At 42.7% G+C, this 57,671-nt stretch carries 44 protein-coding genes (2 of these 44 running past the window's edge); 29 read left to right on the top strand and 15 right to left on the bottom strand.

The annotated features are described in order from the left end of the window. The 3 genes from rpoB to AC5JM2_RS17535 form a co-directional block, all read left to right on the top strand. Positions 1-116, top strand: partial view of a DNA-directed RNA polymerase subunit beta gene (rpoB, locus tag AC5JM2_RS17545; protein WP_495836131.1) — the 3' end only. The gene continues 3,265 nt to the left of window position 1, outside the view; the window shows 116 of its 3,381 coding nt (coding positions 3,266-3,381); the start codon falls outside the window, past its left edge; the stop codon is at positions 114-116. A gap of 487 nt (positions 117-603) precedes the next feature. Next, entirely contained in the window at positions 604-2,481 is a 1,878-nt protein-coding gene (locus tag AC5JM2_RS17540; protein WP_210611701.1) for a DNA-directed RNA polymerase subunit gamma, read from the top strand. Between the two features lie 229 nt (positions 2,482-2,710). Further along, complete coding sequence (locus tag AC5JM2_RS17535) at positions 2,711-6,796, top strand: DNA-directed RNA polymerase subunit beta'' (RefSeq protein ID WP_495836130.1); 4,086 nt, start codon at positions 2,711-2,713, stop codon at positions 6,794-6,796. A gap of 893 nt (positions 6,797-7,689) precedes the next feature. Here the strand turns inward: AC5JM2_RS17535 and AC5JM2_RS17530 are convergent. Both AC5JM2_RS17530 and AC5JM2_RS17525 read right to left on the bottom strand, forming a co-directional pair. Beyond that, a complete protein-coding gene (locus tag AC5JM2_RS17530; protein ID WP_495836129.1) occupies positions 7,690-9,357 on the bottom strand; it encodes an ATP-binding protein in 1,668 nt (555 codons plus the stop codon). A gap of 628 nt (positions 9,358-9,985) precedes the next feature. Next, positions 9,986-11,620, bottom strand: coding sequence for a cellulase family glycosylhydrolase (locus AC5JM2_RS17525; RefSeq protein WP_495836128.1), 1,635 nt, complete (start codon positions 11,618-11,620; stop codon positions 9,986-9,988). A 757-nt stretch (positions 11,621-12,377) separates the two neighbouring features. On the opposite strand from AC5JM2_RS17525, the gene hisD reads away from it, so the two are divergent. From hisD to AC5JM2_RS17510, 3 genes are all read left to right on the top strand, one after another. Further along, positions 12,378-13,679, top strand: a complete 1,302-nt coding sequence (gene hisD / locus AC5JM2_RS17520; protein WP_495836127.1) for a histidinol dehydrogenase — start codon at positions 12,378-12,380, stop codon at positions 13,677-13,679. Positions 13,680-14,518: 839 nt separating this feature from the next. Beyond that, positions 14,519-14,941 carry a universal stress protein gene (locus AC5JM2_RS17515; RefSeq protein WP_495836126.1) on the top strand — a complete coding sequence of 141 codons (423 nt, stop codon included), beginning with the start codon at positions 14,519-14,521 and terminating at the stop codon, positions 14,939-14,941. Between the two features lie 44 nt (positions 14,942-14,985). Further along, positions 14,986-15,447 (top strand): GNAT family N-acetyltransferase, encoded by a 462-nt coding sequence (locus AC5JM2_RS17510; RefSeq protein ID WP_495836125.1) that lies wholly within the window; start codon positions 14,986-14,988, stop codon positions 15,445-15,447. Between the two features lie 23 nt (positions 15,448-15,470). On the opposite strand, the gene AC5JM2_RS17505 is transcribed toward AC5JM2_RS17510, so the two are convergent. Continuing rightward, complete coding sequence (locus AC5JM2_RS17505) at positions 15,471-15,971, bottom strand: cobalamin biosynthesis protein (protein WP_495836124.1); 501 nt, start codon at positions 15,969-15,971, stop codon at positions 15,471-15,473. After that, a complete protein-coding gene (locus tag AC5JM2_RS17500) occupies positions 15,904-17,625 on the bottom strand; it encodes a hypothetical protein (protein ID WP_495836123.1) in 1,722 nt (573 codons plus the stop codon). The genes AC5JM2_RS17505 and AC5JM2_RS17500 overlap by 68 nt, the downstream gene beginning before the upstream one ends. A gap of 601 nt (positions 17,626-18,226) precedes the next feature. Between AC5JM2_RS17500 and pabB the strand changes: the two genes are divergently transcribed. Beyond that, complete coding sequence (gene pabB, locus AC5JM2_RS17495) at positions 18,227-20,392, top strand: aminodeoxychorismate synthase component I (protein ID WP_495836122.1); 2,166 nt, start codon at positions 18,227-18,229, stop codon at positions 20,390-20,392. A 320-nt stretch (positions 20,393-20,712) separates the two neighbouring features. Here the strand turns inward: pabB and AC5JM2_RS17490 are convergent, their stop codons facing one another. After that, entirely contained in the window at positions 20,713-21,996 is a 1,284-nt protein-coding gene (locus tag AC5JM2_RS17490) for an ankyrin repeat domain-containing protein (RefSeq protein WP_495836121.1), read from the bottom strand. Positions 21,997-22,151: 155 nt separating this feature from the next. Between AC5JM2_RS17490 and AC5JM2_RS17485 the strand changes: the two genes are divergently transcribed. After that, positions 22,152-22,616 carry a DUF4079 domain-containing protein gene (locus AC5JM2_RS17485; protein WP_495836120.1) on the top strand — a complete coding sequence of 155 codons (465 nt, stop codon included), beginning with the start codon at positions 22,152-22,154 and terminating at the stop codon, positions 22,614-22,616. A gap of 140 nt (positions 22,617-22,756) precedes the next feature. On the opposite strand, the gene AC5JM2_RS17480 is transcribed toward AC5JM2_RS17485, so the two are convergent. Next, positions 22,757-23,428: a DUF1997 domain-containing protein gene (locus AC5JM2_RS17480; protein ID WP_495836119.1), complete on the bottom strand. Its 672-nt coding sequence runs from the start codon at positions 23,426-23,428 to the stop codon at positions 22,757-22,759. A gap of 190 nt (positions 23,429-23,618) precedes the next feature. Between AC5JM2_RS17480 and AC5JM2_RS17475 the strand changes: the two genes are divergently transcribed. After that, positions 23,619-24,278: an NAD(P)H-binding protein gene (locus AC5JM2_RS17475; RefSeq protein WP_495836118.1), complete on the top strand. Its 660-nt coding sequence runs from the start codon at positions 23,619-23,621 to the stop codon at positions 24,276-24,278. Positions 24,279-24,477: 199 nt separating this feature from the next. Further along, entirely contained in the window at positions 24,478-25,149 is a 672-nt protein-coding gene (locus tag AC5JM2_RS17470) for a glycoside hydrolase family 24 protein (protein ID WP_495836240.1), read from the top strand. A 66-nt stretch (positions 25,150-25,215) separates the two neighbouring features. Here the strand turns inward: AC5JM2_RS17470 and AC5JM2_RS17465 are convergent, their stop codons facing one another. The 3 genes from AC5JM2_RS17465 to AC5JM2_RS17455 all read right to left on the bottom strand — a co-directional run bounded on the left by AC5JM2_RS17465 (position 25,216) and on the right by AC5JM2_RS17455 (position 27,662). Continuing rightward, complete coding sequence (locus tag AC5JM2_RS17465; protein ID WP_495836117.1) at positions 25,216-26,265, bottom strand: 3-deoxy-7-phosphoheptulonate synthase; 1,050 nt, start codon at positions 26,263-26,265, stop codon at positions 25,216-25,218. A 155-nt stretch (positions 26,266-26,420) separates the two neighbouring features. Then, the gene (gene menH, locus AC5JM2_RS17460; protein WP_495836116.1) at positions 26,421-27,257 is read right to left on the bottom strand and encodes a 2-succinyl-6-hydroxy-2,4-cyclohexadiene-1-carboxylate synthase; all 837 of its coding nucleotides are present in this window, start codon (positions 27,255-27,257) and stop codon (positions 26,421-26,423) included. A 6-nt stretch (positions 27,258-27,263) separates the two neighbouring features. Then, a complete protein-coding gene (locus tag AC5JM2_RS17455) occupies positions 27,264-27,662 on the bottom strand; it encodes a metal-sensing transcriptional repressor (RefSeq protein WP_495836115.1) in 399 nt (132 codons plus the stop codon). A gap of 279 nt (positions 27,663-27,941) precedes the next feature. On the opposite strand from AC5JM2_RS17455, the gene AC5JM2_RS17450 reads away from it, so the two are divergent. After that, positions 27,942-29,150 carry an HhoA/HhoB/HtrA family serine endopeptidase gene (locus AC5JM2_RS17450; protein WP_495836114.1) on the top strand — a complete coding sequence of 403 codons (1,209 nt, stop codon included), beginning with the start codon at positions 27,942-27,944 and terminating at the stop codon, positions 29,148-29,150. Positions 29,151-29,607: 457 nt separating this feature from the next. Here AC5JM2_RS17450 and AC5JM2_RS17445 read toward each other — a convergent pair whose 3' ends face one another. Then, positions 29,608-29,994, bottom strand: a complete 387-nt coding sequence (locus AC5JM2_RS17445; protein ID WP_495836239.1) for a hypothetical protein — start codon at positions 29,992-29,994, stop codon at positions 29,608-29,610. 396 nt (positions 29,995-30,390) lie between these two features. Between AC5JM2_RS17445 and hslO the strand changes: the two genes are divergently transcribed. The 3 genes from hslO (at position 30,391) to AC5JM2_RS17430 (ending at position 35,050) form a co-directional block, all read left to right on the top strand. Beyond that, entirely contained in the window at positions 30,391-31,296 is a 906-nt protein-coding gene (gene hslO, locus AC5JM2_RS17440; protein ID WP_495836113.1) for an Hsp33 family molecular chaperone HslO, read from the top strand. Between the two features lie 162 nt (positions 31,297-31,458). Then, positions 31,459-33,564, top strand: a complete 2,106-nt coding sequence (locus AC5JM2_RS17435; RefSeq protein WP_495836112.1) for a chromosome segregation ATPase — start codon at positions 31,459-31,461, stop codon at positions 33,562-33,564. Positions 33,565-33,634: 70 nt separating this feature from the next. Next, complete coding sequence (locus tag AC5JM2_RS17430) at positions 33,635-35,050, top strand: pyridoxal phosphate-dependent decarboxylase family protein (RefSeq protein ID WP_495836111.1); 1,416 nt, start codon at positions 33,635-33,637, stop codon at positions 35,048-35,050. 24 nt (positions 35,051-35,074) lie between these two features. On the opposite strand, the gene uvrB is transcribed toward AC5JM2_RS17430, so the two are convergent. Further along, a complete protein-coding gene (uvrB, locus tag AC5JM2_RS17425) occupies positions 35,075-37,075 on the bottom strand; it encodes an excinuclease ABC subunit UvrB (RefSeq protein ID WP_495836110.1) in 2,001 nt (666 codons plus the stop codon). A 284-nt stretch (positions 37,076-37,359) separates the two neighbouring features. Between uvrB and AC5JM2_RS17420 the strand changes: the two genes are divergently transcribed. The 8 genes from AC5JM2_RS17420 to hpsJ-A all read left to right on the top strand — a co-directional run bounded on the left by AC5JM2_RS17420 (position 37,360) and on the right by hpsJ-A (position 43,788). Then, entirely contained in the window at positions 37,360-37,779 is a 420-nt protein-coding gene (locus AC5JM2_RS17420; RefSeq protein ID WP_495836109.1) for a hypothetical protein, read from the top strand. Positions 37,780-38,105: 326 nt separating this feature from the next. Further along, on the top strand, positions 38,106-38,288 hold the full coding sequence (locus AC5JM2_RS17415) for a CsbD family protein (RefSeq protein ID WP_495836108.1): 183 nt from the start codon (positions 38,106-38,108) through the stop codon (positions 38,286-38,288). 469 nt (positions 38,289-38,757) lie between these two features. Next, entirely contained in the window at positions 38,758-39,195 is a 438-nt protein-coding gene (locus tag AC5JM2_RS17410) for a hypothetical protein (protein ID WP_495836107.1), read from the top strand. Between the two features lie 89 nt (positions 39,196-39,284). Continuing rightward, entirely contained in the window at positions 39,285-39,809 is a 525-nt protein-coding gene (locus AC5JM2_RS17405) for a hypothetical protein (RefSeq protein WP_495836106.1), read from the top strand. Between the two features lie 470 nt (positions 39,810-40,279). Then, positions 40,280-41,227 (top strand): PEP-CTERM sorting domain-containing protein, encoded by a 948-nt coding sequence (locus AC5JM2_RS17400; protein WP_495836105.1) that lies wholly within the window; start codon positions 40,280-40,282, stop codon positions 41,225-41,227. A gap of 281 nt (positions 41,228-41,508) precedes the next feature. After that, complete coding sequence (gene crtA / locus AC5JM2_RS17395) at positions 41,509-42,369, top strand: cyanoexosortase A (RefSeq protein ID WP_495836104.1); 861 nt, start codon at positions 41,509-41,511, stop codon at positions 42,367-42,369. A 13-nt stretch (positions 42,370-42,382) separates the two neighbouring features. Next, positions 42,383-43,033, top strand: a complete 651-nt coding sequence (locus AC5JM2_RS17390) for a cyanoexosortase A system-associated protein (protein ID WP_495836103.1) — start codon at positions 42,383-42,385, stop codon at positions 43,031-43,033. 65 nt (positions 43,034-43,098) lie between these two features. Beyond that, positions 43,099-43,788, top strand: a complete 690-nt coding sequence (gene hpsJ-A / locus AC5JM2_RS17385) for an HpsJ-like protein, cyanoexosortase A-associated (protein WP_495836102.1) — start codon at positions 43,099-43,101, stop codon at positions 43,786-43,788. Between the two features lie 130 nt (positions 43,789-43,918). On the opposite strand, the gene rpe is transcribed toward hpsJ-A, so the two are convergent. Beyond that, complete coding sequence (gene rpe / locus AC5JM2_RS17380; protein ID WP_495836101.1) at positions 43,919-44,626, bottom strand: ribulose-phosphate 3-epimerase; 708 nt, start codon at positions 44,624-44,626, stop codon at positions 43,919-43,921. Between the two features lie 506 nt (positions 44,627-45,132). Here rpe and AC5JM2_RS17375 point away from each other — a divergent pair. Together AC5JM2_RS17375 and AC5JM2_RS17370 are read left to right on the top strand one after the other, a co-directional pair. After that, entirely contained in the window at positions 45,133-46,725 is a 1,593-nt protein-coding gene (locus tag AC5JM2_RS17375; protein ID WP_495836100.1) for a S8 family serine peptidase, read from the top strand. Between the two features lie 191 nt (positions 46,726-46,916). Continuing rightward, entirely contained in the window at positions 46,917-48,245 is a 1,329-nt protein-coding gene (locus tag AC5JM2_RS17370) for a serpin family protein (protein WP_495836099.1), read from the top strand. Here the strand turns inward: AC5JM2_RS17370 and AC5JM2_RS17365 are convergent. Next, the gene (locus AC5JM2_RS17365; protein ID WP_495836238.1) at positions 48,214-49,494 is read right to left on the bottom strand and encodes an AI-2E family transporter; all 1,281 of its coding nucleotides are present in this window, start codon (positions 49,492-49,494) and stop codon (positions 48,214-48,216) included. The two genes, AC5JM2_RS17370 and AC5JM2_RS17365, sit on opposite strands and share 32 nt — an antisense overlap. Before the next feature lie 105 nt (positions 49,495-49,599). On the opposite strand from AC5JM2_RS17365, the gene AC5JM2_RS17360 reads away from it, so the two are divergent. Beyond that, entirely contained in the window at positions 49,600-49,977 is a 378-nt protein-coding gene (locus tag AC5JM2_RS17360; protein ID WP_495836098.1) for a hypothetical protein, read from the top strand. 304 nt (positions 49,978-50,281) lie between these two features. Then, a complete protein-coding gene (locus AC5JM2_RS17355) occupies positions 50,282-51,694 on the top strand; it encodes an LCP family protein (protein ID WP_495836097.1) in 1,413 nt (470 codons plus the stop codon). Positions 51,695-51,770: 76 nt separating this feature from the next. On the opposite strand, the gene AC5JM2_RS17350 is transcribed toward AC5JM2_RS17355, so the two are convergent. Then, on the bottom strand, positions 51,771-52,670 hold the full coding sequence (locus AC5JM2_RS17350; protein ID WP_495836096.1) for an alpha/beta fold hydrolase: 900 nt from the start codon (positions 52,668-52,670) through the stop codon (positions 51,771-51,773). Positions 52,671-53,102: 432 nt separating this feature from the next. On the opposite strand from AC5JM2_RS17350, the gene pyrH reads away from it, so the two are divergent. From pyrH to AC5JM2_RS17335, 3 genes are all read left to right on the top strand, one after another. Beyond that, the gene (pyrH, locus tag AC5JM2_RS17345) at positions 53,103-53,831 is read left to right on the top strand and encodes a UMP kinase (protein WP_495836095.1); all 729 of its coding nucleotides are present in this window, start codon (positions 53,103-53,105) and stop codon (positions 53,829-53,831) included. Beyond that, positions 53,818-54,366, top strand: a complete 549-nt coding sequence (gene frr, locus AC5JM2_RS17340) for a ribosome recycling factor (RefSeq protein WP_495836094.1) — start codon at positions 53,818-53,820, stop codon at positions 54,364-54,366. The genes pyrH and frr overlap by 14 nt, the downstream gene beginning before the upstream one ends. Positions 54,367-55,165: 799 nt before the next feature. Then, positions 55,166-56,290: a geranylgeranyl reductase family protein gene (locus AC5JM2_RS17335; RefSeq protein WP_495836093.1), complete on the top strand. Its 1,125-nt coding sequence runs from the start codon at positions 55,166-55,168 to the stop codon at positions 56,288-56,290. Between the two features lie 562 nt (positions 56,291-56,852). Here AC5JM2_RS17335 and AC5JM2_RS17330 read toward each other — a convergent pair. Then, positions 56,853-57,671, bottom strand: the 3' end of a protein-coding gene (locus tag AC5JM2_RS17330) for an nSTAND1 domain-containing NTPase (protein WP_495836092.1). Its footprint extends 1,836 nt past the window's final position; the window shows 819 of its 2,655 coding nt (coding positions 1,837-2,655); its start codon lies beyond the right edge, outside the window; the stop codon is at positions 56,853-56,855.

Raw genomic sequence — 57,671 nt, 5'->3', positions numbered from 1 at the left:
ACGGTAGTTCTTTGGATGTTGAAGTCGATTTGATGACCGACCAAGGAAATCGCCGTACACCTCCACGTCCAACCTATGAATCCTTGTCGCGCGAGTCGATGGAAGACGAGGAATAAATAGTGAACAGTGAGTAAGCGTGCTTGATGAGGGTTTCCCGACCTAGGCATGTGGTGAGACAGCGCTTGATGAGGGTCTCCCGACCTAGGCGACTGCGCTCTTCGCAGCGGAACCGGAGGTTCTCCCCGATAGCCGTAAGGCGTGGCGTTAGCCATAGGGTAATCACTCAACAGTGAGACGAGTACTGTTCATGCGTAGCATGTTCCTAAGCCCTATGCCTACGCCACGGCGACACCGCTGTTCGTAGCGTAGGCATAAGGAGATACTCGCACCGACCGGACACCCAACGTGTATGCCTACGGCACCCTTAGCACATACAGCCCAACTGTGCCGTATGTGCTAAAGGCAAACCCGGAGGGTAAATTGTTATTAGTCAACAGTAATAACTGAAAACTGATAACTAACAACTGAATACTCACACCAACGGGGGAGTTGCTCACCCGTGTTTCTCAGAAGTAATAACTTAGAACACAGTTTAGACGAAAGATGAGAGTAGCCCAAAATAATCAGTTTGACTACGTTAAAATCGGCTTGGCATCACCAGAACGCATTCGGATTTGGGGTGAGAGAACTTTACCGAATGGTCAAGTAGTTGGTGAAGTCACAAAGCCAGAGACGATAAATTACCGTACTTTAAAACCGGAGATGGATGGCTTGTTCTGCGAGCGCATCTTTGGTCCAGCTAAAGATTGGGAATGCCATTGTGGCAAATACAAGAGAGTGCGTCATAGAGGTATTGTGTGCGAACGCTGTGGCGTGGAAGTGACTGAATCACGAGTGCGCCGCCACCGCATGGGTTACATTAAACTCGCCGCACCAGTCGCTCATGTTTGGTATCTCAAAGGCATTCCCAGCTATATCTCTATCCTGCTAGATATGCCTTTGCGGGATGTAGAGCAAATTGTTTATTTCAATTCCTATGTTGTTCTCAGTCCTGGCAATGCTGAAACCTTAACTTACAAACAGTTACTGAGTGAAGACCAGTGGCTGGAAATCGAAGACCAAATTTACTCAGAAGATTCCACGCTTGCTGGGGTAGAGGTCGGTATTGGTGCAGAAGCGTTGTTGCGATTGCTCGCCGATATCAACTTAGAAGAAGCAGCTGAATCCTTGCGCGAAGAAATTACGACCGCCAAAGGTCAAAAGCGGGCGAAGCTGATTAAGCGGTTACGGGTGATTGACAACTTCATCGCCACCGGGTCTAAACCTGAGTGGATGGTTATGGCTGTGATCCCCGTTATTCCCCCAGACTTGCGCCCAATGGTGCAGTTGGACGGCGGACGATTTGCGACGAGCGATTTGAATGATTTATATCGCCGAGTGATTAACCGCAACAACCGTTTGGCACGCCTGCAAGAAATTTTGGCTCCAGAGATTATTGTTCGCAACGAAAAGCGGATGCTGCAAGAAGCAGTGGACGCTTTGATAGACAATGGTCGTCGGGGACGCACGGTCGTAGGGGCAAACAACCGACCACTCAAGTCTTTGTCCGACATCATCGAAGGTAAGCAAGGACGTTTCCGGCAAAACTTACTCGGTAAACGGGTTGACTACTCCGGACGTTCCGTAATTGTCGTCGGACCAAAGCTTAACATCCACCAGTGCGGTTTGCCACGAGAAATGGCAATTGAGCTATTTCAACCGTTTGTCATCAATCGGCTGATTCGTAGCGGAATGGTGAATAACATCAAAGCCGCGAAAAAGTTGATATCTCGTTCTGACCCGAGTGTTTGGGATGTTCTAGAAGAAGTGATTGAAGGACACCCTGTTTTGCTCAACCGTGCGCCGACGCTGCACCGTTTGGGTATTCAAGCTTTCGAACCAATTTTAGTAGAAGGTCGAGCAATTCAGCTCCACCCACTTGTTTGTCCAGCATTTAACGCTGACTTTGATGGTGACCAAATGGCGGTACACGTACCGTTATCTTTGGAATCTCAAGCGGAAGCACGGTTACTGATGCTGGCGTCTAACAACATTTTGTCACCAGCAACTGGTAGACCAATTATTACACCTAGCCAAGACATGGTCTTAGGGGCATATTACTTAACCGCAGAAAATCCTAATGCGACAAAAGGCGCAGGACGGTACTTTACTTGTCTTGATGATGTTGTCATGGCTTACGAACAGCAACAAATTGACCTACATGCCTATATCTATGTGCGATATGACGGCGAAGTCGAGACAGGTGAGCCAGATATAGAACCGGTTGAAGTTAAACCCAATGACGATGGTAGCCGGACTTTGCTGTATAAGTTCCGTCGAGTCAGAGAAGATGCTCAGGGAAACATGCTCTCTCAGTATATACGGACAACACCAGGTCGCGTTATTTACAATAAAGCGATTCAAGAAGCGATCGCCAGTTAACCGTTACGCAAAGTCAAAAATGAGCTAGTACCGGGGTGAAGCAGCACTGCCCAAAGGGTTTGGTCAGGCTACAGCAACTGGCAAACCCCTAAGGATCAAAAAGTCAAAAGTTCAAAGTTTTTTGACCAATGAGGTGTTGATCCTTGACTCTACCAGAGGCAGTTGCTACGGGAAAATCCCCGCACTGCCTCCCCTTGACCAATGACTAATGACTAAGGACTAATGACTCATGACTAATGACAAAATGGTTTTTCGGAATCGTATCGTTGACAAAGGTCAACTGAAGAACCTTATCTCCTGGTCGTTCATCCATTATGGTACGGCCCGGACAGCAATGATGGCAGACAAATTAAAAGATTTGGGATTCCGCTACGCGACCAAAGCAGGTGTTTCCATCAGTGTTGATGATTTGATGGTTCCTCCTTCCAAGCGAGCGCTTCTAGAAGCAGCTGAGGCTGAAATTCGTGCAACTGAAGAACGCTACCAACGTGGAGAAATTACCGAAGTAGAGCGATTCCAAAAAGTGATTGACACTTGGAACGGTACTTCTGAAGCTCTTAAGGACGAAGTGGTCAACTACTTCAAGAAAACTAACCCCCTTAACTCCGTGTACATGATGGCATTCTCTGGAGCAAGGGGTAACATTTCTCAGGTACGCCAATTGGTCGGAATGCGAGGACTGATGGCGGATCCCCAAGGAGAAATTATTGACCAGCCGATCAAAACAAACTTCCGCGAAGGACTGACCGTAACAGAATACATTATTTCGTCTTACGGTGCGAGAAAAGGTCTAGTAGACACAGCCTTGCGGACTGCTGACTCTGGTTATCTTACCCGCCGTTTGGTGGACGTATCGCAGGATGTGATTATTCGAGAATTTGACTGCGGTACCACCAGGGGAATTCCTTTGCGAGCCATGACAGAAGGTGAAAAAGTCTTGATTAACCTTGGCACAAGGTTAATGGGGCGAGTCATTGGAGAGGATGTGGTGCATCCAAAAACAAAAGAAGTTCTTGCAGCACGTAATAGCCCCGTTTCCGATGATCTGGCACGCAAAATTGATAAGGCCGGAGTCAAAGAAGTCGTCGTGCGCTCTCCTTTGACTTGTGAAGCTGCGCGATCCGTCTGCCAACATTGCTATGGCTGGAGTTTGGCACACGCTAAGATGGTGGACCTCGGCGAAGCTGTAGGGATCATTGCGGCACAAAGTATTGGTGAACCCGGAACCCAGCTGACGATGCGTACCTTTCACACAGGTGGTGTCTTCTCTGGTGAAGTTGCAAAACAAGTCCGTGCAGAATCCGATGGTACCGTTCGCTTGCCACGTAAATTGCGGACAAGAGCTTACCGTACTCGCCACGGGGAAGATGCCCTGTATGTAGAAGCTAATGGCAGCATTACTTTAGAAATAGCAGCAGACAAAGCTGGCTCCCCAACGACTCAAGAAATTTCTGTTACCCAAGGTTCAACACTATACGTTGTTGATGGGCAAAAGATTAAGACGGGTCAGCTATTTGCTGAGGTTGCGATTGGTGGACGTACAACTCGTATCAATACAGAAAAAGCGGTCAAAGATGTCGCCTCTGACATGGCAGGGGAAGTCAAATTTGCTGATGTTGTGCCAGAACAAAAAACTGACCGTCAGGGAAACACCACAACAACAGCAGCCCGGGGTGGATTGATTTGGATTCTCTCAGGGGAAGTTTATAACTTACCCCCAGGAGCAGAGTTGGTGGTCAACAATGGTGACACTATAGAATCCAATGGTGTTTTAGCAGAAACCAAGTTAACAACGTTGCACGGCGGTGTTGTCCGTTTACCAGAAGCGATCCCAGGTAAAGGAACACGGGAGATTGAAATTATCACTGCTTCTGTGGTCTTAGACCAAGCAACAGTAACAGCACAAACAACTCAAGGTCGCAACAACTACTTAGTCACCACTGGAAACAACCAAGTCTTTAACCTTAGAGCAACCCCAGGCACAAAAGTTCAAAATGGTCAAGTGGTAGCTGAGTTGATTGATGACCGCTATCGCACAACCACTGGTGGATTGCTGAAATACGCTGGTGTGGATGTCCAGAAAAAAGGTAAGGCAAAGCTGGGTTACGAGGTGGTGCAGGGAGGTACCCTCCTCTGGATTCCTGAAGAAACCCACGAAGTTAACAAAGATATTTCGCTGCTGATGGTAGAAGACGGTCAGTTTGTTGAAGCTGGCACTGAAGTCGTGAAAGATATCTTCTGCCAAAATAGTGGTGTGATCGAAGTCACTCAGAAAAACGACATTCTCCGGGAAGTGGTTGTTAAGCCAGGAGAACTGTTGATGGTGGACGACCCAGAAGCAGTGATGGGCAAAGATGGCACCTTTATTCAGCCTGGTGAAGAATTATTAGGGCAAGTCGCTACAGAGTTGCGCTACATCGAATATGTCGAATCACCAGAAGGTCCAGGACTGTTGAGTCGTCCAGTTGTTGAGTTTGCAGTACCCAACAATCCTGATGTGCCATCAACCACATCAGTCAGTCAACAAACGAGTCGTTCAATTCAATTGCGGGCAGTACAGCGTCTGCCATACAAAGATTCTGAGCGTGTCAAGACCGTCGAAGGTGTTGAACTGCTGCGAACCCAACTGGTATTGGAGATTGAGCAGGAAGGCGAACAAGACCACAATGCTTCCCCCTTGGCAGCAGATATTGAATTAGTAGCGGATGTTAATGATCCAGAAATTCAGCGCTTGCAACTGGTCATTTTGGAATCTTTGGTGCTTCGTCGGGATATAGCTGCTGACGTAACCCAAGGCAGTACTCAGACAAGCCTGGAAGTTGAGGATGGACACACAATAGTCCCAGGTTCTGTCGTAGCACGTACCCAGATATTGTGTAAAGAAGGGGGTATCGTGCGGGGCGTACAAAAGGGAACAGAGGCAGTTCGCCGCTGTTTAGTGTTGCGCCACACTGACATGACTAAGACAAATTTGAGTTCTCCACCTAAAGTCAAAGTGGGTGAGTTGGTAGTAGAAGGTGTAGAAATTGCCCCTGGAGTATTTGCCGAGCAATCTGGGCAAGTCCTGGCAGTACAGAAGGGAGAAAGAAAAGCTGAGAAGGCACAAGGAGAAATTCCCCCTACTGAGGAATCAGCACTCACTACTGTGAACTACTCCGTTACACTCCGTGTTGGTCGTCCGTACCGAGTCAGTGGAGGCGCTGTGTTGCAGGTAGACGATGGCGATTTAGTACAGCGTGGTGATAACTTGGTGTTACTGGTGTTTGAACGCGCCAAGACTGGGGACATCATTCAAGGTTTGCCCAGAATTGAGGAACTCCTTGAAGCCCGTAAGCCAAAAGAGGCGTGTATACTAGCACGTCGTACTGGAGAACTCAAGGTTGTTTACGGCGATGGCGATGAAGCGATCGCGCTGAAAGTTGTTGAATCTAATGGTGTGGTCACCGATTATCCTCTAGGACCAGGACAAAACCTGATCATGCCAGATGGAGCACAAATCACAGCAGGACAAGCATTAACTGATGGTCCTTCTAATCCTCATGAAATTCTGGACATCTTCTTCAGCCTGGGTTCTGAAGACGGAATCTATGCCTGCGCCAGCCATGCCTTGCAAAAGGTGCAGACGTTCTTGGTGAACGAAGTGCAATCAGTGTATCAGTCCCAAGGTATTGATATTGCTGACAAGCACATTGAAGTGATTGTCCGCCAGATGACCTCGAAAGTACGAATAGATGATGGTGGTGACACCAGCATGCTCCCTGGAGAATTGGTAGAGTTGCGCCAAGTCGAGCAAGTCAATGAAGCTATGGCAATCACTGGTGGTGCGCGGGCGCAGTATACCCCAGTATTATTGGGTATTACCAAAGCATCCTTGAATACTGATAGCTTTATTTCCGCAGCATCCTTCCAAGAAACAACGCGTGTCTTGACTGAGGCGGCAATTGAAGGTAAGTCTGACTGGTTGCGCGGCTTAAAGGAAAACGTGATTATCGGACGACTGATTCCTGCAGGTACTGGGTTTAATGCTTATGAAGAACCTGGTGCTATCGAGGACTATGCTGCTGATATGACTAGCACTGTCTTGGATGAAGTTGACGATCCACTCGATATGGTATTGGATGACCGCACAGCCCGAAGCTATCAATTAGATTCTCCCACTGTTAACGGGGATGGCTTTGGTATCAGACGCAGTTCAGAAAAGTCGATTTTGGATGAGGATGATTTGATGCTTGCTTCTGATAACGAAAGTGACATTGATGAGTTCGTAGAAGAAGACTACGATGAAGACGACGATTACGATGATGACGACGAGTAGTATTTTGTCTGCTAAATGATCTGAGTACACATCACAGTAATTGGGGTACAGAATTCGTCGATTTGTTGTAGGTTAGGTTGCATTCCCCGCAACCCAAGATCAACCTCCAGGATTTAGAACCCCTATTAATGAAAAGCTCTACTAACTTACTCACCCCAATCAGAGGAATTCCTCAAGTGGGGTGAGTTTTTTATGCTAGACTTTTTTAAATTCATGGAAATTTATATAGGACTACTATAGCAACGGACATATTGGTTAGGACATCATATTTTGATCTCAAGGGAACAGGGAACCCTTAACAGGGAACAGAGAAATGTCCTAACAATTGTGGCGACTGCTATATTTGATTTTTGCGAAGCTTCGTACACTTCAAGAGCCTTTTTTCCTGTTAAGGGTTATATTAAGCGTTAAGCGTTCCCTCCCTACGCAAACAATTTCACCCTATGGCTAACGCCACGCCTTACGGCTATCGGGGAGAACCTGAGCCCTATGGCTAACGCCACGGCTGCGCCTAACGGGCACGGCCCCGTGCCGAACGGTTCCGCTAGCCCCTAATACCATTTCACGAAATTCCTGATACAAATGATTGGTTTTTAATTCTTTCCCCCTACTCCCTGCCCCCTGCTCTCTGCTCCCTGCCCCCTGCTCCCCATTTGTATCAACCTTAAAGTGAAACGGTATAAGGGGGCGCTGGGCAAACGCGTTCCGCCAGATGCCTAGGTCGGGAAAGCCTTCATTCGCACTGGTTTCACCAAATCAAACCGGATTCCTATAATTTTTTCTGGTTAACTAGAACTCATCGTTGTACAGCAGTTATCAGGTAGATTAGGACATCAACGAATGAGAAAATACGAAAACCACGAGACAATCACACGCCTGCTCCCTGCTTCCTGCTATAACTTAGTTGCACCAGTCTTATAGGTGATTAGTGCCACTGCTACGTTGAACTGATTTACCACATCAAAAATCTTTTCATCCCGTTGTTCAATGGAAGTGTTGTCTAACAGTAGTTGTCCAACCTCCAGGTTAATTGACTGTTTTTTTGAATCAGCAATTAGAGAATAAGCAGCTTGCTGTACTCGGTCATGTATAAATTTGTATTGAGGTAATTTAGAATTAGTATTTGATAATTGTTTCCGATCTTTACTAGAGATAGTTCCTGAGGAAATATTCTTATTGAAAAATAACTTATCATTATCAACTTCAAATATAACTAGCCCCTCAACTAAGGCAGCCCACAAATCACCAGCTGTATCTACTACAGACTTTTGATATAAAATGCTAAGAGTTTTTATATCAAAAGACTTCCCGATGCAAGCAGCTAGTTTCAAGACTTCTTGAGTATGTTTTGGTAAATTTTCTATTTTAAGTATCATACTTTGTATGACATCATCTGTTAAAGCTAATGCCTTGACTTTGGCAATATCACATTGCCAATGACCAACATCAAAATTAAATTGCATTAGCCCCTCATCGTACAAACCTTTAAGGAATCGACGAATAAAGAAGGGGTTGCCTTTAGTTTTTGCAAATACCATTTGGTTGAGAGGAATAGCAAGCGCTTCTGAACAACACAGGATGTCAGCGATGAGACGATTTGAATTAGCCTGATTTAATGGCTGTAGATTAATAGTGTTAATTTTTATGTTTGTTTTTTTTAGTTCATTTTTTGTTAAAAATAGTGGATGTGTTCTTAAAATCTCATCATGACGGTAAGCACCAATGAAAAGTAAACCCCCTTCGTTTTCATCCTGATTTATATGATTATTTAACGTAATATCACAGTGATTATTATTTTTTATAGTATCTGGATTCCCAGTCATTAATGATTTAATTAATGTCAAATTAAGTGTATCTACCCATTGCAAATCATCGAGGAAGATAACTAAGGGATGGTCTTTTGTTGTAAATAATTTTAGAAAATTTTTCAGCAATAAAATGAAGGTATCTTGGGGAGTAATACCAGAGAACTCAGGAACTAAGGGTTGCTTGCCAATAATGAGTTCCAGTTTAGGGATAACATCAATAATGATTTGAGCTTGTTCACCGAAGGCTGACAAAATCTTACTTTTCCACTGTTGAATTTCAGCATCAGTTTCACTTAGCAATTGTCCAATTAAGTCCTCAACAGCTTGTACCAATGCTGACAAGGGAATGTTACGTTGTAATATGTCACATTTCCCTTGGATAAAGTAACTACGCGGTTGCGCGATACGGGTAGCGTCAAGCCTCTGGCTTATTGTCCGTGTCATGCCTGACGAAGCGATCGCTTTGTGAACTTCTTTAACAACTGCTGTTTTGCCCACACCAGCGGCACCAGCTACTAAGATCATTTCAGTTGTTCCACTGCCTTTCACTCGCTCAAAAGCAGCCAGTAGAGTTTCAACTTCATGTTGGCGACCATAGAGTTTTTCAGAAATCAGAAAACAGTCTGACATATCCTGCTTTTTTAACTCAAAGGGCACAAATTTTCCGATTTTTTGCGACTGTTGCAGGCAGATTTCTCGATCCTGCTTTGGTGTTTGGGCAATCTGATAGCAATATTCAGGAGTTTTTATCATTTTTTTCAAGGTTTTTGGCAATAGTATATTGATTGCAAAGTTGTAATAGTTCTTGAGAACTATTACCTTTACGCGGAGATAAGTAGGTCGGTGTTGAAAATTGTCGTTATGACAAGGCAGGAGGCAGAGGGCAGAAGGCAGAAGAGAAGAGCTTTTTGGGCAACTTTACTTTCCGTTACATACTTCGGTTTTTTTGCGCCGTTCTACTTATCAAGGCTTTGGTGCTTGCATAACAAAGCCTCAGAAAATTGATAACTTGTACGGAGCGGTAGAAATAACTAAACAGTTAAAAATTGACAAAAAGCTGATTTGATAGGCATTCTACCCTGCCCCACGGCAAGGGCTTTGCCCTACAGTTCTCATACTTCCAGTTCGCTTTGCCTGATTACACCTAGTCAGTTTCAGCATAGCTGCCTGATCCCTACGTCACGAATTACCTGATTTAAATTTATTATTCCCGGCGTGTCAGTGATATACGTACATATAAGGTGAAAACTCTTCACACTGAACAAGTACTTACGACAGAAAAAGAAGGTTATTATTCCCGGCGTGTCAGTACACGTACAGGAAAATCTGTAGAAATTATTAAAATTGAATAAGTACTTACCCCAGAAAAAGTCTTATCTTTTTACCTTTGACTCTTGACTCTAACTTCCGTCGGCTGGTACTGCGAACCAAGTTTATTAGCACAAAAACCAACATCACGTACTTGATTTGGCTCAATTATCCGTCCCCACTCTAGTGGAGTGACAGCATATTGTGTTGCTCCTTGAGGTTTAAAGTTACCGTTCCAAGAGTTATTAATAGCAGCCTGTTTCATATCAAATGTCATTTGCCAATTGTTAACCTTCGTATTCCCCTGATTTATGATTTTGAAGCTAACACAAAATCCTGTTTGCCAATTTGCATAGATGTCAGAAGTTACTGTTAGTTGAGAATAAAAGATACGGTAAACAGGAGATAGGTGATTTTGTGATGGGGAGATAGGGTGAAGAATCCTTGCTGTGTCCTCTTCGACTTGCACGGGTGCTACTTGCGAAAAACTAACTGGCAGGATTTGGGAGAGTAGCTGCTGCTTAGGTATATCAACATTTTGCCAATCATCTAATAAAATACCGCCTGTATCTGAACTATTAGGATTCAAACTCCAATAAGCAAAACTTAATTGTTTCTGTTTAATATATTGCACAAATTCGTTCTGCCAAATTCCTTCTTTAGAAGTTGTATCCACTTGCTTTCCACCAAATTCACCAATAAAAATAGGTGCCAGATTTTGACTAGAAATATAATGAAATCCTATTTGCCAACGATTGATGAGATCTTTAGGAAATTTTGGATCAGAAAACCAAGGCTGATCTGCAACTCCAGGACCGTATTCATGAGGTGAATAGACAAGCTTGTTACGACGAGATAAACGTACTGGGTAGCGCTTCACTCCTTCTAAATTACCACCGTGCCAATGCTTAAGCAGCTTTTGTGTAGGAACGTTCTTTTCTACTCCTTCCACAACAATCAACCAGTTAGGATTAACCTCAAGAATCGCATTTCCAGCCCTTTCTGCTGCGAGTCGCCAGTCTGTCGCTATATCGTCAGTACCCCAGCTTGCTTTTCCGTGAGGTTCGTTTTTGAGATCTGCACCAATAACGTTGGTTTGATTCTTGTATCTATTGGCTAACATTGTCCAGGTATTAATCCAGTCTGCTTCTGTAAAGTTGTCTTCATACCATAATTCGGCAATCCGCTTATCACTCAAACAGTGACTATCAAGTAGAACCAGTAACCCTTGACGTTCTGCTTCCTGAATAATTAAGTCCATCACCTGTATTGGCGTTTTTCCTTCAAATTCTTTATTGCTACCAATACTGAAATCAATACCGCTAATATTAGGCGACAATAACGCTTGTAGAGAATAAGGTAAGCGAATCAAGTTATACCCAAATGTCCTAATTTGTGCCAGTATCTCCTTATAATCTCGCTTCCATAGCCCGTGTGGTACATGAGTTTCTGTTTCCATGCCAAACCAGTTAACACCTCTTAACAAGACTTGCCGACCTTTGGCATCAATAATTTTTGCGCCACGAGTTGAAAGTGGTAATTCCATAATCATTTCACTATTTATCTGGTTTACCTGGCTTTGAGCAGGCAGGTTGCTGATTTCATGTGTAAGAAAAAAAACTACCGTTACTGAGAAAATGAGTAAATGGTGATGAAATTTTAAATTTTTCTGGAAAAATTTCCGTTTAATCGTATAAAAAAATTGCATACTTCTCGTACCCTTACTTAACTGACAAAAATATTTTTAAACAAGCGTGAGGACAGACAGCCTTTAAGCATATATCCTTGAATCAAACAACTCTGTTTTGTCTACATTTTCATGAAAGCCTAGTCCTCCCGCTTGTTGTTAACTATGTAAATGTGCTAAGATAAGAGATTATGCTAGAAGTTATTAATTTAAAATCCTTGTTAAAATTTCCTAACTTTAGTTAAGGAAGGGTTATGATGAGTGAACACTGTCAATGTAGTTCCTCCCAAAGAGAAATTTATTCCTCTCAATAGGGTAATGTGAACGGTTAGGGTTCAAAAGTTAACATACAGTAATTAAGTACATCAATTAAGCACATCGCTTCTGTAAATATGTTGAGAAATTAAGTAAAAATAGCCAAAAATCATAATCAGTTTCTACTTATACTCAAAAAGGGGAGTGGATGAAGAAGTATATAGTTGACCTACTGTAAACCTTGGGAGTAAAAGTCACCAAGAGACTGGGAACTAGGATCCCTACTCGCTGGTACTAATAGCAAATTAGGCTCTCCCGGTGTTAAGTTAAGACAAAGGCAAGTAAAAATATCCTCGTTTTGTTGCCTTCTTCAGATAAACCATGTGCCCAAAGCCATGGAAGTATCAAAAAAATCCAGGTTAAGCTAGAGAAGAGAGTTAGGATTAGCTTTACACCCTTTGAGGTAAAGAGCAAAACTCATTCTCAGGTAGGAATTTTCTCAAATTGGCATTGTCCTTACTCCATGCTGCGAATCATTACTCAGCAGGCAGACGTTAGAGCAGAACTACAACGGATCTGCGATCGCACCCATGATGAACAGGTACTTCACAAAGAAGCAACAGTGCGGGAAGTGTTGCAGGCAGTGAAGCGCCAAGGCGATAACGCTGTACTGCATTACACCGCCGAATTCGATAAGCAAACCCTCAAGCCAGATGAACTGCGCGTGACAGGCTCAGAACTGGATGCAGCCTACCAACAGGTATCAAAGGAATTGCTCCAGGCAATCAGGCTTGCTTGCCGCCAAATCGATACATTTCACCGCCAGCGAGTCCCCAAAAGTTGGGTACAATTTGGCGATGATGAGATCGTGTTGGGCAAGCGCTACACACCAGTAGATAAAGCAGGGTTATATGTACCAGGTGGTCGTGCCGCCTATCCAAGTACGGTATTGATGAATGCAATTCCGGCAAAGGTGGCTGGTGTGCCACGTGTGGCAATGGTCACACCACCAGGACCAGACAAAGCAGTTAACCCAGCAGTGCTGGTAGCAGCACAAGAAGCTGGAGTACAAGAAATTTATCGCGTCGGAGGCGCGCAGGCGATCGCCGCTTTAGCCTATGGTACAGAAACGATTCCTAAAGTTAATGTGATCACAGGACCAGGTAATATTTATGTCACTTTGGCGAAAAAACTCGTCTATGGTACAGTAGGCATCGATTCCTTAGCAGGACCTAGCGAAGTCCTCATTATTGCCGATGAATCCGCAAATCCTGTACACGTTGCCGCTGATTTGTTAGCGCAGGCAGAACATGATCCGATGGCAGCAGCAATTTTGCTAACCACGGATACAGCTTTGGCAAAGAATGTAAAAGTGGCGGTGGAAAGACAACTTGTGGATCACCCAAGGCGCTTGCTCACAGAAAAGGCGATCGCTCATTACGGTTTAATAGTGATTGTAGAATCCTTGGAAGCCGCAGCGGAACTCTCAAACGAATTTGCTCCCGAACACCTAGAGTTGGAAGTAGAAGATCCTTGGAAGTTACTACCATTGATTCGGAATGCGGGTGCTATTTTCTTGGGGTATTCCACACCAGAAGCCGTAGGAGATTATTTAGCTGGACCTAACCACACCTTACCAACTTCTGGTGCTGCTCGTTACGCCTCAGCATTGGGAGTCGAAACTTTCATGAAACACTCTAGTATTATTCAATACTCTGAGACCGCACTGGAAAAAGTCGCTGGTGCAATTGATGTACTGGCAACAGCTGAAGGCTTACCTTCTCATGCTGATTCTGTCAGACGTCGAGTCCAAAAGCAAGAGTAATTTTGAATTTGAATTATTAATTTTTTCCTTAGAAATTACGCCAAACTCAGCCTATGGGTTAATTTTTAAAGTTTAAGGCTATACAAAATTATATCCAGAGCTTGGATTTAGTGAGTATAGCCATTAACTTATTTCACCGTTCGTATACGTTTGTAGTCTTAATTCAAAGTTTTAAAACTACAGGGATAAACGGCAATCCACGCCAGTCGCCTCAACGGGGGGGGGAACCCTCCGAAGCTTTGAGCCTCGCTCCGCGTAGACGCGTAGCGGCTTCTCGTAAGAGTGGAGCTATCGCTTACGGAGGAAACCTCCGCTCAAACTTCTCTCCGCACGGTGCTGGCTCCACTATCCCATCCATAAAGTTTGGGATTACTTTAACTCGATTAAGCCTATGGATTCAACTATTCTAAGTTGTCTTGGCTAAAAAAATGGATAAAGTACTGCTTACCATCCGATTTGACGGCGGCTTTATCTGATTTAAGCATATCAGATTTTTACAAACACTACCTAAAAATGGATAGTAATGTCTACATTGTTATAGATTTTAACTTACAGTTTCTCACCCCTTACTTATAAGGCTATCCACTACTCGGATCTTTCTCAACATTTGTCAGAAGAATCACTCATGAACAATCTAACCGTTATACCTTCGTAAGCAATTTTGAATAAAAATGGGGATTTCGGCACGAAAGGTAAAGGGCGATTTGTCAAGCAAGCCTGAAAAGTCCATCTTCATCAGCCATATAAAATTATAGTTTTAAAATTGTTAAGAAAGATATAATTGACAGATAGTCGGGGAAAGTCAAGTAATAAAGTCTACTCTTGTGGAGAGGACATCGGTGCTAAAGACTATTTTGGTTGCTCTGGATGATTCGGAACTTGCAGACAGAGTCATTCAGACTCTACAAGAAGTGGTCATGGTAAAAGACAGCAAAGTTATTCTCTGCCATGTGTTTTCTCCATCCGAATCGGAGATGGAACTACCCGCTGATCGTCCTCAGCCAGAGTCATCAACATTTTCTTATTTTCATATTGAAAAACAGCTCCAATCTTACCAGACACTATTACCAGTTGAAAGCAATGTAGAACTTGTCACTGGTAACCCACCAGAAGAGATTATTCGTCTTGCAAATATTTATAAAGCTGATTTAATTATCATTGGCAGTCGCGGGTTAACTGGTATGAACCGAATTGTCCAGGGTTCTGTGAGTTCTCAAGTGGTGGAAGATGCCAATTGCTCTGTGTTGGTAGTCAAGCCATGATGATAGGTCATTTCTCCCACCTTTTTGCTCATTTTTAAGACCAGATGGCAAACCCAAGTGCTCATACGCTTGACATGGAAATTGTTGAAATGACAATCGAACACTATGATGCTGTGCTTGAGTTGATGAGGCAAACTCCCGGTGTTAGCGTTCGTGCAGCCGATTCTATAGAGGCTACTGCTCGTTATTTAGCACGTAATCCAGGGTTAAGTTTCATAGCCCTTGATCAACGTGAAGTAATTGCGTGTGCTATGTGCGGGCATGACGGTAGACGTGGTTACCTACAGCATGTCATTGTCCTTCCCAGTTATCGCAAGCGTGGAATTGCTTCTGAACTCGTTGAACGCTGTTTGTCAAAACTTGAGTCCATTGGTATTTTCAAGACTCATATTGATGTGTTTATTGATAATAACCTTGCTAATCAATATTGGGTCAAACATGGCTGGCTCAAGCGTAATGACATCAATCGCTATTCCTTCAACCGGAGTCCAGATGTAAATGCTTAGCTTGCCATGCTTCAGTGATAGAGTCAATTGCATTTTAACAGTATATTTTTTTCAGCTTGAGCAACAGCGAGCGTTACCATTCCAGGTAGCCCCTCTAAACTAAAAATTTGTTTAGGAACGAGTAATCTTACCCCTAATCCTAGGCTAATCTCCTTATTCTGGGAAGACTCAACAAAGGTGAAGTCAGAGGCTGCACACAAAGCAGCCGCCTCCGCCACGCTACAGGTTCCTACTTTTTTTCCAACTCCTTGAGATGGGTTAGGGACAGAAATTTTGCCTAGAACATCACAGGGAAAGGTTTTTAAAGGCAAATTGTGCTGTTGGCAAAATTCCACTAAACCCGTTTCTTGAGACTTAGTATCAATAGTTCCAAAACCTGCGATCGCACTTTTTGCCAGTTGATTTTTTTGAAAAATTTCCTCAATAGCCTCCTCAATCAACTGTCGTGAAGTTCCCTTAGTGCATCCTATTCCCACCCACAGAACCAGGTGGTTGCTTGCTAGTTTGTTGATGATCTCTCTCATGTGACGGCGTGTTAGTTACAGGATCAGCACCTCCATCAGATGGCAAAGAACTTGAACCAGTTCCCCGAATAAATCCCCGATAAATCAGTGTCCCTAGAGTTTCTAGCCTGAAACCCCAACCTTTGGGTAAATTGTTATCCCGATCATTTTGTCCCAAATCAACGTAAATACGCGGCGGGATAAAATAAGTGACACCATCTTTACCTATCAACTCATCTGCTTTTGCCATCACTTGGTCAAAATTCAAGTCAAATTCTTCATAACTGTCGAACTGACGTTGTAGTTGTTGTTGTACAAAAGCAATAAACTCGCCAACGGCTTTGACTTTTGGATCATCAGGCGCAGGAGAAACCGAGAAAAATTCCAAAGGAATTCTGGAGATTAAACCTTCACCTTCATTAGAAGATTCTGCTTCCCTAGGAGGTGTAACAATACCCAATTGTCTCAGAATCAAAGGTTCTAAGTACCCCAACATTTGGGCTTGTGCTTTGGCAATTTTGGTATTATTTACATCTTCTTGGCGCTTCAGTAAAGTACGGAAGGCACGGCGCAGTACTTGAGAAAGTGTAAAAGGAGGAAAGGGAATGCTGTTGGGTGATGGCGGTTGTCCATTTGTTGCCATGAGAACATCAAGAGGTGGCAAGTCCTCAGGTACTACTGGCATTTGAATGTTAAACTCTTTGAATTGAAGGTTTTCGCTGGTTTGGCTGAGGATATTTTTCTTTCTGCTGTTTTGTTTGTCGCGAATTTTGAGTATTTCTGTTGCCTTTGCTTGATCACCATCCAATAATAAAGTCAACCCTTGCTTGTTAAACGGGTAGATAGGAGTATTCAGACAAATATAAATAAACTCAGCACAATAGGCTTTATTTTCTGAATTATTGAGGAAATCAATTGCCTCTTTTGAACCAAGACTAGCAAGGGCGCAGTTTTGCAAAAATTCTTTGAGAGTTGGGCGATCGCACACGCGAGTTGGATCGTTTCCATTAAAATCATTTTCTGAGAATTCCACAAACGGATTCATTAAAGCCATCCAACAGATCATGCTGTCGGTATAGCCACGCGCCTGTTGTGGCGTTACAAACTCCGGAAAAACTAATCGCTGAGCTACAGCAATAAACCCATCGTGTCCATATAGCCCGTCATGGTAAGTGTCTGGTTCATTCAAGCTACCAAATGCCTTTGTTCTTCCACCGTTCCATAATGCAGGTACAATCGCACCAGAATGATGTCCTTCATTTTTAATAAAAATTTCCACCAAATCTGACAACTCATAATCTTCAGGCGGTTTGCGCAGGTCAATAGCCTCACCATATCGGTCTTTATTGTATTGGTAAGTACAGATAAGTAAACCGTACTTATCAAGATACTGCACAATATCTTCGTGTCCGGAAACGGTGTTTCCATTAGGATCTGTGATTTTCTGTTCATCCGCGATACCGATAAACCCTGGAACTTTTATCGTTTCCACATCGAGAATAGTCTCATCATCTATGATGACTTGCTTGTGGAATAACTGCCTCATGTCCTTGATTGGTTTACCTTGCTTATCATCCGGACTTCTCAAGGCATTAAAACTGGACAAATCTACATCTTCGGCAGACCACAAAGGTAGATTATCATTTGTTTGCTGTAAATTGTTGTTTTGACTCATATGTTGTATTTTGAATCATAGTTAATCAGGTGATACCTGTATAGCACAAGCAGATCAGGTACTAATATTAACTACATCTATAGCGGTTCTAATTCGGATAAAATACAGGTTCATCTGCTTCAAAACCGTTATATATAAAAACTTATTTATGCTGTGTCAATGGAGCCATTGTCATGAAATGTAATAGCAATTTCGTATAATTTTGCACATAATAACACCCCCCTGTAGTCCCACGTCAGGTACTACAACCGCAGTCTCCCCAAGGCATCGGGGGGACGGCGTGCAGCTATGGCTACGCCACGCAAGCTATCACAAAGAAATGGTATGACCACACGTGTGGAATCTGACCAGATGTATTTTAGTTGTAAAGAAATTCACTTAATCATTCACAATTATATTGAAATCTTAAGCGGACGCGAGGCTACAGTCCCACTGGCGATTACTTCACCAACAGGGCAGTGGTACCACCAGTAAGATTAGCATGGAGCAAGTTGTAGATTTATTTGCGCTTGCTTTATTCTTACCTTGAGGATTACGAACGACCTATCAGCTACTGGACTTGTCGAGATTCAAGCGATAAGGTAACTGAGAGGATCGTAATGTGAAAACCCTGATTATTGACAACTATGACTCTTATACCTTTAATCTTTACCAATTAATTGCACAAGTCAATGGAGAATATCCCACTGTAATTTGCAATGATCGAGTTGCATGGGATGAACTCAAACACTGGGAATTTGATAACATTGTGATTTCACCAGGTCCTGGTCGTCCGGAGAACCCAAAAGATTTTGGTATCTGTCGTCAAGCTATTCAAAATACACAGGTACCGCTTCTAGGCATTTGCCTTGGACATCAGGGACTTGGTTATCAGTATGGCGGAAAAGTTATTCATGCGCCTGAAGTTCGGCATGGTAGAATCAGCGAAGTTTATCACATTGGAACTGAACTGTTTAAGGGAATTCCTTCTCCCTTTTCTGTTGTCCGCTACCATTCCTTGCTGGTTTCAAATGACCTGCCGGACTGTTTAGAAAAAGTGGCGTGGACAAAGGACAACCTTGTGATGGGACTGCGCCATCGATTTTTGCCGCTATGGGGTGTGCAGTTTCATCCAGAGTCTATCTGTTCTCAGTATGGACAAATTTTGTTAGATAATTTTAGACAGATGACTCTAAAATTTGCCCAAAAGGGGCGCTACAGTCCCAGAAAACACTATTGGACAGGAGATAGCGGGACTGCTTTTTTGCCGACAAGTCCTTCGTGCCAAAAACAACAGCAGGAATTTGAACTTTGTACGCGCAAGCTGAATCTGTGCCCCGATACCGAGCAAATGTTTGTGCATCTGTTTGCCAAATCATCAAATGCATTCTGGCTAGACAGCAGTCGTGTTGAACCGGGTCTTTCTCGCTTCTCCTTCATGGGAGATAGCAATGGCGAAAACAGTCTGTTGATTCATTATCGGACACAATCACAGGAACTGACAGTTACACAGTCCGATAACGTAAGTTGTAGGACAGAGGAGATTTTCCAGTATCTCAAGCGGGAAATTGAACGGCGACACTGCCCATCTGATGATTTACCCTTCGATTTCAACTGCGGGTTTGTGGGTTATTTTGGCTATGAATTAAAAGCAGAGTGCGGATCTCAATTAAACCACCCCTCTGCCTTACCCGATGCAATGTTCCTGTTGGCTGATCGGATGATTGCGATCGATCATCAGGAGCAAACCCTCTATCTACTGTGCCTAATTCAGCAGGGACAAACAGCAAGAGCAGAAGTTTGGTTTGAATGGATCAGACAACAGATTGACCAGCTTGCTCCTCTGTCGCCAATTGTTCCTGAGAAGAAACAGACTCCTGTTATGTTCCGATTAAGTCGATCGCATCAGACTTATCTTGATGATATTCAAACATGTTTGCAGGAAATTCAGGAAGGAGAAACTTATCAAGTTTGTTTGACAAACCAAATTCAGACAGACACTACTCCCGATCCACTGGCGTTCTATCGTTCATTACGCCGCATCAATCCTGCTCCCTATGCTGCATTTTTGCGCTTTGGCGATCTAGCGATCGCTTGCTCGTCTCCAGAGCGATTTCTGCGCATTGATTGCCAAGGTTGGGTGGAAACAAAGCCCATCAAGGGGACACTGCAACGCGGAAAAACACCCGAAGAAGATTTTATCCTGCGTGAACGATTGCAAAACAGCGAAAAAGACCGAGCGGAGAATTTGATGATTGTGGATTTGCTTCGCAATGATCTCGGACGGGTTTGTGCAGTGGGCACTGTGCATGTTCCCAAATTGATGGATGTGGAAACCTATGCCACGGTGCATCAACTGGTGACGACCATTCGCGGTCATTTACGCGCTGAGATGAGCGCTACAGACTGCATTCGCAACGCATTCCCTGGCGGTTCTATGACAGGTGCCCCCAAGCTTAGAACCCTTGAGATTATTGATCGACTAGAGCAGTCAGCGCGGGGAGTCTACTCAGGGGCGATCGGCTTTTTGGGATTAAACGGTTCAGCCGATTTGAATATTGTCATTCGTACCGCTGTGGTGACTCCTGATCAAACCACTATCGGCGTTGGTGGGGGTATTGTGGCGCTTAGCGATCCCCAGATGGAGTTTCAGGAAACGCTGCTCAAAGCTAAGGCATTGATCCATGCCATGATGATCACAACACATGGAGCCTTTGATCCCGACCAATATTACATCCAGGGAATAGAAACAGCCGCTTTTGATAACTATGAAAAACTGCGTGCATAAATCATAATATCAAGTCCGGTTGATTACTCCCGAACCGCCAAAAGAATGCCTATTTTTGAACCGCAGGGAGTGAAACTCCCTGCGGACATTTTACGTTGAATTAGGTAGCTCGCTACTTATTATTTTTGAATTTTGAGAGAAGTTTGAGCGGAGGTTTCCTCCGTAAGCGATAGCTCCACTCTTACGAGAAGCCGCTACGCGTCTACGCGGAGCGAGGCTCAAATCTATGCCCTATGGCTAACGCCACGGCTGCGCCTAACGGGCACGCTGCGCGAACGGTGATTTTGTTAGCGCAGCGGAACGCAGTCCATTTTGAATTGTTAATCCTGTGCACCTGCCGCCAAGAGGCTTCGCACCACGCTAGGATACTGATTAAACTCTGCAAGCATTAAAGCTGTATAACCACCTTCGTTTTTAATTTTCACATCTGCCCTGGCTTTGAGTAACAATTGCACTACTTCGTCATAACCCCGCGAAGCTGCCCACATCAGTGCTGTTGCACCTGCTGAGTCTGTTGGATTTACTTGTGCTCCTTTTGCTAGAAGCTGCTGTATCACGCCTAGATGGTTACGTTCTGCTGCCTTAATTAAAGGCGTTTTTCCATCATCTCCTTGAGTATTGACATCAGCACCATAGTCTAGTAAAGCTTTCACTATTTCAGTGTATCCTTGGATTGCTGCTAGCATCAACGGTTGCTCACCCAAGTTTTTTTCATTTACATTTGCTCCCTGACGCAGTAATGTTTCGACAATTTGGCTGTGTCCCTGCAAAGCTGCCACGAGTAGGGGTGTATCTCCTAAATGGTTCTTAATTTCTACGTTTGCTCCTTGGCTGAGTAAGACTTCTACTACATCGGTATAACCTTCAACAACAGCAAGATGCAAGGCTGTTTCCCCATCTTGATCTTGGACGTTGACATCAGCACCCCGAGCGAGTATTTCGGCTGCGATCGCACTATGTCCCGCCGCCGCCGCTGCTAAGGCTGCCGTACTACCATCAAGATTTGTCGCGTTAACATCAGCCCCTGCTGCTAACAGCGCTTGCACAACTTCCAAATGTCCCAAATCTGCCGCAATCATCAATGGTGTTTCTCCCTCTTCATTTTGGGAGTTGACATTTGCACTTTTTTCTAGTATTTTTTTGACAACTACAGGATGTCCAGCGCGTATTGCTAATTGAAAAGCTGTGTCCTCATCTTTATCTTTAAGATCAACTTTGGCACCAGCAGCAAGTAAGACTCGCACCACATCAGCGTTTCCTTTTAAGGCGGCAACCATTAAGGCTGTGCTACCATCTTCATTAGTCGCATTAACATCCGCGCCTTTAGATACTAAAAGTTTTATAATGTCAAGTTGGTTAGCACTCGCCGCTAACATCAAAGCCGTCAACCCATAACGCTTTCTTTTCAAGTCGAAATCAGCACCTGCATCAAGAAGCGATCGCCCAATTTCGGTGTAGCCGAAATGAGCAGCAAACATCAAGGGTGTAGTGCCATCGCGATCGCCCGTATCTACGTTGGCACCATCATTAAGCAGTGCTTGCACCTGCTTAATATCACCATTTTTCACAGCCGATAGCAGCAAGACATCGTTATTTTTAGTCATTCGTCATTCGTCAATTAGTCACTGATGATTTTCCGCGTTTTCGCGTCCCCGCGTCAGCGCATTTTTTTCTCCCTATGTTCTCATCATCCCATTTCCCCATTACCAATAAGCGTTATGCTACTTTTTATGAAGATTTAAGGAGAGGGACACTAGGTATGGAACTTTCACCATCAGTAAAATTTTCGTTAAATTTCGTTCACCCAATCATCATGTGGGTGTTATTACTACTTTCCTTGTATGCAGGATATCTGGGACTACAAGTCCAACGGACAAGAAATGCTCAAGGTGAAGAAAAGAAAGAATTAATCAAAGGTAAATACAACGTTAAACACTACCAAATCGGATCTATCATTTTGGCTTTGATGGTAACAGGCGCTGTTGCTGCTATGGCTGTGACTTACCTCAACAATGGTAAGTTGTTCTTTGGAGGTCACCTACTCATAGGACTTGGGATGACAACTCTGATTGCCATCTCGGCTTCCCTGTCTCCTTTTATGCAAAAAGGCGCAAATTGGGCGCGTTTAACGCATATTCTGTTGAATTTTACAATTGTAGGTCTTTTTGTATTGCAAGCTGTTAGTGGGATGGGAATTGTCAACAAACTTATCACTGGAGCATAGTCATGAGTCATGAGTCATAGGTGAAAAACAAATGGCTCTTGACTCTGCCTACTCAAACATATGCCTATAGAGCACGCTACTTAAAACAAAGTATGCTCCGTTGAGCATACTTTGAAACTTAAAGGACATGTGAACAGTGACTATTTTTTCTTGGAACAATCTGGAAAAGGAATGCCCAAAGATTGGTGAAAATCTTCCTGTACCTTGCGAGTTAGGCGGCGGGAAACTTGGCGAACAACTTGGTTAAGTAACCGTTCACCTGTAGATAGAACTAAAGACTTTGGTAGTCGCTGAATAAACTTGGGAAAATGAATATAAACACTGAGATCCAATTCCCACTCCACCTGTGTCATTTCACTTAAGCGGGTGGAAGAATTATTTCCCACATTTTCTTGTAACTGCAGCGCAGCACGATAATCCACATCATAGCCAGGAGCATGGTAGTCAGGAATGGGAATAGTGCAAATCCGATAAACTCCTTCTTGTGGAGGTAATAATTCCAAACCTATTTTTGGTTCTACTTCGTAACCAAAAGAGCCAAAACGACCAATAACTAAGGCATAGCCATTTTTCCCTAATGCTTCGACCTTCATGGGATCAGCACAGCGCGAAAACCATAAGGCGTGATTATTGAGGTATTCAGCAACAGTTCCAGCTGTGGCATACATTTTCATACGGTCTTTATAACGACCGTGAAACCGTGTTGGTGTTCCTATTGCTTCTTGGGTTACGTCTCCAGCTTCTTGAGTCGATGTCATAGATAAAATTGCTTCTGTTGTGTCGGATTGATAATCCAGGTGCTTTGAAACCATAAAAGCGTTCTTTTATAGTCAGAGTGTTTGTCTAAATGAATAATTCGGCTGGTAGATAAAACATTTCGTACTAAATTTCCATTTTGGCGGAATCTTAATCATCTGTCATGTGGTTCATCTAAATCTTTGTGAGAATCTTTAAAATAGGAAACTGAAAAACAGATACTAGTTTTCCAGGATAGCGTTTCTCATGAAAGCATTTGTAGCAGGGGCAACAGGTGAAACAGGTCGCCGGATAGTACAACAGCTGATAGCGCGGAATATTCCCGTGCGTGCCTTAGTCAGGGATGTAGAAAAAGCAAGGAGTATTCTAGGTGCTCAAGCCGAGTTAGTCGTGGGGGATGTGTTAAAGCCAGAAAGCTTGTCTGCTGCTTTGGGAGATAGCACAGTGCTACTATGTGCCACTGGCGCAAAACCAAGCTTTGATCCAACAGGACCTTATAAAGTAGATTATGAAGGGACTAAAAATTTGGTAGATGCGGCAAAGGCTAAAGGAATTGAGCATTTTGTCTTTGTTTCTTCTTTGGCGGCTTCTAAGTTTTTTCACCCATTGAACTTGTTCTGGCTGATTTTGTATTGGAAAAAGCAAGCCGAGGAGTACATCCAGAAAAGCGGTCTGAGCTATACAATTGTGCGACCTGGTGGTTTAAAGAATGAAGATAATTCCAACCAAATCGTGATGCAAAGCGCTGATACATTGTTCGAGGGTAGCATTCCCCGACAAAAAGTAGCCCAGGTTTCTGTTGAGGCGCTGTTTGAGCCAGCAGCAAAAAATAAGATTGTCGAGATTGTTGCTCAGGAAAATGTTCCCGCAAAAAGCTTTGGAGAACTCTTTGCTAATGTTGCCTAAGTTTTAGCACAAGGCTGTGAGTCAAAAGTGAGCCAGTCTAACTGTGACTTTTGACTCATTCGGGGTCAAGAGTCGAATAACAAATCACTAATGGCTATTGACTTTTCAGTAATTTTCTGGTTATTTTCCGGAATGAGTGCGTCGAAGATTGTTGTTATATTTTGATGGCAATAATAGCTAATTTTTAAGGAGTCGGACTCTGAACAAAAGCTTAGAACGCAAAGGCGGCGTTGAACAACTCATAGCACCAATAGCCGCACTTCTTGGCTTGGTATGTTTGTTGCAGTGGTCGATATTTGGAGATTTGCGATCGCATCAGGATCCTACCTTTGGCAACAAACAGCCTCCCTTAGTTATGAAAGGGGGCGATCCTTATATCCGTGCTTTGATGCGAACCATCTCAGCAAGTGAAGCGAGTAGCAACCGTCCTTATTCAGTGTTGTATGGTGGACAGCACGTTAACAACCTTAACCGCCATCCGGAGATATGCGTCACTATTGTTACAGGTCTGAACAAAGGTAATTGTTCTACAGCCGCAGGTAGATATCAAATTATTAATGTCACATGGTATAATTTAGCATCACGTTATCATCCAAGCCCAGGACGATTTTTGTTTTGGGCTTCTTATAGTTTTGAACCAGAGTATCAAGACGTAGTTGTTTACCGTTGGTTAAGTGACTCTCGATTTTGGGGAACTGATATTTCTCAACAGTTACGTCAAGGAAAGTTACCGGATGTTTTGCGCCGGTTGTCTCCTACTTGGACAAGTTTGGGATATGGTATAGAAACTAATTCTGTGAGCAAGTCTCTACCACAGATTTATCAGAAAATGTTGATAGAAGAATTAAAGGCATCTGGAAAATCAGTGTAAGAAAAAGCTCTCAGTTAATGATTGGTTTTTGGAACTCTTGGTACAACTTTTTGCAACAAAACCTTTCTATTTTAGGTTTTTGTGAGCAGCCAAAATAATTTCTTCTGTTTCTTGCCAAGCAATACACCCATCTGTAACAGAAACGCCATATTGTAATTGCTCTCGATCACTAGGAATCTGTTGATGACCTTCATACAAATTGGATTCCAACATCATGCCAACTATTGATGTATTACCATCCACTATTTGTTGAATAATTTTTTCAAAAACAGAACTCTGTAATTTATATTGTTTACTTGAATTGCCGTGACTACAGTCGATCACAATTCCCGGCGATAAATTTGCCTCTTTTAATTTTTCTTCTACCTGTTTGACATTCGCTGCATCAAAGTTAGGCTGACCATTACCGCCTCGCAAAATAACATGACCGTAGGCATTTCCTCTCGTTTTAAAGATGCTCACCTGTCCCTTTTTATTAATTCCTAAAAAGTTGTGAGGTTTCTGAGCTGATTGGAGAGCATTCAAAGCCACATTAATATTACCATCAGTGCCATTTTTAAAACCCACTGGCATTGAAAGTCCGCTTGCCATTTCGCGATGAGTTTGTGATTCGGTTGTGCGTGCTCCAATTGCAGACCACGTAATAAGTTCACTAATATACTGAGGTACTATAGGATCGAGTGCTTCTGTACCGATAGGTAATCCCAATTCCGCAATTTTTAGCAGTAAGGTACGTGCCATTAATAAACCTTTTTCGATCTGGAAAGAATCATCCATATCAGGATCATTAATTAATCCTTTCCATCCTACTGTTGTTCTTGGTTTTTCAAAATATACCCTCATGATAAGCAGCAGTTTATCCTGGACTCGCTCAGCAAGAATTTTTAGTTTTTCTGAATATTCTATCGCTGCTTTTGTATCGTGGATAGAACATGGACCAACTACTATGAATTTTCTCCTGTCTTGAAAAGTTAGAATTTTTTCTAATTCCTCTCTAAATTGAAAAACTGTTTCTTTTGCTAAAGGTGTTAAAGGTAATCTCGATTTCAAATCATCTGGAGTTAATAAGGGTTGAAAACTTTCAATGTGAGTGTTAGATAATTTCTTGTTTTCCATAAATTGCTTTTTTGGAAGTTTGCTACAAGTTGACTATTTCTTTTCATTGAATAGTATAACTCAATCATCTGAAATTATTTCATGTCTTTCCTTTTTTTCTCTTGTCATATTTATTGATGATCGTCAAATGTGCAAGATGTGGGTGACGATGCTTTTCAAATGTTATGCTTAGATAAAAAATATTGAAGATTCTCAACAAAAGCCTTAACATTTTCAAAATGAATATTATGTGCGGACGTCTGAATAACTTTTAGTTGGCAAGATTCACAAATGTTAGTCATCTCTGTATTGACATCTATAAACTTTTCATCATATTCCCCTGCTAATAAAAGCACAGGGTTTTTATTTTTTTTCAGCATTTCCCACAAAGAAGGTTGACATCCAGTACCCATAAACCGTAGTGATTTAGCTAACTCAATTGGATGATTTTGCAACCGGACTTCTAGAAGGCGATGAAATTGGGGATGATCTTTAATTAAGCCAAAAATTTGTTGATTGTACCAATTGTAGACAAAGGTAACAAAATCATTTCTGCAAACACTTCTTTCTAATTTCCTGGCTATTTGCTCATCACGTTTAACTCGTTCTACTCGTTCTGCTTCTGTTAATAAACCAGGAGACGCTGATTCCAGAACAACTTTCGTGAAACGCTGAGGAAAATGCAGAGTCAGGTATAAAGCTAATCTCCCACCCATTGAATATCCAACCAAAAAGCATTTGGTAATTTTTAAATTATCCAGTAAGTTGATTACAGTATCAGCAGTGTTTGGCATTGTATACCACTCATCACCACACAAAACTTTAGTTTTTCCATGTCCAGGAAGGTCAACTGTCAAACAGTAAAAATCATCACATAGTAATGAAATGGCTTCATCAAATTCATGACTGTTCCCCATGAATCCGTGCAAAAAAAGAATCAGTGGTTGATCTGGATTACCACTGAACGAATAATGAAATTGATAATCTTCATTCGTTTTTGATTTGGAAAGCATGTGTGTTTATAAAAATCTATCTAAAGCAGCTTTAAGTTGTTCCAGTTCAACTTCAATATTGCCTTCTTTTGCAGCTCTTGCGATACACTCTGTTAAATGTTCATCCAAGACAATCCGTGCTACCCGATCCAATGCTCCCCGTACTGCAGCAATTTGTAGTAAAACATCAGGACAAGGGCTACTTTGCTGCACCATTGTCTTGACCCCGCGAATGTGCCCTTCTATACGCGAAAGCCGATTGACGATTCGCCGCAGAGATTCTTCACTATGAACGTGAGCATGAACAGAATGTTCATGGTTATGAAGATGCTGTGTATTATCTTTGTGTGTATCCTCAAGGAGGAAATCCTCATCCTGCCCAGATGTGGATGAAGATTGTTTTGTTGATCTGTTCGATCCATTCATAGGTTTGTGTTGAGGTGCTGCCAGTAAATAAGATCCTAACCTAGAGCACAGAGGAGGGGACGAGGGAAATGAGGAAGATGAGGAAAATGACCAATCTTATCTGAAAATGTCCTAAATTAAAGAATAAATCCCAGATTTTCAACGATTAAGGAGGAAGCGCGAAACATCAAGCCATAAACAAAGTCAATAAATATTCGTTATCACAAAACCTGTAAAAATAGCATAGAGAAATTTTTCACAATAGAAACAACAATTAGGCTGAAATATAAGGTTGTGGTTATGCGATTTTCCAAACGACTCCGGTCAATACGCCAACTAAGTACTCATGTGTTAGCCGTAATTTTGGGAGTTTTGCTAACTGTTGGCACTCTGCAAGTCTCACCCTCCCAAGCAGAACCAGCACCGAGTTATGTGAGTGCTGATTCACAACTTGTTGCTCAGAAATCACCAGCCACTGCTGCTATTGGTAGCAGTAGCTTTGTGACAGCAGCAGTAAATCGCGTTGGACCAGCAGTTGTGAGGATAGACACTGAGCGTACAATTACCCGACGCTCTGATCCATTCTTTGACGATCCCTTTTTCCGGCGATTTTTTGGTAACGGTTCACCACAGCAGTTGCCCCCCGAGCAATTACGTGGTCTTGGTTCTGGCTTTATCATTGATAAGAGTGGGTTAATTCTGACGAATGCTCATGTAGTCGATAAGGCTGATAAAGTAACTGTCCGCCTCAAAGACGGACGCAGCTTTGAAGGAAAGGTACAAGGCGTTGATGAAGTGACTGATTTGGCGGTAGTCAAAATTAACGCTGGTGCTGATTTACCAATTGCACCCTTGGGTTCTTCAACTAAGGTACAAGTGGGTGACTGGGCGATCGCAGTTGGTAACCCCTTAGGATTAGATAACACCGTTACTTTAGGAATTATCAGCACCCTCAGACGTTCCAGTAGTCTAGTTGGCATTGGTAACAAACGCCTAGATTTCATTCAAACCGACGCCGCTATCAACCCTGGTAACTCTGGTGGACCACTGGTGAATGCTCAAGGTGAAGTCATTGGTATCAACACAGCTATTCGTGGTGACGCAACGGGTATTGGGTTTGCCATTCCTATTGATAAAGCTAAAACAGTTGCAACTAAACTGGAACGAGGAGAAACAATTGCTCACCCATTCATAGGTGTGCAAATGCAAGAGATAACCCCCGAATTGGCAAGACAATTCAACTCTAACCCTAATTCTCCGATTCAATTGCCAGAAATTGATGGCGTTTTAGTCATGCAAGTGGTGCCCAATTCACCAGCCGCAACTGCGGGAATACGTCCGGGAGATGTGATTCTTGAGGTTGATCGACAGCCCGTCACAAAAGGCACACAGTTGCTTGACATTGTAGAAAATAGTCGTGTAGGTCAGCAATTGCAGTTAAAAGTCCAAAGGGGTAACCGGACACAACAGCTATCGATACGTACTGTTCAACTGCAAAATCCCTCTTAACTCATCTCCCGGCTTTTTATGAAATTAAACGGAGTGAAAATTTCATAAAAAGCCGGGAGAAATCGAAGTCATTAGTCATATCAAGTCCGGTTGATTAGTTATTATTCCTAAATCTATGCAGAAACCGAAAACCCTTTCTCCGGTGCTCCGTTCCCCCTGCTCCCTTGCAGTCTTAATGATAAGTCTTTAACCGGACACGATGATATCATTAGTCCTTTGTCACTAGTATGTTTTATGCCTACGGCACGCTAGCCCCGGAGGGGGCCGGAGCTAACGCGAACACGAAAATCGTGCTTTTTCTTACTAATGACTATTGACTAATGACTAATGACTAAGACGACGTAGCGACGATTCCTCCCACTCCGCGCGTGGGATGGGCTTTCTCCTCGTCTTCTGGTAAAAATTTTTAAATTCTAGACTGTAAAAGCCCAGCTTTTTGAAGAAGCTGGGTTTTTTGTCAAGGTTTTTTCTTTACCAGAAACTGACGCAAACTCAACAAACTTAAAGTTTGTCCCAAAGAAAGCGGTAAAATTGTCACTCCCTCTAGACGAGACTGTACCCAACCTTCTCCCCAGTACCATTCATGAAACCCATCTATTCCTTGAGAGAGTAACAAGCGTAAACAGTTAGGACGTGCCACATCTACTTGATGATGAATCGAGAGTGGTCCAATCTGGGTAGTATACTCAACTCCAGAATGGAGTTCTTCTGGGATTCCAGTAGCAAAGCGACCTGTGGGCAGCCATTTTTCTAGTTCCGTAGGACGCAGCAGACTGTCGCGAATTGCACTGAAGGATGCATCCACTTCTATCCGTATTTGGCTTTGTTGATAATTACCTAACATTTTTCGAGGATTACGGGAAGCATGAGAGAGTGTTTTTTTAGTATAACGAACCGCATTGATGCTTCTTGATGGCGCGAAGTCCACGATTACTAAAAGATTTCTACAACGTGTCATTAGCGACACCTTTCTAGTCAACACTACGAAGAACCAAAAGCGATATCGTGATGTTTCGCTGATTGCGGATTAAGGAGTTGTAATTTATTTCAACATCCTTGCACAGTAAGCACAAAAGATATGCAAATACAACATGTATTCACTAAGTTAGTGCACTGACTCCAACCCACTCATTACCCACGTGTTTAAGTTAAGTTAAGTTTTGTTATACTAAAATAATTATCTTTCGGTGCTTTTTGCACAGGAAATTTCGGTAAGAAATTAAAGGTATAGGTTTTTTTCATGGCGGATCAATTAATTCGCGCCACTGCAGCACAAGGTGGTATTCGTGCAGTTGGTGCAATAACTACACGCTTGACAGAAGAAGCAAGAAATAGACATAAGCTTTCTTATGTAGCAACGGCTGCGCTAGGTCGAACGATGACAGCAGGCTTGCTGATGGCTTCTAGTATGAAACGGGCTGGATCTAGAGTTAATGTCCGAGTTAAAGGTGATGGACCTTTAGGTGGTATATTAATAGACGCAGGACTAGATGGAACAGTACGCGGTTACGTGGAAAATTCATCTGTAGAACTGCCTCCCAATAGTAAAGGTAAGCTTGACGTTGGTGGTGCAGTTGGTAAAGGTTTTCTTTACGTAGTCCGCGACATTGGATATGGGTATCCTTACTCTAGTACGGTGGAGCTTGTTTCTGGTGAGATAGGGGACGACGTGGCTCATTACCTCATCAGTTCGGAACAAACACCTTCAGCGGTAGTATTAGGCGTGTTCGTAGGAGCAAACGGAGTGACAGCAGCCGGAGGATTACTGGTACAAGTATTGCCTAAAGCCGCTAGAGATGAAGCTCTAGTGGAAACTTTGGAATCACGAGTCGCCGCACTATCAGGATTTACACCTTTGTTGCAAGCAGGGAAATCCTTGACAGACATCTTTGGTGATTTACTGGGAGATATGGGAGTTGCGATCTTTCCGGAAACCCAAATTTTACGTTACCACTGCGGTTGCTCCTTTGACCGCGTGCTAGGAGCACTCAAAATGTTGGGTGAAGCAGAACTACAAGACATGATTGTTAAAGATAATGGGGCGGAAGCAACTTGCGATTTTTGTGGTACAGTTTACCAGGCAAGTCGAGATGACTTGGCTCAACTGGTTGTAGATTTGCAAGCAGAAGCTTCAGCCGGGGTGTAAAGTATAAAAGAAAACTTTTTATCTAGCATATACATGATATGAGTGGAGGACATATCATCATGTAAGAAGTAACTTCATCCAGAAGGAAAGTTACGATGGCAGGGACGAAACTTTGGAGCTATAACAGATCGCTAAAGTTAATTGTTTATTTTGGTGTGAGAGATGACAGAGCGGGATATGCCAGAAAGTTGGTTACCAGGCAAAGCAAGAGAGCCAGATAACAATATGACTAGAGGATACCGAAGGCAAGAATCTAGTGAAACACATACGTCTGGAGTCGCAACAACCAGTTATATCATCGATTCTGTGAAAGGCTCAAAAGAAAATGATTCGGACCAACTGTCTCTAGATAAAGAGTCCCAAGAAATAGTACCAGTCAGTAAAAGTTCTTGGACATTGCCTAAATGGACGAAATCGTGGGTGTTGTGGACGTTACTGTTAGCGTTGGTTCCTAGCGGAATAGCCTTTATGGCAACAGCAATGTTACTCAAGCTGCCATCTGCGCCTAACTGTCCATCGATTTTCTGGCCATTGGCTAGTGCTTCGGTACGGCTAAATTGCGCTCAGTTGGCAGCTTCTAAGCAAACGGTAAAAGACCTTCTCCAAGCGATCGCCCTAGTCAAAGAACTGCCAAAAAATCACCCGCTTCGTGGAGAAATTGACCGTTTAATAGAAGATTGGTCACGGGAGATTCTGCAATTAGCAGACCAGAGTTTCCAGGCAGGTCGGCTAGACGAAGCGATCGCAACAGCTCGCCAGGTTCCAAAAGAGGAATCCGCTTATCGATTGGTGGAGCCAAAAATTTCCAAATGGCAATCCATCTGGTCAACAGCAGAAGGCATTTACACTGAAGCAGAAGCCCAAATGCGGGACGAAAAATGGCATCAAGCGTTCATGTTAGCTTCTAGATTGTTGCGTGTAGATAATACATACTGGTCGATGACGAAATATGACCAGTTGAATCGATTAATTGTCAGCGCCCGAGAAGATGGTGAGCAGTTAGGAAAAGCGAAAACTTTAGCCGAAAGCAAAACAGTCGATAATCTCCTCAAAGCCATTAAGGTGGCAGAGTCGATACGGCAGGACAGTTACGTTTATCCCAAAGCCCAGCAAGCTCTTTCGGAATTTGGAGATAAAATGCTTGAGTTGGCACAGGCAAAACTGGACGGACGAAATCCAGACCAAGCTATCTTGATAGCCCAAAAAATTCCCCCCAGCACTGGACACAATAAGGACATACAAGACTTTATTGCTTTATCTGAAGCGCAAAGGAGTGCATGGTTAGGGACAACAGCCGGTCTAGAAACAGCAATTGCCCAAGCTCAACAAATAGAGGCAACCAGACCAAAATATGAAAAAGCGCAAGAACTTATTGCTAGCTGGCAACTAGAAATTCAAGATGTCGCCCATTTGGAAAAAGCAAGAACTCTGGCAAGCCTTGGTTCAGTTAAAGATTTTGCAGCAGCTATCACTGAAGCACAACTAATTCCAGAAGGCAACCCTCGTGCAGAGCAAGCAAAAAAAGAAATTGGTGGTTGGGTTGCTCAAATACAGACAATCGAAGACCGTCCGTATTTGGATCGAGCTGATCAAATGGCAATGCTTGAGGATGTTAACTCTCTACAAGCGGCGATCGCACAGGCAAGTCAAGTTCGACGAGGTCGTGCATTGTATCCAGAAGCACGAAGAAAAATTGGGAATTGGACAGCAAAGATTCAAACTACTCAAGACCAGCCCTACTTAGACCAAGCAAAAAGCTTAGCTGACAGTGGCGATTTACCCTCTGCTATTGCAACAGCTCAACAAATCCGCTCAGGACGAGCACTTTCTGGTGAAGCACAAACAGTTATAGATCAGTGGCAAGGACAAATTCGTGCAAAACAAAATTGGAACAAAGCACGAGAAATCGCAGTTACCGGAACTCCGGAAGCTTTGGCACAAGCAATTAGGCTAGCAAACAGAGTACCGGATAATAGCATCCTACACAGTGATGCAAGTATCGCCATTGACCAATGGAGTCAGCAATTGTTGGATATAGCTCGTGCTCAAGGAGAATCTAATATTCCTAGAGCTATTGAGACAGCCAGACTGATTCCAAGAGGAACTGATGCCTATAGTGCTGCACGAGAACAAATTAGAGCATGGCAAGAATATCTCAATCCTCAGCCACAAGAAGTTCCACAGGAACAATCTCAACAACAACCTACACAAGAACAATCTCAACAAGAATCTTTGCCTGAGCAACCAAGGGTGATCGAAGGACAGTAATATCAAATTTGCACATACAATAAAGTTCTGTGTAGGCTTGGTAACCGAAAGTCACAGCTTGTGAAACACAGTGGATAGAAATTTAGAAACTGATGTTAGACGCCTTAACCAGATACTCGGAAAAATTCTGAGTCATGCAACCCAATTTTTGCAAGGTTTGAACCAACGTCCTGTTGGAGTTATGCCTGCAAATTATGACATAGCCTCCTTGCCTAAAGAGGGAATTGGTACAGAGAAAGCTTTAGAGGCGTTTAACAACAAGTATGGTGCAGGAATTACTGCTAGTATTGGTCCTCGTTACTTGGGCTTTGTGACTGGCGGTTCTACACCTGCAGCGATTGCAGGTGACTGGCTTGTGAGTATCTTTGATCAAAATGTCATCGGTGCGAAAGATTCCTCTGCGCCTGAAGTTGAGCGAGAGACAATCAGTTTCCTTCGCCAACTCTTCCAGATATCAGACTCCCACTCCGGAACATTTGTCTCAGGTGCGACAATGTCCAATTTTGTGGGTTTAGCATTAGCCAGACAATGGATTGCTCAACAGCTGAAGATCGATATTACTCATCATGGACTGTATGCTTTGCCCGCTATCAAAATCTTCAGCGGTTCACCCCATTCGTGTATCAGCAAAGCAGTTTCTATGCTTGGAATGGGTAAAAGTAATCTACAAATTGTTCCTTGTTTACCTGAACGAGAAGCTATTGACTTAGATGAACTCACCAAAAACTTGAGTCGTTGCCAGGAGCCATGTATTGTTGTGGCAAATGCAGGAACCGTTAATACTGGTGATTTTGACGATTTAATGGGAATTGCAGCACTCAAGCAAGAGTTTAATTTCTGGCTGCATGTAGATGCTGCCTTTGGTGGATTTGCAGCTTGTTCACCTCAATACTGCCATCTGGTACAAGGGCTGGATGCTGCGGATTCGATCGCGATTGATGCTCACAAATGGCTGAATGTTCCTTATGATTCGGCTATGCAATTTACACGGCATCGAAATCTCCAACTCGAAGTCTTTCAAAATAATGCAGCTTATCTTGGAGTTCCGGCTGAAAATCCTGATTTTGTTCACTTAACTCCAGAAAACTCACGCCGATTCAGGGCACTTCCTGCATGGTTTAGCTTGATAGCTTATGGTGCACAGGGGTATCGAGACATCGTTGAGACAAACTGTGAGTTAGCTCAACTTTTAGGTAAGAAAATAAAGAATTCTAGAGATTTCAAGCTTTTAGCTCCTGTTCGTCTTAATGTCGTCTGCTTTACCTTGTCAGTTGACGGGCAAGAGATTCGATTAGACACCATTGAAAAATTCCTGGAAAAGTTGCACGATAGTGGAAAGGTTTTCCTAACACCAACTGTTTACGGAAGTGTGCCAGCAATTCGAGCTGCATTCTCCAACTGGCGCACTCAACAGATTGATGTTCAAATCCTGTGGGAAGCACTTTCAGAAACGATGAGTTCGTTTAAAGACTCAGTTATGCAGTAGCGAAATGAGCGAATGCGTGAATTGTTATCGTCCCACTAATTTATCCCGCAGCAGCTTAATGCGATCGCGCAACTTCCCCGCCTCCTCAAACTCTAGTTTCTTCGCCGCTTCTTTCATCTGTGCTTCCAGTTGAGTAATCAAACCTGGAATCTCTTCCAAAGGAAATTCATCTATATGTTGTTTAACTGTATCTAACTCGGTTGCATTTAATCGCCGCGACACTTCTAAGAAAGATAAAATCGCATTGCTCGATTTTTTCTTCACAATTGGTTGCGGTGTAATTCCGTGCATCCGGTTATGAGCCATTTGAATATTGCGACGCCTCTCGGTTTCTTCCATAGCTTTGATCATGCTATCAGTTAAGTTATCCGCATACATAATCGCTTGTCCCCGCACATGACGCGCTGCTCTTCCAATCGTTTGAATCAGAGAACGTTCTGCACGCAAAAAGCCTTCTTTATCAGCATCCAAAATCGCCACCAGAGAAACTTCTGGTAAATCCAAACCTTCCCGCAGCAAGTTCACACCAACCAACACATCAAAGCTACCATCGCGCAAATCCTGCAAAATCTCAATTCGCTCAATCGAATTAATTTCAGAATGCAGATACCTTACTCGAATACTGTTGTCTTGCAGATATTCAGTTAAATCTTCTGCCATGCGCTTAGTCAGTGTTGTAATCAGCACTCGTTCCTGGCGATCAACTCTGTCTTTTATTTCGCCCAACAAATCATCGATTTGCCCTTCTGTCGGACGGACTATGATTTCTGGATCAACAACTCCAGTTGGTCTAATGATTTGTTGTGCGATATGACCTTCAGAAACTTCGAGTTCCCAATTTCCTGGGGTAGCGGAAACGAAAATACACTGATTCACCTTTGTCCAAAATTCCTCAGCCTTCAGTGGACGGTTATCAGCCGCACTGGGTAGACGAAACCCATGCTCAATTAACACTTTTTTTCGTGCTTGGTCACCGTTATACATTCCGCGTATTTGCGGTACAGTGACATGAGATTCATCTATGACCAACAGCCAATCTTTGGGGAAATAATCAATCAAACATTCGGGTGGTTCGCCTGCTTGGCGTCCTGCAAGGTGACGGGAATAGTTTTCCACACCATTGCAATAACCCACCTCACGCAACATTTCCAAATCATAGCGCGTCCTCTGGTCTATGCGTTGCGCTTCCAGTAATTTCCCAGCTTCCTCTAATTCTGCTTTTCGCTGTTTGAGTTCTGCTGCGATCGCATCGCAAGCTTCTTCTAACCTTTCTTCAGGAGTGACGAAGTGACGCGCCGGATAAAGATTCACCGCTTCTACACTCTTAATAATTTCACCTGTGACAGGGTCAACATAGCGAATAGCATCAATCTCATCACCAAAGAATTCCACGCGGATAATTCGGTCTTCATACGCTGGACCAATTTCCAATACATCACCCCGGACGCGAAAACGTCCGCGACCTAACTCCACATCGTTGCGGCTATACTGAATGGATACTAAATCTTTCAGTATTTCCCGTTGGTTCACTTCCAAACCGACTTGAAAGGGAATAGCTGCTTTCAGGTATTCTGAAGGCATTCCTAAACCATAGATGCAACTAATAGATGCAACAACAACTACATCGCGGCGTTCAAAGAGCGATCGCGTTGCTGAGTGTCGCAACATATCAATTTCATCGTTAATCGAAGCCGTTTTTTCTATATATGTATCGCTGACAGGAATATAGGCTTCTGGCTGATAGTAATCGTAGTAACTAACGAAATACTCAACTGCATTCTCAGCAAAGAATTCTCGTAACTCGTTACACAGTTGTGCCGCAAGAGTTTTGTTGTGAGCAAGAACGAGAGTGGGTTTCCCCACTTTTTCAATCACTGAGGCGATGGTAAAAGTTTTTCCTGTTCCCGTCGCTCCCAGTAAAGTTTGATACCTGTTTGCATAATTTACGCTGGTGATAAGTTGAGCGATCGCTTGTGGTTGATCGCCTGTCGGTTGAAAGGGAGCTTGAAGATGAAATTGCGTCATAGAAGTTAATTCAGCTGCTTCTATTTAATATGCTAAGCAACTTCAACACAATCGGTGCTTTTACTGTATAAATAAGTTTTGTCGCCACTTTGAAATCTGTGGCCGATATCTGCAACATTTCTTTATTTTAGTTAACAAAAATCTTATATTTATATTTAAAATATAAGTCTTATAGAAGAATTATATCTACACGATATTTTTAAAGTTAAACTGAGATATTAAGGAAAAATTTAACTTTCCCAGAATCTTGTAAAATAAGTTAACAATACACCAGGTGAGAATGAATGAGCATAACTAGCTCTGGTGAAGCAAGAAGTCCTCGGCGAAAAAATGTCAAGCTTAACGGAGAAACTACAGTGGAAAATAATCAGGGTAAAAGTTGGGATCAGGTAGAGCACAGTAGTGACCAGCAAAACCAGGTAGAACTACTAGGTGAAGTTAAAGTAGATAATACACTACCTGTCGGTGGAATACGTCCAGTCAGCTCCAGTAGTTTACAAGTTGTAGAAACAAGGAATGTAATGGGTATACGCCCAGTTACAGGTCACTCATTTGAAATTGCTCACACTATGAACCAGTCTGGAACTCGTCCAATTGGTACAAGTGATCTCGTAATTTATGAAACATACTCTGCCATGGGGAATCGCCCAATAGCGTCAAATACTATTGACGATCCTGAATCTCTCATGGGCTTTCTTGATTAAATAAAAATTGTACACATAACTTTATTCACCCGGTTTTTGTAAGGAAGCCGGGTTTTTCATTAATTAAATAGGCCACATTAAGAGTTATTCATAAAACATTATTATTAAATAGACTGGCATGCAGTAGCATCAAAAGTTTTTCATAACTAACTAGTGTTAGAGGATAGTAGTGACTCTTCCTCTCTCTTTTAGCATAGAAGATTAATATATCTAGAGGTGGAAGGCTACTGTAAGATAATTCAGCTAATTTGTAAGAGTAATAAAAAGCAAGTTCAAAGTTAATTATCAACTTTGAAACGTAATTGATAGAATTCCTGGAGGGCTAAATGAGTTTAGAAGATCGTGCAAAAGCTGTAGCTAAAAATGTTGAAGGTAAAATTCAAGAAGTAGTAGGAAACGTTACTGGCGATCCAGAAGATAAAGCTAAAGGTCAGGCAAAGCAAGCAGAAGGCGAAGTACGTCATGGCGTTGAAAATGTCAAAGATGACGTAAAGGATACGCTTAAATAAAACTAATGTTTTTTCTACTAACTTTGGGCGTTTGTAATGGCGTATTTATTTTAAGAAATACCTACGCTATTAAACTTAACAACTCATAGTTACGCGCGTTATCAAAGCGCGGGAACGAAGTCCGCATCGGTGGACTTCGTTTGTTCATGTAGTAGTTTAGATTCACCAATGAACTTACACCGAGAATTGTAAGTAGCTCAACCTAATTAAATGTGAAATGTCATTACGGAGTACGCAGGGGGCAAGGCAGGGCATAGGTTACGGAGTGTACACGCGTCGTTTGAAGCGTGTCCTTTTCGGACTCACCGTAAGGCATGGCTGTTCCCACTAGGGTAGCGAAGTAATAGCAAAGACTCTATTTTACGTTTTTCAATGTTGACCTACTTAGAAAGCTGAAGACAGACTCAATCAACTGTAATAGATATTCTATTTCAGCTAACTGAGAACTGATTTTAGGGAGGTAAGAAGTATGAGTCTACTGAAGCAGAGCCGCCAAATCATCATAGGTTGTGTTTTGATTTTAGTCTTAACTTTGACAACAGCCTGTGGTGGTAATGTGACACAAGCTAATCGCACAACTAACCCACCAATGGTTGGTAAAGACGTCGCTTCCGGAGAATTAGGGCGAGTGAATATCCCAGCAGGAGAAAGTTTTGGTGACTGGGTTGTACAGACATCGAAGGGATTAGTCACAGAGGCTTATGTGCGTGACAACAACAAATTAGGTGTTGTAATTTCCTCTAAAGTTCCTCCCAGTGATGTGCGTCCCTTAGCAAAATCCTTAGTAGAAGGTTTTCGTCACAACTTTCCCAATCAAGACTTGAAAGTTTTAGTGTATGCGCCTGATAAAAAACTGATTTTGACAGCGCAGTATGACGTGCAAACAAACCAAGTTCAGTACACATAATTGCTGGATTTGATAAAAGTTTAAGAAAAGTCAGTTTATTTCAAAAGCTTGATAATCAAAAGCTTGATAAGACAAAGGAGATAAGTAAGATGAGTAGCAGCGATCAATACAGACGTGACATCATGAGTGATTTGGCTCATGGAAATGTTGATTCTTTAGATCAAGCTCCCACCTCTTCAGGAAGAGAGTACGATAATTTTGATGATTTTGCCCAGCGCTCAACACACGAAGAACGCCGTCAGTTGTTTGGTCAGTGTTTACATCATGACAACGTTCCCCCCCACCAAATGGAGCCAGAATTGCAAAAGGCAATTTCTCAAATTAAACCTAATGAACGGGATGATGTCGCCCGCGGCTTCTTGAAGCACTTCAAGCAAAGAGGATTCGATGACCGCCATCTGGAACAACAACTTAGTCTTTCCACTCACTCTCCTAATCAAATGAACGCTGAGGATGTCAGTAAACTCGCCTCCTTCGCTTATCACAACCATCCCGATATCTTCCGCGAAGTGTTGGCAGAGCAACCCGGAATTATTAGGTTTCTTAGCAATCCTGTTGTAGCAGCTGTTTTGGGAATTGCTGCAGCTAAATGGTTAGGTAATCACAACCGATAAAAGTTGAGTGTTGAATTCTTAAGTTTGTAGTAGGGTGGGCAAAAATGCCCATCTTTTTTATTTAATAGTCGTAAATTTACAAAGTTTTTATATCGTAATTTCGGTGATGAATCATCCAGAAGGTTGATCTAAGCTAACTTTTGATGATATGTAATGTTTACGCAATAACAACATTCACTTTAAATTTTGTGTTAAGACAACTAGAACTAGTTGATTTTGCTTACGTAAACAGTGACACTCATTACTATGCAATTTCAGAAGCATTACTGAAGACACCGCTAGTACCTCAGAAATAGAGGCAAGTATAGAACTTGCCATCAGCGTTTGATAGATGTTTTCTGATGATGTATGCGACAGGTTAACGCTAACCCGTCGCAACGCTTTTGTGTGCAACTATTTTGAGGTACTAACGAATCTCACTCCAGGGTAAATCTACCATCAATTTTTACCTACTTACAGGAGTGAGCCCAATGACACGATTTAAGGTTAGAAAAAAGTTACGTAAAGCTTGTGTTAAGGTCAAATATGTTGCTCTAGAAACACTTGGCATGGGACAGGCGAGTGTGAGTCGAGCCGGGAGTAGACTGGGCGTAAGGGCTAGTCTGAAATTGGTAGGAATGAAGCCGTTTATTCGCGTTTTAACATTAGGCTCTACCACTGTACTGGGATTGAGTGTAGTCGCAGGTTCAGCGCACGCAACTACCTTCACACTCACTTCCCCAACTTCGGGTGGAACATTGGGCAATGGATTCACCCCAGTAGGTGGAATTGTTTTGGATTTGATTGGTCAAAACAATACACGGGTAACTAGCCAGTTGGCTGCCAATCAATTATACATAGGCTATGCTAATAACAATCCACTTACTATCGGTACCCAAACTGGTTTTAATTCGTCAGTCATCTCAGCACTGGGGGGAGGTATTAAAGAGGCTGCTATCCGGTTCTCTCTTTATGACGGCGATTCAGCGTCTGGTGATTTCGATTTCAACGATAATACACTCCAAGTTAATGGTCTCAACTTTGGCAATTGGAGCAGTGTAAATGCTGAAAACACTGATGACCAAGGAAATGCCGCTTCTGGTGGTTTAAGTAGTGGCGGTTTCCGCAATGAAACACTAGATACGGGCTGGTTCTATTCCAACAATGCTACACTCCTTACCAACTTGTATAACAGTTTTGTGAATACACAAAAAGTTGTTTACCAAGTTCAAGACATTGACCCGTACGACAACTATTATGACTTTACACAGGGAGTAAGTTCCAACTTTACCAACGTCGGTCAAGGTCCAGCTGTCCAACCTTCTAATCCTGTTCCCGAACCTATAACCATATTAGGTTCTTTAGCCGCAGGTAGTTTTGGTGTGGCTCTGCGTCGTAAATACAACAAGCAGGAACAAAAAGAGACTGCAAAAGTGTAGGAAAACCAGACAGGTAGAATAAACTTCCTGCATCCATCTCATCACTTGCCAGGGGTTTATAACTCCTGGCTAATAGCCTAAGTAGATCGGCGTAAATAATTCTTGTTGGAATAAAGCAGGGAGCAGGTGAGACAGCGCTGCGGGAGGGTTTCCCTCCGCAGGCGACTGGGAACCCGAAGGGGAGCAGGGAGTAGGGAGAGAAAGAGTTTGAGCCTTATTTACTTTTCTTTACACAGTTTGATTTTTTTGCACCGACTTACTTATAGTCATCATCATATGACATGAAAGCTTCTCACCTCACGGTTATCTCACAACTCAAATACCCTCAAATCTGGTTATTAGCTATAGGAACAGGCTTAATTGCTATTAATTTGGTTGTGCTTTGGAAAGCCAATAATTCTAGCCTCCTAGGCATGACTTTTCTATTTTGGGCGGCGATATCTTCCTTAGTCTGGGAAAAGCGCCACAGTTTAAATCTAGAAAGTGGAGTTTTCTCTAGTTTCTTTGGTTTAACACTGATTGCGCTGTTACTCATCAAGAGTATATCCCTCACAAGCTTTGGTGTTTTGTTGTATCTTTCACCAGTGATTTTTGCCATTGGTTTTGCAATCCTGGCGTCTGGCTTTAAGGGACTAAAGCAATACAAAGCAGAATTATTTATTCTATTTTTTCTGAGTGTACCTAAATTATTATCTTCATGGCTTGATATATCCCTGTTGACTGCCAAATTTACAACTTTAATTCTTTGGTACACAGGTTTTGATGTTGCTCAAAAAGGAACTCAACTTTATCTCCCGACTGGAAGCGTAGAAGTTTATTCGGGATGTTCTGGGATAGAGCTGATATTCCAACTAGTAGGCTTAGCTCTACTTTTTCTCTTAATGTTTCCTCAAAATTGGAAGCACAAAATTCTGATAGCATTTACAGCCGGCACTTTGGCGTTTATTGTGAATGCTTTAAGAGTCGCTCTGATGGCTATCTTAGTAGCACAAGGACATATGGAAGTCTTTGATTACTGGCATGATGGAGATGGTTCTCTGGTATTTTCGCTGATTGCTGTGTTACTTTTTGGATTATTTTGCTGGTTTTACCTTGGAAGGTCTGAATTAAGAAATAAAGACGCCACGGAGTCATCAAAGTAATGATTTGGAAACGATGATTTGGAAACAATTGCGCATACCACTTTTGGCTTTCACTCTGAGTGGCGTCTTGTTTGTTTTAGGAACTATAGTGTTGCTTCCCACAAAAGACAAACAGACAGTGACTGCGTTTACATTTCCTCAAGAGGTTCCTTTACCACAATGGCAATTCAGCGTAAGTCGTCCACTACCACAGCCAACAAAAAAGATTTACCAAGTCATAGCTCAAAAGCATTATCAATACCTAAACAATAATTTGGTTCTAGATATTGAAATGCGTTATTTGAAGGATGGAGATGTTGTTCAGTTTCTGCGAGATTTTACCTTTATCTATTCACCTGCTGTGATACGTCAGCAACAAGGAGTTGGCTACTATGGTTTGGGAGTAGAAAAGCAACGAGCTTACTTGAGTACGTGTATCAACCCTCAAGGCGGCAGTACGTTTACTAATGAGCAATTTAATCAAAATCTACATATCCACGCAATCCAGCCGAAACGTCTATTGTCCTGGATCTTGAGTCAGAAACAACTTCAAGACAACCGTTGTCTTTGGGCGCATTTATCAATTCCTTTAAAAAATTCTTCCCCAGAAACAGCTTACCAAGTTTTAGAAAAGGCTTGGTTTTCTTGGTATCAGTGGTGGAAACCACGCTTTCCCAAGTCCTAAATTATCGTCAATTCTTTCAGTTTTACTCGGTTAACAAAATGACAAAATCAAATAGAGATAATTTCATGCCCATAGTTCAAGAACTACAAGACTTTGCCTTCAGTCAGCAAGGTTCGATGACAATAGTGCGATCGCTGGGCTATGGTTTATTATTATTGGCATTGTTCGACATCATTGAGATGTTTATCCCGCCCAATTTTATGAATCCTGTTTGGGAGTTTCAAACAATGGGGATGCTAGTTGAAAAAGTACCAGTGCCTTTAATTGGGTTAGTGTTAGTGTTTTTTGGAGAGCTACATTCGCGAACAAAATTAGAAATTCCTATTTTAAAGTTTTTATCTTGGTTAACTTTATTATTTGGAATATTATTTTTTCTACTCATACCTTTAGGACTGACTAGCACGATTCGATTAAACAGTCAAAATGCTGCTCAAGTTCAAACTGTATCCACTCAAAAAATATCTCAAGCCGATCAATTAGAACAGCAGGTGAATAAAGCTTCACCCGAACAGATAGATAAATTTTTAAAGAGCCAAGGTCGCCAAACAGATGGTAAAAATCCTCAACAATTAAAGGAGCAATTGTTATCACAAGTCTCACAAGCTAAACAACAGATTAAAACTCAAGCAGAAGCAACTCAGTCTCTTCGAGGGTTAAGCTTGATTAAGACTTCTGTAAAATGGAATCTTGGTGCTGTGGTTGCAGGAACTTTGTTTATCAGTATTTGGAAGGGAACCCGTTGGGCGAGAAACTGATATAGGAATCCGGTTTGATTTATATCTCGTTCCTATACTCTGCATAGGAACGAGAAACGAGAAAAAAACTCGGTTTTGAAAAACCGAGTTTTTTTTATCGACAGTTAACAACTATTTGTCCTTGAATAGTTCAAGCTGTTGCGAGTTGTGGAGTAGGACGCTTGCTGTTGCGAATACCCTCTATAGCCTCAGCATAATCCTTTGCCTTAAACACAGCGGAACCAGCTACGATCGCATTAGCCCCAGCTTCCAAAACTTGCCAGGTATTATTTGCCTTGAGTCCCCCATCCACTTCTATCCAAGGATCAAGACCACGTTCATCGCACATTTGACGTAGCTTGCGGATTTTTGGCACAACTTCAGGAATAAAGCTTTGACCGCCAAAACCGGGGTTGACGCTCATAATCAACACCAAGTCACACAGTTCTATAACATACTCAATCAGTTCCAAAGGACTACCGGGGTTAAGAACCACTCCTGCTTTTTTACCAAGTTCTTTGATTTGTCCCAACGTGCGGTGCAGGTGAGGTGAAGCGTTGTGTTCGCAATGAACATAGATGTGATCTGCCCCTGCTTTCGCAAAATCTTCTACGTACTTTTCTGGTTCCACAATCATCAAGTGAACGTCCAGAGGCTTTTGTGTCACTGGGCGAATCGCCTCCACAATCAGAGGACCTATCGTAATATTAGGTACAAAGCGACCGTCCATTACATCGACATGAATCCAATCTGCGCCAGCCTGATCTACAGCACGTATTTCGTCTCCTAGACGACTAAAATCTGCTGATAGGATGGACGGAGCTATTACAATGGGCTTTTTAGATTGTGTTTGGGTCATGGCTAGTGGGTTTTTAAGCGTCCTCATCTGTCAGCATTGTAACAAAACTTGAGCAAACGCTCATCTATCTGATCCCGACTTTTTCCTTCATGGGGATTAATTAGTCGTTAGTAGTACTTTCTGACCAAGAAGGGGGTGTAGGGGTATAGGGGTGTAAGGGGAATTTTGAATGTTAGCGTAGCGTGCCGCAGGCAGCGAATGAGCCAATTGTACTACCCCTGCTCCGGAACCCATAAGGATACAAGCCCCTTATTTTAATAATGGAAACAAAAAGATACCATTAATCCTTGTATCAAGCCTATCAATAAATTCAGGGGAACCCCTACACCCTTACAACGCCAGGTGCTACCCTACGGGAAGCCGCCCTTCGGGCGTCTACAAGTCGGGAAACCCGAACGCCTGATACCTACATCAAGTACTGGCTTCCCAACGCACTGGCTCCCCTTACACCCTGCCCCTAGGGCATTGACAACAAACAAATAACAACTCATGATTTCTAACTGACTATGGCGAACAAACAAACTTGGATAATTTGGGGATTAGGTGCTTGCTGCTTGAGTGCGCCGGTACTTGCTGCTGTGGAATCTCCTTTTGGCACTAATGGTATTGATGCTCTTAGACTACACCAACTCCCATATAATTTAATCGGTCGCAAGATAGCCATTGGTCAGGTAGAGATTGGGCGTCCAGGTAGATATGGGTTGGATAAAGCCGTCTCTAAGAATAACTCAGTATCAATAGCAGGTGCATTCCTACGCAATGAACTTGCAAAGTCAAATAGCGGTGTTGACCCCCACGCCTACAATGTCGCTAGTATCATGGTTAGTACAGATAAAGCTTTTCCTGGAGTTGCTCCTGGAGCGCGATTGTACTCATCTGCTGTGGGTTATGGAAAAAGCTTAGGTCAACCACAAGAGTGCTTGTCTGCACAGCACATAGCACTACAAAATGGGGGAGATGTCCGCGCAATTAACTTTAGTTTTGGCGAACCTTTAAACCGTGACCCACGACCTCAGGCTACTTTAGATGGCAACGCCTTACTCACCTTATGTATTGACTGGTCTAGTCGCGTCCACAATAGTCTCTACATAATTGCAGGCAATCAGGGAAAGGGTGGCATTCCCATACCTACTGACAATTATAACGGACTCAACGTAGCTTTTTCATCCCGTCGAGGAGGGATTTATAATAAAGTTGATGTTTCTAATTTGGCGGCTGTGAGTGAAGGACTACTGATGCGGCTTGCTGGAAAAGAGATTAATCTTGGTCCACGTCGTGCTATTGGTATAGTTGCTCCAGGGAATAACATCGGCTTGCGAAATGCAGATGGGAAGAAGAATAAAGTCACAGGGACAAGCTTTGCAGCGCCTCAGGTGACTGCAACAGTTGCTCTGTTGCAGGAGTTTGGTGATAAACAATTGCGCACAAAACAACCCAACTGGAGTATAGATTCTCGCAGACATGAAGTGATGAAAGCAGTACTGCTCAACTCAGCTGATAAAATTCAAGACACTGGCGACGGTTTGCGCTTAGGAATGACGCGGACGCTCATCGATAAACAAAATAAAGACTGGTTGGCTTCTGATGCATATAAAGACCCAAAAATCCCTTTAGATTCCCAAATGGGAACTGGTCATTTGAACGCGTTTCGCGCTTACCAACAATTTAGCGCTGGTGAATGGAATCCAACGCAAACTGTACCAGCCCTTGGTTGGGACTATCGCACAGTCAATGCAGAAGCATCTGTAGAATATGAGTTAGCAAAACCCTTAAGGCAGGGGAGTTTTGTTTCTATCACCTTAACTTGGGATAGGTTAGTAGAGCTAAACGACAGGAATAAAAACGGTCAGTTTGACGCAGGAGAATATTTTCGCGATCGCGGCTTAAACAACCTCGACCTTTATCTGGTCAAAGCCGATGATAAAAATGGAAATGCTGACGCTGTCTGTTCCTCAATCAGTGAAGTTGACAGTGTTGAACATATTTTCTGCCCTGTTCCCGTAACTGGCAACTACAAAATCCGTGTTCAATTTCCCAAGAAAGTTAACGAAGCAACTCAGGCTTACGCTTTAGCTTGGTGGAGTGTACCCGTCAGGTAGGAAGTTGGGCTACAAACAGTGATCAAAAATCAAAGCTAAGAACTAATACTTATTGACTAATTAGCCAAATTAGTCATCACGAAAAAACCTGAAACTGTACAATCACTGTTGCCAAAACTGTAACGGGTCAGATATTACCTCACACCAGATGCGATAGTCAAAATAAAGACTCTGGCGATAATGGTGGTAAAATGAAGCAGAAATTTAGCAATGCTGGGGAAAATTTCTTACAAAGACGTTATGGAGTTCGTTTAGGCAGACGTTACGTTTTGGCGGCTGCTAGCGTTGTCCTAATGGGTGTTATAGGATGCTCTCAAGTTAATAGTAGCACGAGTGCGTTTGCCCAGTCGGGTTCACCTCGCTCAGAATCTCCTGTATCGAAGCCAGCATTAAATCCTGATAGTAAACTTATTACTGCCAACACAAAGTTTGGCTTCAAACTGTTTTCAGAAGTTTTGAAAAACGATAGTGGCAAGAACATTTTTGTTTCACCTTCTAGTGTGGCGATCGCCCTTGCCATGACCTACAATGGCGCGAGTGGCAACACAAAAGAAGCAATGGCTAAAGCATTGGAGTTTAAGGAGTTGAACTTAGAACAAATTAATTCCTCTAACGCGGTGTTAAGAAAATTATTAGAAAACCCAGATCCAAAGGTGCAGCTGACAATTGCTAATTCGCTTTGGGGAAATAAAAAAGCTAGCTTTCAACCAGATTTTCTGCAACGAAATAGAGATTTTTATACAGCTAAGGTTACCAGTCTCAACTTCACAGATGCAAGTTCTTTGAATGTGATTAATGACTGGGTTAATCAGAAAACAAGCGGAAAAATCAGTAAGATCGTTGAAAAAATACAACCTGACCAAGTTTTATTTCTCATCAATGCTATCTATTTTAAAGGTAGCTGGACAAATGAATTTGATAAACAGCAAACCGCAGAATATCCTTTTTATCTCCGCTCAGGTGAACAGAAACAACACCCAATGATGTCACAATCAGGTGACTATAAATACTATGAAAATCAACAATTTCAGGCAGTTAGCTTACCGTATGGAAAAGATGGTAAAATTGGCTTTTATATTTTCTTGCCCAAACAAAACTCTAATCTACAAAGTTTTTATCAAAACCTAAATGCAGAGAATTGGGAAAATTGGATAGCTCAGTTCAGCAAACAACAGGGGTCTATTCGCTTGCCCCGTTTTAAGATGGACTATGACGTAACGCTGAAAAATCCTCTAACAGCCATAGGTATGGGTGAAGCTTTCAGCGATCAGGCAAATTTTTCTGCGATGGGTAAGGATTTAAAAATAAGCGAAGTCAAGCATAAAACTTTTGTTGAAGTCAATGAGGAAGGTACAGAAGCTGCTGCTGCTACTTCTGTGGAAATCATGCCAGTAAGAGCGGTAAAGCCATCAAAAGAGCCATTCCGAATGATTGTTGAGCGTCCCTTCTTCTGTGCGATTCGGGATAATCAAACAGGAAGCATATTGTTTATGGGTTCCATTGTGGAGCCACAGTCTTAGAAGGATTAGCCCCTGGATGATTTGTTTGAGCAGTTGAAGGCGATACTTCAACTGAAACGGGTGCAGCTACCTCAGTAGAATTAGCCTTTGAATCTGCAGTTATACTATCCCCTGCAGTCTGATCATTTTCCGTATTGCTAGATTCTGAACTTCCTTGAGGAAGTACTTCTACATTACTGCCACTGGATACAGAAGAGTAAGGACGTATAGCGCTTAAAACTGTTTTGAGTACAACAGCGCTGGGTACCGCTACGATCACACCCAAAAGTCCACCAATTCTTGCGCCTGTCAAAACTGAAATAAGCACCCAAACAGGGTTTAAACCTGTAAAACTTCCTAAAATTCTCGGAGCAATAAAGTTTTCCAGAATTTGCTGAACAATAAGTGCAGCAGCCAATACCCTTGCCCCCATCCAAAAATCTTGTAGTGCCACTATCAAAGTCGTTAGAGCAATACCTACAGAACCACCAAATGGCACAAGTGCCATGATACCAATAGTCAAACCAAATAGTAAGCCAAATGGAACTTTCAGCCACAAAAAGATGGGAATCAGGGCTGATGCCATACAGGTGGATGAAATTAACTGACTAATAAAAAAATTTTGAAAGCTTAGGCGTACTGTATTTGAAAAAGCCTCACGGAATTTAACAGGTAGCCAATATATTAAACTTCCCCACAGTTCATCCCCATGTTGTAGGAGATAAAAAGTTAATACCATTGTCAAGATAAAGTCAAGCAGGCTTGTGACTGTAACAACAGCCAAATTTAAAACTTGTCCAGCGATCGCCTGCAATTGTCCCTTGACACGGTCGTTAATTTGTGAGACTAAAGCATCAAGGTTGATGGGTAAACCAAAACTATCTGCTTTCTCGTTCAGCATCATCAACTGCGATCGCCCAGAATCTATTAACTCTGGTATACGCGCCACCAGTTGTTGAGCCTGAGTTAGAGCAAGCGGCACAAGGGTGACACCCAACGCCAGTAAAACTGACAAAGCGAGTAGAAAGACTAAAATAGCAACCTGCTCTCGCCTAGCACCTTGGCGCTGCATCCAGCTAACTGGGTAGTTTAGCAGAAATGCTAGCACTGCCGCTCCGACTAAAATAACAATTAGGGAGTGAAAGTAATGAAAAATTGCGCTAATCGCCCAACCATTAAGCACTAGCAGTGGAGCGAATAGAGTTATTGTCAAGAATCGTGCTACGGGTGTAAGTGTTTCCCACCAGTTTAAAAGCTTGCGTGTCTGCATCTGCCAATTGTTGGATACAACTAAATAAAATTCTTCTATCAAGCCTATTATCTCTAACTACACCATTATGATTCATCCCTCTTATTTGGGATTGCACTCAGGCAAATGAAAATTCTTGAATCATCTAACAATTCTCACCATCCTCAAGACTCGCCCACCTCTGGTGGACAGGTGCTTATCTACCTGATTCCGGTCATGGACTTTTTCTCCTCACTATGCACACTCTACCATCATCAGGAAAGCCGGGAACAAGTTCGAGTTAGTTATCTGTCAATCACTTTAGTATTTTCCTGGCTTTTGGGTTACTTTTTACTAGCAACTGGGGCGGCAACTTCAAAGTTTTTAACATTGCATCTACAAATCGTTCCTAACTTTCTCACCAGTCGCTACTTTTTGATTAATATCTGGTTAATTGTTCCTCTAGTTAAAAGCAGATTAAAGCGATTGTCACCTGGTGAGTCGTTTTGTGGAAAGAGCGCTTGACAAATAACCTGTCAGAATTCTTTAGTCATCAAAACAGTTGACAGTATTTTTACTTAATTTACTAAAAAATATGCATTTTATTATTAACAGACCTAGTCAAATCTCTTTTGAGATTGTCATACTTCTAAGAAAACCTCTCCGGATTTATCAAAAAATAGGAGAATTACTCCAATAAGTGTTGTGGTTCATACTGAAGTGTAAAATTTATCATTGTTAATCTAAGAGTTAGTTATCATGGGTTAATTTGTCTGTTTCCATAGCAACAGATTCTCCAGATTTTATTCAGATAAGTGTGAGGAGTAGCGTGACTATTCAAAGAACTTCGGCGCAAGACGACTATTCTACAGATACTACCAACTCAAGTGATAAAAATGCCAACACTGACAAATCTGGACGTTGGCTGTGGTTTTGGGTTGCTATGAGCGGGATTGCAATGGTATCAGCAACAGCAGGAGCACTGTTAGCAGTTTCTTTAACAGGTACTCCTTTAATGCAAGCTTCTTTAAGCCCAGATGAAGCAGCGGTGTTTGATAGCGATCGCATTGCTGGAGATGGACTGAAATTTTCACAATTAACTCGCCCCGTGAATATTTTAATCATGGGGATGAGCGTACTTCCTCCTGATGTGCGAAACCCTCCCGCTGAAACCAAAAATCTGAGATATCTGCCCCAAGTCAACTCCTTTGATGGTCTTGCTGACGTTATGCTCTTGACCAAATTTGATCCAGAGCACAAAAAAGTGATGATGCTTTCTATTCCCAGAGATACTCGGACACAAATAGATGGACATGGTACAAAAAAAATTAATTCCGCAAATGTGATTGGTGGACCAGCTTTAACCGCCAAAACTGTGAGTAGCTTGTTAGGTGATGTAGGAATTGACCGCTATATGCGGATTAACGTGTTGGGAGTTGCTAAGCTTATTGATGCTTTGGGTGGAGTTACAGTCTACGTACCCAAGGATATGAAATATCAAGATGACTCTCAGCACTTATATATCAATTTAAAGAAAGGAAAACAGCATCTCAATGGCGATCAAGCACTGCAACTTCTGCGCTTCCGACATGATGAAAATGGCGACATTGGTCGGATTCAGCGGCAGCAAATGGTGATGCGAGCACTGATGGATCAATCTGTCAACCCAGCAACCGTAGCTCAATTGCCTAAAGTTCTTAACGTCGTTAAAGAACACATTGATACTAACTTAACACTTGAGGAGCTATTAGCACTAATTGGTTTTGGCGTCAGAACAAATCGCTCCAATATGCAAATGTTAATGCTACCTGGCCAGTTCGGTCAACAAAAAGGGGGCTACTGGATTCCAGATAGCCAGCGCATTCATAGCATGATGGCTCAGTACTTTGATGTGCAACAAACAGATTCTGTATCTGGTGTAGTAAATCCAGGATCTTTACGAGTCGCAATTCAAAACAGCACGGGTAACGATAAAGCTAATATCCAAACATTGATTAAAGCTTTGCAAAAACTTGGCTATACCAACGTTTATGTAGCCAAAAGCTGGGGTGAACCTCTAGAAGTGACTCATATTGTTGCCCAACAAGGAGACGGTAACACGGCCGAATCAATTCGCAACACTTTAGGATTTGGAGAAGTGCGGGTAGAAAGCACCGGTAATCTCGGTTCTGATATTAGTATCCAAGTGGGTAAAGACTGGTTGCGGCAAACACAAATCAATCAGAACCCTGTTCAACCATAGCAAGATAAATTAACACTTCCCCAACTGCATGAATTTGGCTTTGTTCATTTATGCAGAAAATCTGGGGATTGTGAGGTTATCGTGTTAGCTTCAAAATCCAATCCTGTATAATTGGATTTACCACCTCAGGAGCTTCATCCTGAGGACAATGTCCAATGCCTTCTAGAGGAAAAAACTTTTGCACATGCGCAAAATTGGCTAACTCTCTACCTAACTCAACTGGTTCCCACGGATCTGCAGTTCCCCACAAGATAATCGCAGGACAAGACAGTTGAGGTAAAAGGTCTTCTGGTAAAGGACCTGAGGAATAAGAGGTAAAGGCGAGGAAAACAGCAACAGCTCCAGGATCGCGGGCGGGTGTTGTCAGTATATCTACTAACTCCTCTGTAACTGCTTCTGAATTAGCATAAGCTTGCAAGAGAATTTTCCGCACTGTTTTGGGTTTAGCGACTTGATTGAAAAAGAAGTCACCAATTAATTTGACAGATAGTACACGTTGGAGTACAGGCGCTCCAAAACGGCGATGCCACGGTAAAGTTGCCCGCTTACGATCATGCAACAGTCGTAAGGAACAGTTAAGTAACGCAATTCCCAAGGCGGCTTCAGGGCAACTCACCGCCGCTTGCATTACCACAATACAGCCGATGGAGTTAGCAACCAAAAAAGCTGGCTCACCCACGACCTCACGGCAAAAATCTGCGACTTGCTGTCCCCAAGTTTCAATTGTGTAAGCTATTTTTTCATTTGGCTTTGGTTTAGCGGAAGCACCAAAGCCAATCAAATCAATGGCATAGACACGACAGTGTTCTGCCAGCACAGGGATATTTTTCCGCCAGTGCCACCAAGAAGCACCAAAGCCATGCACGAGGATAACAGCAGGTCCAGTGGTTCCTTGGGTTTGGTAGCAAATGGGAAAACCTTGCCAAATCCACGTTTTTGTTGAAGTAAATGCAGGAGTGGAAGCAGAGGTGGTCATGACAGATGAATAATTAGTACAAGGAGTAAAGATGCACCCGCATACGGCAGGTACGACTGTTTTTATTGTTGCAGTACTTAACAATGATTAGCCCAAGGTGTTAAGCGTTGGGCATGAGAAATATGGTTATAACTCTGCCGATACGCGTCAAGGACAAACAAGATGATAACTCGTAAAACACTGAAGGTGCCAAACACAATTATCAACAAGCGTGCGATAAGCCCGCTTGCTTGACGCTCCGCGTATCGCACGCGGTGGAGTGTGTGGTAAACTTTGCCCAATTATCTGTTTGTTGCAAGGTCAAGAAATTCATCCCAAAGAGACTGAATGAATTTATACTTATTTGGTAATGAAAAACTAGAGACAGAATGCCACTGTATTGCTATCTTAAATTGGAGGTAATAACAAATTTTTGATCAAGCGCGTAACTTCATGGGAACACATTACCGAAGGGTTTTACTTAAAGTTAGTGGTGAAGCCCTCATGGGCAATATGGGTTATGGAATTGATCCAGAAGTGGTCAAGGAAATAGCCGAAGAAGTAGCAGAGGTAGTGTCAACTGGCGTTCAGACTGCCATCGTCGTCGGAGGCGGAAATATTTTTCGTGGCGTCAAGGCGGCGTCGGCGGGAATGGATCGAGCAACCGCTGACTACATCGGGATGATTGCTACGGTAATGAATGCCATGACATTGCAAGATTCACTAGAACGAATCGGGGTACAGACGCGGGTGCAAACCGCAATCTCTATGCAAGAAGTCGCTGAACCGTATATTCGTCGTCGTGCCATTCGTCACTTAGAAAAAGGGCGGGTGGTTATTTTTGGTGCTGGTTCTGGAAATCCCTTTTTCACCACCGATACTACCGCAGCATTGAGAGCCGCAGAAATAGAAGCTGAAGTGATTTTTAAAGCCACCAAGGTAGATGGCGTTTATGATGCTGATCCTCATATATACCCGGACGCCAAACGTTACAATACCTTGACATATGGACACGTTTTGGCAAAAGATTTACGAGTAATGGACAGTACCGCGATAGCCTTGTGTAAGGAAAACAATATCCCTATTCTTATATTTGACTTAACTGTGCGCGGTAATATCCATCGAGCAGTCATGGGAGAGTCCATCGGCACCCTTGTGGGAGGTTCTTGTGAAATTAGCTGAAGCTGAGAGTACAATGCAAAAAACCGTAGAGTCAACTCAACGGTCTTTTAACACAATTCGCACTGGTCGCGCTAATGCGAGTTTATTAGATAAGATCACCGTGGATTATTACGGTTCGCCAACGTCGTTAAAATCACTGGCAAACATTAGTACGCCAGATTCAACAACAATTCTGATTCAGCCTTACGATCGCAATACCTTAAATTTGATTGAAAAGGCAATATCTATGTCGGATGTGGGTTTAACCCCTAGCAATGATGGTTCCCTAATTCGGCTCAACATTCCACCCTTGACGAGCGATCGCCGTAAAGAATTAGTCAAAATCGCCGCCAAGTATGCCGAAGAAGGGCGCGTTGCTATTCGCAATATCCGCCGCGACGCCTTAGATACAATTCGCAAACTAGAAAAAAGCGCCGAAGTTTCTGAGGATGAGTCACGTGATCAGCAGGACAAACTGCAAAAATTGACAAACAAGTACACCGCCAGAATAGACGAGTTACTCGCAGAAAAAGAAAAAGACATCACAACTGTCTAGAAACAACTAAAGAAAATGCTCATCAGGGAGACGCGGTTATCAAACATCAGGGAGACATGAGGATAAAGGATACCAAGACAAAGCGACAAACCAAATACGGGGAAATTCTTCCGAAAGATTCCCCACGTCACAGCGTCTAGTTATCTTCACGTTATCAACAGTGTCACAACGTCTCCTTTTCTTCGTGTATACGCCGAAAACACAAACCGCGTCAGCGCATCTTACAGTTTTTACAGCAGATCAACGAATTTTCATGCATTACCTCAAAACTGTTGGTTGAGGCATAAATTTGCTTTTTGGCAACTGTTATAAATGACTCTTATAAATTTATGATTGCTTTATAAGATATTAAAAAAAATATTTTTTAAAAAATTGCCAAAATCGAAAAAAGCATTAAAAAATTACAAAAACTTTATCAAGAACTGAAAACCTTAGCAAAAAATTTGTGGGAAGTAAAATGAATGAAATGTATTTTAGTATGTGGATAAAAAAATAGACGAGTTACTTGTACGCAAAAAGACATTGAGATTATCAAAAATATTGAAAACTATGTTTTTCAAAAAAAAGATAATCAGAGCAAAGCCATGATCAATAAAAGAATAAATTAAGACAGTAGTTCCATATACTAAGATTGACGGTTAAACATAGTTAAGAAAAAAATTTTTGAGGAGTCAGACAAGCACTGTACGATTTGAAACAGCAAACTATAAAAACAGTTAAGTCTCGTCAGGCTGTCTATTGACAGAGTAATAAAAAAAACAGGGAAGCTAACAAGTTCAGGAGCAAAGACAAAAAGCATATGTACGACTGTATTATCGTCGGTGCGGGACCAGCTGGTGGAACAGCCGCATATCATTTAGCTAAGCGGGGACGCTCAGTCTTAGTTCTGGAAAAAGAAACTCTGCCAAGATATAAACCTTGTGGGGGTGGAGTATCGCCAGCGATCGCTCAATGGTTCGACTTTGACTTTAGCCCTGCAATTTCCATCAAAGCAACCACAATTCGCTGCACCTGGAAAATGGGCGAACCTGTAGAAGCTGAACTAGGAATTCCTGAACCAGTTTGGATGGTGAGGCGCGATGTCTTTGACCATTTCCTGATTCAACAAGCTCAAAAGCAAGGGGCCCAACTCAAAGATAATACGGAAGTCAAAGGCATTGAATTTAAAGGTGACTCTTGGCAAGTCAATACAGCAAATGGACCAGTCAGTGGACGTTACTTAATTGCTGCTGATGGCGCAAAAGGACCAATGGCAAGATTCCTAGGCTTCAAAGAGCGCAAACGCCGTCTAGCAGGAGCTTTAGAAGCGGAAGCCGCAGCCAAAGTGGAGAACGGTCACATTGCTCACTTTGAATTTGGCATGGTCAAAAATGGTTATCTCTGGAACTTCCCCAAAGCGGATGGATATTCTATTGGAATTGGCACATTTGTTGGCGGTGGTGAATCCCAAGATTTCAAGAGCATTTTGAACGAGTACAGCAGCTCGTTTGGTGTAGATCTCAAAATCTGCAAGCAGTATGGACATGCTTTGTGCTTGTGGAATGGCAATCAAAAGCTGCACACTGAAAATGCGGTTTTAGCTGGAGAAACTGCTTGTGTCGTTGATCCCTTCACCGCAGAAGGTATTCGCCCCTCCATTTTTAGCGGGATGAAAGCGGCAGTTGCTATTGACCAAGCTTTAGGTGGTGATATCAACGCCTTGGAAAATTACACTGACATCATCAACGAAGAATGGGGTAGTGATATGGCTTGGGCGCAGAAATTAGCTGGGGCGTTTTACCGCTTCCCTGGTGTTGGTTACAAAGTGGGTGTTAGGCGTCCGTCATCTGTCAAAATTATGGGCAAACTTTTGTGTGGTGAAATGCGTTACAGCGAAGTGACTGGTCGGGCACTTAAGCGTCTTGTTCCGGGTTTTGGTGGGTAGTTGATAGTCATTGCGCATATCGCCTCTTAAGTTCTTTCCCCAATCATCCAAGCAAACATCTGTAAACCGTGGCCATTATTTTGGGTTGTCTGTGGTACTGTCGGAATTATAGGATGGAAATCTGACAGTTTCAGCGCACACAATCCTGATTCTTTCGTGAACCAATCCGAAGCTTATCAATCACTTTCTTGAGGCTGCACGCAAAAAGCCCGTTTCAGCCCCGATTTATAATTTCTGCTTATACTAGCGGCAACTTTGCCAATTACAGGTATAATCCATATTCATGACAGCAGGGAAAAATCAGCTACAGCATCGGTTTCCAATGGCCAACAGATAAGCGTGTAGAAAGGGTATAGATGCTAGAAAAGGCTTGTTCTGTACTGGGTGCAGAAAATGTCTATACGCTTTAAGCCATTTCTGTTCTCAAGTGGTGTAAATCTCTCTAAAACGTTTCCCGCTTTAGTAATCATAGTGGTATGGGGAATTACTAGCTGCTGTTTGGGTGGCTTAAGGCTTAAATATCCTACCTACTGCTGTCACTCCACTGCTAGACGGTTAATTGTTATTTTTCTTTTTCTGGCGGTAATCCTAACTCTTTACGAAATTCTTGGTCATAGATTGCTTGCTGCCAATTCTTGGCTTGCTTAACTTGTTTTGGTGTTAAGTTTTTGGCACCACTGAGGTCGGCATTACTGAGGTCAGCACTATTGAAGTAGGCACCCCTGAGGTCGGCATTACTGAGGTTGGCACCATAGAGGTTGGCATTACTGAGGTCGGCATTACTGAGGTATGCATTAATGAGGTAGGCATTAATGAGGTCGGCACCATAGAGTTCGGCACCCCTGAGGTCGGCACCATAGAGGTCGGCACTACTGAGGTAGGCATTATTGAGGTAGGCATTATTGAGGTCGGCACTACTGAGCTTGGCATTATTGAGGTAGGCATTATTGAGGTTGGCACCCCTGAGGTTGGCACTACTGAGGTCGGCACTGCTGAGGTTGGCCTTACTGAGGTTGGCACTACTGAGGTCGGCACTGCTGAGGTTGGCCTTACTGAGGTTGGCATTACTGAGGTTGGCACCCCTGAGGTCAATTTTATTTAGGGAAGCGCCGAGCTTCACAAGTTCTTCAAGTGCTTCGATTCTAGGATAACTTTCTTTCTGTCCTTTAAATTTCTCTACTTCATTACGCAAATTACTAACTCTTATTTCCCGATAGCCAGTAAATCCTAAAAATATCGTTAAAAATATAATTGGAATAACTATAAAACCAATTAGCCTTAAGCGATTATTTCGTCTATAGTTAAGACTTTTTTGAATGAACTCGTAAGCTAAAGGAGATAATCTCAACAGAGTAATTTGCTCTTTTTGAAAAGCCTGAGC

The organism is Brasilonema angustatum, from assembly GCF_059505445.1.
This window is presented reverse-complemented; position numbering and strand designations above follow the sequence as displayed.

Excerpts from the sequence above, each read along its gene's own strand:
- AC5JM2_RS17540 (WP_210611701.1), top strand. The coding sequence starts at position 604 with ATGAGAGTAGCCCAAAATAATCAGTTTGACTACGTTAAAATCGGCTTG.
- AC5JM2_RS17535 (WP_495836130.1), top strand. The coding sequence starts at position 2,711 with ATGACTAATGACAAAATGGTTTTTCGGAATCGTATCGTTGACAAAGGT.
- AC5JM2_RS17530 (WP_495836129.1), bottom strand. The coding sequence starts at position 9,357 with ATGATAAAAACTCCTGAATATTGCTATCAGATTGCCCAAACACCAAAG.
- AC5JM2_RS17525 (WP_495836128.1), bottom strand. The coding sequence starts at position 11,620 with ATGCAATTTTTTTATACGATTAAACGGAAATTTTTCCAGAAAAATTTA.
- hisD (WP_495836127.1), top strand. The coding sequence starts at position 12,378 with ATGCTGCGAATCATTACTCAGCAGGCAGACGTTAGAGCAGAACTACAA.
- AC5JM2_RS17510 (WP_495836125.1), top strand. The coding sequence starts at position 14,986 with ATGGCAAACCCAAGTGCTCATACGCTTGACATGGAAATTGTTGAAATG.
- AC5JM2_RS17505 (WP_495836124.1), bottom strand. The coding sequence starts at position 15,971 with ATGAGAGAGATCATCAACAAACTAGCAAGCAACCACCTGGTTCTGTGG.
- AC5JM2_RS17500 (WP_495836123.1), bottom strand. The coding sequence starts at position 17,625 with ATGAGTCAAAACAACAATTTACAGCAAACAAATGATAATCTACCTTTG.
- AC5JM2_RS17490 (WP_495836121.1), bottom strand. The coding sequence starts at position 21,996 with ATGACTAAAAATAACGATGTCTTGCTGCTATCGGCTGTGAAAAATGGT.
- AC5JM2_RS17485 (WP_495836120.1), top strand. The coding sequence starts at position 22,152 with ATGGAACTTTCACCATCAGTAAAATTTTCGTTAAATTTCGTTCACCCA.
- AC5JM2_RS17480 (WP_495836119.1), bottom strand. The coding sequence starts at position 23,428 with ATGGTTTCAAAGCACCTGGATTATCAATCCGACACAACAGAAGCAATT.
- AC5JM2_RS17475 (WP_495836118.1), top strand. The coding sequence starts at position 23,619 with ATGAAAGCATTTGTAGCAGGGGCAACAGGTGAAACAGGTCGCCGGATA.
- AC5JM2_RS17465 (WP_495836117.1), bottom strand. The coding sequence starts at position 26,265 with ATGGAAAACAAGAAATTATCTAACACTCACATTGAAAGTTTTCAACCC.
- menH (WP_495836116.1), bottom strand. The coding sequence starts at position 27,257 with ATGCTTTCCAAATCAAAAACGAATGAAGATTATCAATTTCATTATTCG.
- AC5JM2_RS17455 (WP_495836115.1), bottom strand. The coding sequence starts at position 27,662 with ATGAATGGATCGAACAGATCAACAAAACAATCTTCATCCACATCTGGG.
- AC5JM2_RS17450 (WP_495836114.1), top strand. The coding sequence starts at position 27,942 with ATGCGATTTTCCAAACGACTCCGGTCAATACGCCAACTAAGTACTCAT.
- AC5JM2_RS17445 (WP_495836239.1), bottom strand. The coding sequence starts at position 29,994 with ATGTTAGGTAATTATCAACAAAGCCAAATACGGATAGAAGTGGATGCA.
- hslO (WP_495836113.1), top strand. The coding sequence starts at position 30,391 with ATGGCGGATCAATTAATTCGCGCCACTGCAGCACAAGGTGGTATTCGT.
- AC5JM2_RS17435 (WP_495836112.1), top strand. The coding sequence starts at position 31,459 with ATGACAGAGCGGGATATGCCAGAAAGTTGGTTACCAGGCAAAGCAAGA.
- uvrB (WP_495836110.1), bottom strand. The coding sequence starts at position 37,075 with ATGACGCAATTTCATCTTCAAGCTCCCTTTCAACCGACAGGCGATCAA.
- AC5JM2_RS17420 (WP_495836109.1), top strand. The coding sequence starts at position 37,360 with ATGAGCATAACTAGCTCTGGTGAAGCAAGAAGTCCTCGGCGAAAAAAT.
- AC5JM2_RS17415 (WP_495836108.1), top strand. The coding sequence starts at position 38,106 with ATGAGTTTAGAAGATCGTGCAAAAGCTGTAGCTAAAAATGTTGAAGGT.
- AC5JM2_RS17410 (WP_495836107.1), top strand. The coding sequence starts at position 38,758 with ATGAGTCTACTGAAGCAGAGCCGCCAAATCATCATAGGTTGTGTTTTG.
- AC5JM2_RS17405 (WP_495836106.1), top strand. The coding sequence starts at position 39,285 with ATGAGTAGCAGCGATCAATACAGACGTGACATCATGAGTGATTTGGCT.
- AC5JM2_RS17400 (WP_495836105.1), top strand. The coding sequence starts at position 40,280 with ATGACACGATTTAAGGTTAGAAAAAAGTTACGTAAAGCTTGTGTTAAG.
- crtA (WP_495836104.1), top strand. The coding sequence starts at position 41,509 with ATGAAAGCTTCTCACCTCACGGTTATCTCACAACTCAAATACCCTCAA.
- AC5JM2_RS17390 (WP_495836103.1), top strand. The coding sequence starts at position 42,383 with ATGATTTGGAAACAATTGCGCATACCACTTTTGGCTTTCACTCTGAGT.
- hpsJ-A (WP_495836102.1), top strand. The coding sequence starts at position 43,099 with ATGCCCATAGTTCAAGAACTACAAGACTTTGCCTTCAGTCAGCAAGGT.
- rpe (WP_495836101.1), bottom strand. The coding sequence starts at position 44,626 with ATGACCCAAACACAATCTAAAAAGCCCATTGTAATAGCTCCGTCCATC.
- AC5JM2_RS17375 (WP_495836100.1), top strand. The coding sequence starts at position 45,133 with ATGGCGAACAAACAAACTTGGATAATTTGGGGATTAGGTGCTTGCTGC.
- AC5JM2_RS17370 (WP_495836099.1), top strand. The coding sequence starts at position 46,917 with ATGAAGCAGAAATTTAGCAATGCTGGGGAAAATTTCTTACAAAGACGT.
- AC5JM2_RS17365 (WP_495836238.1), bottom strand. The coding sequence starts at position 49,494 with ATGCAGACACGCAAGCTTTTAAACTGGTGGGAAACACTTACACCCGTA.
- AC5JM2_RS17360 (WP_495836098.1), top strand. The coding sequence starts at position 49,600 with ATGAAAATTCTTGAATCATCTAACAATTCTCACCATCCTCAAGACTCG.
- AC5JM2_RS17350 (WP_495836096.1), bottom strand. The coding sequence starts at position 52,670 with ATGACCACCTCTGCTTCCACTCCTGCATTTACTTCAACAAAAACGTGG.
- pyrH (WP_495836095.1), top strand. The coding sequence starts at position 53,103 with ATGGGAACACATTACCGAAGGGTTTTACTTAAAGTTAGTGGTGAAGCC.
- AC5JM2_RS17335 (WP_495836093.1), top strand. The coding sequence starts at position 55,166 with ATGTACGACTGTATTATCGTCGGTGCGGGACCAGCTGGTGGAACAGCC.